This is a genomic window from Acinetobacter sp. ANC 5378, assembly GCF_013004315.1.
Classification (GTDB): domain Bacteria; phylum Pseudomonadota; class Gammaproteobacteria; order Pseudomonadales; family Moraxellaceae; genus Acinetobacter.
Map to the genome: position 1 here is coordinate 1 of NZ_JABERK010000074.1, position 57,671 is coordinate 57,671.

Consider the following 57,671-nt stretch of genomic DNA (forward strand, 5'->3'; position numbering starts at 1 on the left):
TGAAATACGGTATTCTGATGTGACAAAACCTGAATCCTGGTCGTTAAAGTGTTTGTTTGCACTCATATTTTAACTGTTCGGACTCAGGTTTTTTTATTTAAATCAAACTATGGGACAGCAGTGCTCAATCGAGTCCTTTTTTAATGGATTAAGGTATTAAAAGATATGGTTGTTTATTAACCTATGCTTATAAATAAGCCTGTTTAAAAAATAACTTTATTGTTTTAATAGGCATAAAAAGAGCGAATGATGCATTGTTGAGTATAAATTTAAACAATTGTGTATAACTTTGTTCTTGGTTATGTTGTTAGATCTAAATCAAAGTAAAATGATTTATATTTTATTCTAGACGGGTTAAAGGATCATTCTTTGCTGACTTCATTACGCAAACAGGCTTGGTTTGTGTTCCTGATGGTTTTTGCCATCGGGTGGAGTAGTGTTGCCTTTGCATCCGTAAAACCTATGCATCAGCAAATGATGAATGAAGCGAATGTTGATTATCATCCCAATGCAGAAATAACGGCAATGTCTGGTTGCTATGATTCAGTGAGTGTTGAACCTCATATGCAACATTCTTCAGAACATGTAAAAGCAGCGCATGATCAAGATTGTCATCAGACCATGACGGATCAGCAACAGCATTTTAGCTGTAATGATTGCGTACACTTGCACTGTCAGAGTTTAACGGTCTGGCTGGATTCACAAATATCCGATTTAGTGCATTTAGAAGAAGCTCAAGAACATCTACAGCGCAATTTTGATTATTCAGCCCAGCATTTAACCGGCTTCTGGCAACAAATCTTACGTCCTCCTAAAGCTTAATTTTGATTTAAAAAACATTTTTATTTTTAAATTACAGGTTAAGTCATGTCGATTAAATTAACTCAAAGCCTCTTAGTCGGGGTGTGTTTAGTGTCATCATCGTGGGCATTTGCTGCGGTCAAAGAATATCATTTGAACATTGATGAACAGATGGTGAATATCACCGGAAAACCCTTAAAACGCATCACGGTCAATGGTCAGTTTCCAGCACCGCTTCTGGAATTTGAAGAGGGTGATGACGCCATCATTCATGTGCATAACAAGCTTAAAAATCAGGATTCTTCCATTCACTGGCATGGGGTATTGTTGCCGGGCTTAATGGATGGCGTACCGGGTTTTAACCAGTTCAAGGGCATTAAACCACAGACGGATTTTGTCTATCGTTTCAAGGTACGTCAAAACGGAACCTATTGGTATCACGCACACTCCAAAGGACAGGAACAGGATGGACTGTATGGCGCCCTAGTGATTTATCCTAAAGGGAAAAAGCCGGTAGCAGTGCACGAAAAAACCGATCGTGATTATGTGGTGATGCTGTCCGATTTTCATCCATCCGGCAGTGATCAAATCCAGAAGAACCTGAAAAAGTCAGCAGAGTACTATCAAAATCAGCGTGAAACTTTGTCGGATGTTTGGAAGCAGGTCAAACGTGATGGACTCAAAAGTATCTGGCAAGATCGTGGCATGTGGAATCAAATGCGCATGCTGAAAACCGATTTGTCTGATGTCACTGGTTATACCTTTCTGATCAATGGAAAAACCCCGGAACAAAATTGGACTGGCATGTTTAAGCCGAATGAAAAAGTCCGGTTACGTTTTATTAATGCTTCTGCCATGTCATTTTATGATGTCAGTATTCCCAACTTGAAAATGACTGTAGTCAGTGCTGACGGGCAGCCAGTTAAACCTGTGCCGGTCGATGAGTTTCGAATCGGTACTGCAGAAACTTATGATGTTGTAGTTGAGCCGAAAGCCAATCATTATCAAATTGAAGCCGAGTCGATCGACCGCAGCGGTTTTGCGATTGGTACCTTGCATAATGAAAATTCTCCAGTGATGCATGCGATTCATATGCCTAAACCACGTCCACGTGCCTTGCTGACGATGGAAGATATGGGACATGGTTCATCATCAAGTGATCATGCTGATATGAATCATGATCAGATGAATACCACTCGAGAAAGTGCTCATCCACAAAGTTCAAGTCAAATGAATCATCAAGCCACTGATCATTCAAAGATGGATCATTCCAAGATGAAACATGATTCAGCGACGATGGATTATTCGCAAATGAACCACACCAAGACGAATGACCATTCACAACATCAAGCAAAGTCTGATTCAGAACCACAACAGGGAATGAATCATTCTGCACATACCTCGGCGAAACCATCCTTAAATGAAAATACCCAAGTGGTTTATGGCTGGGCAAATGCCTCCACACCCGCAGGGCATAAGGCACTGCAATATAGCGATTTGGAATCATTAAACCCGCAACCGGATACTCGTCCGGCAGAACGCGAACTGGAAGTGCGTTTGGGAGGCAACATGGAGCGCTATATCTGGACCATCAACGGCAAGAAATTTACCGAAGTTGAACCGTTACAGGTCAAATATGGCGAACGTATCCGTTTGAAATTTATCAATGACAGCATGATGGCGCATCCGATGCATTTGCATGGCATGTTTATGCAACTGGAAAATGGGCAAACTAGCGCCAATATGCCGAATAAACACACCTTGATTGTGCCACCGGGTAAGACAGTCACTGCGCTGCTCACTGCAGATGAGTTGGGGGAATGGGCGATTCATTGCCATCTGCTGTATCACATGTCATCTGGGATGATGAGCAAACTGGTTGTAGCAAATGTAGATGGAAATCAAGCACCAACACCATCGACTTCAAGCCCAGCAAAGCAAGGAGACTCACATGCGCATCATTAATCTATTTGCTATAAGCACATTGAGTGCCTCATTACTGTTGTTGAGTGGACAGAGTTTTGCCCAGGATCAGCAGTATTCTATGCCGATGCCACAGCAGTCTGGACAATCTACTGAAGTGCATGATGATCATTCACAACATCAAACAGAGTCAGCAGTAGCAACGACTGCGGTTAAAGAAAAACTGATGCAACCGGTACAGCAGGAGCAATCCAGTTCAGATGAAGCGGATTCTGCTGCACATATCAAAGAGCATGGTGGCCAGATTTATCAGCAAACCACGGTTGAAAGTAAATGGCTGCGCAATAACGATGGCGAAGGTGTTTTAAAGTCGAAACTGGAAACCCGAATCGGCACAGATGAAAACAAGATTTTTATTAAAGTCCATGCAGATCGGGCTGAGTCACAGCAAGCCGAGTACGATGCCAAAGTATTGTACAGTCGCAATGTTGCCGATTTCTGGGATGTGCAGGCCGGTTTACGCTATCGGAATGACCAGAATCGTGAAGTGGATCAGGATCAAGTCGATGCCGTCATTGGGGTACATGGATTGGCGCCGTATTTCTTTGAAACCAATGCCTATTTATTTGTGGGGCAGGATCAACAAGTGTCATTCACGTTGGAAACTGAGCGTGATTTGCTATTGACCCAGAAACTGATTGTTAAACCTTATCTGGATTTGAATGTCATTTTCAGTGATGACTCAAACTATGCTAAAAAGTCGGGTTTGAATACCGCGCAACTGGGTCTGGAAACGCGATATGAAATAAATAAAAAGGTCATGCCTTTTGTCGATGTTGCATATGGCTATAACAAGGGGAATGAAGAAACCGCTTGGCAGAAACAATCATCTTCTGAAAATGAATGGCTCTATGGCGCAGGTATTCGTTTTAAATTTTAGATGAGTCTTGTGATCTAAAAAATACGATTGGTGAGCACCAGTCGTATTTTTATTTGGGCATTTTTAGCGCGATAAGTTGGTCAAAAAATGTAAAATTCGCACCAATTTAAAGCAATCATTTATATAATAATGCATTAAAGGAGGAACGACCTCCCTTGGTGCAATCTCATTGATATGCATACCAAGACAATTCGTCAGGACGACCTGACTCTGATCAAGTGGAGCATAGTCGTCATGGCTTGGCTGGTTTTAATTTTAGCGGGTCTTTTTGAAATTGTATGGGCCTATGCAATGAAACTTTCAGAAGGTTTCACACGTTTAACGCCCAGTATTATTACCTTGGTTTTCATGATCTTGAGTTTTGGCTTGTTGGCTTATGCCATGCGAACTTTGCCACTGGGTACAGCCTATACCATCTGGACCGGGATTGGCGCAGTCGGTTCGTTCTTGGTCGGAATCTTTATTTTAGGTGAGCCAGCGTCAGCAATGCGTATGCTGGCAGCCGTCCTGATTATTTCTGGATTAGTGTTGATGAAACTGTCATCATCATAAAATCTGGAGCATTTATTTCACTGCAGGAGAAGACAATGAAACTGGCTTTTATGGAAATGGCTTCTCCTGTCGGTACTTTAAAACTGGTCGCCCATGAAACGGCTTTAGTCGCGGTGCTTTGGGAAAATGAAAATCCCAAACGTGTCCGTTTAGCCGAATTGATCGAACAAACGCATCATCCAATTTTATTGGAAACCCAAAAGCAGTTAACTGAATATTTTGCAGGAAAAAGACAGCAATTTGATTTGCCTTTAGATTTTGAAGGCACCGAGTTTCAGCAAAAAGTCTGGCAAGCTTTGTTGACCATTCCATTTGGCGAAACCCGAAGTTACCGCGATATTGCCGAGCAGATTGGCAATGTGAAAGCAGTTCGTGCAGTAGGGGCGGCGAATGGCAAAAATCCAATTTCAATTATTGCACCGTGCCATCGCGTAGTGGGTGCAAACGGCAAACTGGTGGGTTTTGCCGGTGGACTGGAAAATAAAGATATTCTATTAAAACTAGAGAAAATTGATTAAATTATAAGATCTTATTAAAAATAAAGATCAATAAAATGTTGAGTCAGATATTTGCGCAACTTGGGTCGAGCTTTTGGTGGATCATTCTTGCTTTTGTCGTGATAGCGATCATCAAAGCCTTTAAGCCATTTATTAAAGGAAAAGTTGGGGAGTTCGCGGTAGCTTTACACGTTAAACTCTATTTGAAAGACCCTCAATATATTCTATTAAATGATTGTACTTTGCCAGATGAACAAGCGGGAACGACCCAAATCGATCATATTTTATTGAGTCCTTATGGCATCTTTATTATTGAAACCAAAAATTATAAAGGCTGGATTTTTGGTAGTGAACGCCAGAAAATGTGGACGCAGAAAATATTTAAAAACAGCTATAAATTTCAAAATCCGCTCCATCAAAATTATAAACACCAAAAAGTTTTAGAACAGGTACTCTCGGATATTATTACGCCTGAATATTTGCATTCAATCGTTGTATTTATGCCGGATTGCGAATTTAAAACAGAAATGCCAGCCAATGTATTTCGTGGTACGGCATGGGTGGATTATGTGAAAAACTTTAAAGAGGATGTCATCCCCGCGATGAAATTAAAACGGATTCAATTACGGATCGAAAAAGAAGTATTAGACAAGTCTTGGAAAACCAATCGAATACATGTGGAAAATTTAAAACAGCGTCAAGAACGTAGTTAAATAAAAAAGCCTTTGAACATTCAAAGGCTTTTTTATTAATGCTTTAAGACATTTAATTTTTCAATAATTTCAATCAAAGCTTTGATGCGTTTGACTTCATTCCACAATTCTTTTGCTTCAGGATAATGTTTAGACATCATGCCTAGCCACTGCTTATAGCGTCCCACCATATTGATTTCTTTTTTATAGGGTCCATTTAAGAAACGGATCTGTAAATCTAAAAGCTCATCCCAAGTAATGATGGGCTCATCGGTGTTTTTGCGGATACATTGCGTGATATCGGGTGTGGTCACAGCAGCTCGACCAATCATCAAGTCTTCACAACCAGATTCCAAGCGGCATTGTTTAGCATCAGCATTGGTCCAAATTTCACCATTGGCGATGACATTAATGTTCAGTGCTTCACGAATCGGTTGTAACTGATCCCAAAATGCAGGTGGAGTATAGCCTTCAGCTTTGGTTCGGGCATGGACGGTAACCCAAGCTGCACCGGCATCTTCAATGGCGTGGGCATTTTCCAGGGTAAAGTTACGGTCCATATAGCCTAGACGCATTTTGGCAGATACCGGAATATGACTGGGCACGGCATCACGCACGGCTTTGACCAACATGTGTACCACTTCCGGTTCATCTAGCAGCACTGAGCCGCCACGATGCCGGTTTACCGTTTTTGCAGGACAACCAAAGTTCATATCAATGGCAGGGGCGCCCAGTTCCACCGCACGAATGGCATTCGCAGCCAGCATTTCAGGATTATTTCCTAAAAACTGGACATGTACCGGTGTTCCAGCTGCAGTTTTTCCATCATTCAGTAATTCAGGACAGTAATTATGATAGACATGGTCGGGCAGGACAGAGTCGGTTACACGAATGAACTCGGTTACACACCAGTCAAAGCTGCCGACATGCGTCAATACATCACGCATAATAGGATCGGTTAAGCCTTCCATGGGCGCAAGAACAAGTTTCAAAGTGTCAGACCTGTATAAAGAAAAACAGGGTTATACGTTTTTTTAGAGGGGATGTCTAGCTTAGGCCTTAAATTGAAACTATCTACTCTGGCGATTTAAGGATTTATTTTTGGGATAAGAGATTTATGTTAAATGAAATATTAATAATAAAACTCAAAAACATCATCATTGGTTATTATTTTTTACTAAAAGACTCAAGCAAGTTTGAGATTTATAGGTGACAGTAAGGTAGGGCTATTGCAATAAAAATAAGGAGAGAAAAGATGTCTGCTCGATTTTTACTGCCCATTTTACTTCCCATAGCGGGCTCTGCCATCTTATTGGCAGTAACAGGATGTGCGTCACCCTCGAAGTCCCAAATTACAGACAGCTATGGTCCCCAACCTCATCTGCCTGAACCCAAATCCAGTTTGTTCCCTACGGTGAATATTGCCCCGGCTAAAGGCTGGCCTGCAGGGACTATGCCAACAGCTGCTGCGGGTTTAAAAGTACAAGCATTTGCAAAAGAACTTCAGCATCCGCGTTGGTTGTATGTGTTGCCTAATGGGGATGTGCTGGTGGCTGAAACCGATGCCCCCCCCTAAGCCAGATGACAGCAAGGGCATTAAAGGCAAAATCATGAAACTGGTGATGAAGCGTGCAGGATCATCACATCCAAGTGCCAATCGCATTAGCTTGCTCCGTGATAGCAATGGCGATGGGGTGGCTGACCAAAAAACCGTATTTTTACAAAATCTCAATTCTCCATTTGGCATGGCACTGGTCGGCAATACGCTGTATGTGGCCAATACCGACTCCCTCATGCGCTTTCCTTACCAAACTGGTGCTACTCAAATTACTTCAAGCGGCGCCAAAGTACTGGATTTACCAGGTGGCACTTTAAACCACCACTGGACCAAAAATGTGATTGCCAACCCTACGGGCACAAAACTCTATATTACGGTGGGTTCAAACAGTAACGTGGCTGAAAATGGATTAGATCAAGAAGCGGGTCGCGCACTGATTATGGAATTTGATATTGCAAGTAGCAAAGCACGCCAATTTGCGACCGGCCTCCGTAACCCAAATGGGATGGACTGGCAGCCGCAGAGTGGCACGCTATGGACGGTGGTGAATGAGCGCGATGAAATTGGCAATGACTTGGTGCCTGATTACTTGACCTCAGTCAAAGACGGGGTTTTTTATGGCTGGCCCTATAGTTATTATGGTCAACATGTAGACACCCGGGTGAAACCGCAAAACCCTGAGCTGGTCGCTCGCGCGATTCCACCTGATTATGCATTGGGTAACCATACGGCATCATTAGGTTTGACATTTTATACTGCCGAACTAATGCTACAATACCGCGGTGGTGCATTGATTGGTCAGCATGGCTCATGGAATCGTAAACCCCATAGCGGTTACAAAGTTATTTTTGTGCCGTTTAAAAATGGACAACCTTCTGGTCAACCACAAGATGTATTGACTGGCTTTTTAAGTGATCAAGGTGATGCGTTTGGGCGGCCTGTGGGTGTAGCAGTTGATTCCTCAGGTGCTATTTTGGTCGCTGATGATGTAGGGAATATGATTTGGCGCGTATCACCAGTTGCTGCAGCAACTGATAACCGTCTAATGAATAAGGCAATAAACACGGCTTCAGCCAACTAGCCGTCAGTGAGTTCACAACCTATTGAAGGAAAAGCGGCTCATAATCAGCAGTTAAATAGTAAATAATTGATTTTTAGAAGCTCAATATTTGATCTAAGCTTAAAGCAGTATCTTGCTGCTTGAATTGGGTTAGATTAAAAGGACTGACCCCTGTTGAATACAGAAATCAGTCCTTAAAAACCGCCTAACTTACTGTCTAACTTTTGGGGGTCAGATCATCCTGTTGGGGTTTTTCGTATTGGTTCACTTGGTATAACTCCTGTCGTACCTGCCCATCCTTGTGCGATCTTTCTTATTCTTGTTATTTGGAACATCCTGTTCTCTATGTCCCCATCATAGGAAATTGCAGTCAGGTCGTATAGGCGCAAAGAGCCGGAATTGTTGTGAGCATATGCGTACAAAGCTGGCTAAAAACTATCCCAGTTTTATTCGCAAAAATTGAATATAGTTTTTGTGCTGAGAGCATCGGGAACATTAAAAAAGTGATCATTTTTTTTTGGTAAAAGACTTTATTTTAAATTTAAAAAAAACGACTTGTTTGCAAGCCGGGATTCTGCTGATATTTTGTATTTTAGTTTAACTTGCTGATATTGCATTATTATTTCAATTGTATTTCGTATAAATGACATTCTATTAAATGGGTGGAAGGATTAGGAAATTTTTAGAGAATTTCACTCTTTAAAAATAGGTAGCATAGAGAGCGGATAATTCATGAAATACAAGGCCAGATATCCCAAAAATACAAGCCAGATCAAGATAATGATTCCTGCTGCCCAACGGTTTACCGGTCTCTCGACGAGTGTAGCAGCGAGAACTCTACAATCATCTATAATGTTTTGTGGAGTAAGTTTAATAACCAGCAAAAGACCTAAAGGGACAAAAATAATATCGTCTAAATATCCAAGGATGGGAATAAAATCTGGAATTAAATCAATGGGTGATAAGGCATACGCAGCAATAATTAGAGCTAAGAGCTTTATAAAATTGGGTGTTCGCTTATCTTTTGCAATAAGCCAAACAACCAAGATATCTTTCTTGAGTGATTTAGCCCATTGTTTGATTCTTTGATACATCGTGGATATTAAAAAAGTCATCGAGATTTAATTATCATTGGGTTTTCTTAAATTAATATAAATTTTTACTCTCCTATTCAGAATTTCTCAAATTAATAGAATATGAGTTATGATAAATACTATTATTATTTATTTAAAATCAATGCTTTAGATTTTATTAAAAAGCCCAGTCTTACTGATCGGGCTTTTTTAATGATTTATCATATTTCGCACGGACTATCTGCTTATTGTTCCGTGTCTGGGATTAAGCAAATGAAAAAGGTGCTTATTTTCCTAAAATCATTTCCAGTACAAACTTGGAACCAATAAAACCAATCGCCAGCAGCATAAAACCAATCAAGGTAAAGCGAATGGCTTTTTGACCACGCCAGCCAAGTTTGTAATGACCAATCAGCAGCGAGCCATAAACAAACCAGGAAATAATACTAAAGGCAGTTTTATGCGCTAAGTGCTGGGCGAAGAAGTCCTCAATGGTGAAGAAACCAAAACCGAGCGCCAAAGTCAGTAGCATAAAACCAGTAATGATTAAATCAAACAGCAAAGATTCCATGGCTTGGAATGATGGGAGTAGGTTGACCCAAATTCTTTTTTGCTTGTTTTTTAATTCACGATTTTGGAACCACAGAATCACCGCTTGTATGGTGGCCATCAGTAGAACCGCATAGGCCGATAAAGACAAAATAATATGAATGTCCAAGCCTAAAGAGTGTGCTTCAATCACCTGATTTGATTTACTTAAGGCAAAACCTAAAATCAGGCCGATCGCAGCAACAGGAACACCCAGTAAATTGAGCGCCAAAATGGGGCGGTAAGTACTAAAGATTAAACTCAACAATAACATCAGACCCGATGTAAATGACAGTAACAGAAATACGTCATAATTTACACCTAAGGGTGTCACCATATCGTTATATAAAACAACAGTATGTAGCAATACCCCTAAACCGAGTACAAGCCCTATAAACCAATGGTTCGGATCACGCTTTGACATTAAGTGAATAAACAAATACCAGAAAGATGTGGTATAAGAAATTAATGCTAAGATCGTGTAAACCAAGGGGAGACTGATCATGTCAAACCTTTTTCAGGATGTTGAATATTCATTTATATAAATTCTACGTGAACTACAGTATCCTATAGCATCTTATGCATAAATTTTCTATTTTAAGAAAGATTTTTTTGCAACTGGCAATTTTAAGCGGATTTTGCAATGTTTGATACCTTAACAGAACGACTCACGCAGAGTTTAAGAAATGTTACTGGCTCAGGGCAGCTAACCGAAGACAATATTAAAGATACGTTACGTGAAGTACGTATGGCACTTCTTGAAGCCGATGTTGCGTTACCTGTAACTCGTGAATTCATCGCGAAAGTTAAGGAAGAGGCATTGGGCCAAGAAGTGATGACTCAGTTATCACCGGGCCAAGCATTCGTAAAAATCGTCCATGACGAACTGACAAAAATGATGGGCGAGGCCAATGAAAGCCTCGACCTCGCAGCAAAACCACCCGTGGTGATACTGCTTGCAGGTTTGCAAGGTGCGGGTAAAACCACCACTGCTGCAAAACTTGCACGTTTCTTACAAGAACGCCAAAAGAAAAAAGTAGCCATGGTTTCTGCTGACGTTTACCGTCCAGCAGCAATCAAACAGCTACAAACGGTTGCAGGCGAAGTAGGCGCAATTTTCTTTGAATCGAGCGCTGACGAAAACCCAATTACCATTGCCAATCGTGCCATTGAGCAAGCAAAAATCCAGTTTGCTGATGTCCTGATTGTCGATACCGCAGGTCGTTTACATGTCGATGACGACATGATGGACGAAATTAAAGCGCTTCACGCAGCCATTAAGCCAACTGAAACCCTATTTGTGGTTGATGCCATGACCGGTCAGGATGCGGCGAATACTGCAAAAGCCTTTAATGATGCATTGCCTTTAACCGGTGTGATCCTGACCAAAACGGATGGCGATGCACGCGGTGGTGCGGCACTTTCGGTTCGCGCCATTACGGGTAAACCAATCAAATTCCTGGGTATGGGTGAAAAACTCGATGCCCTAGAGCCATTCCATCCTGAGCGTATTGCACAACGTATCTTGGGTATGGGTGACGTGCTTTCTTTGGTCGAAGAAGTTGAACGCAAGATCGACAAAGAAAAAGCCGAAAAAATGGCGAAAAAATTGCAAAAAGGCGGTAGCTTCAACTTTGAAGATATGCTGATGCAATTTGAGCAAATGAATAAAATGGGCGGCATGATGGGCTTCTTGGACAAGTTGCCTGGCATGAGCAATTCAGGGATTCAAGATGCGATTGCGCAAGCGAACCCTGAAAAGCAAGTGAAAAAAATGGAAGCGATTATCCAGTCGATGACCATTAAAGAACGCCGTAATCCAGACCTGATGAACCCGAGCCGTAAAAAACGTATTGCAGCGGGTTGTGGTATGGAAGTTGTTGAAGTCAATAAACTGATTAAACAACATGCGCAAATGGCGAAAATGATGAAGAAATTTGCCAATCCGTCAGGCATGGCAAAAATGATGAAATCATTGAGTGGTATGCAAAATAAATTCGGCGGTGGTGGCGGTATGGGACCATTGTTCGGTGGAAACGACAAGAAGTAAGATTATATTTTTTCGTAAAAAAAGGCGCTCTATGCGCCTTTTTTGTTTTTATCAGATCATTTAGGAATTTTAAAACTTAGAAATAATTTTTTGTGAAGTTGTAGGTTAAATAAAATTAAAATGAGAAATACAAAACAACTCTACCTATTGTTATGAAATGAGATAAAAATGAAACCATAATAAAATTGTCCATAACAAGAAGAAAAGATATGTCAGCATTACAAAATCAAAAGAAAGTTTATATCGTGCATGGTGATCAGGAATCACAGAATGATCACTGGTTTCCATGGCTCAGCCAACAGGTTCAACATTCAGGTCATCTTGCAAGACGTCTGATACTACCCGATGCAAACGCGCCTAATTTTCAAATATGGCAACAATCGTTGCAGATGCAAATGCCAAAATTAGATCCAGAAAGTATTATTGTTGCGCATAGTCTGGGCTGTCTTGCGAGCTTGCATTTTTTAACTCAGGCACTCAGCCAGACTCAAATTAAAGGGCTGATTTTGGTTGCCGGTTTTAAAGATAAATTAACTGCATTGCCCGAATTGGACGGTTTTATTCGGCAGGCAAAATTAGACATGGCCATTTTGCAAAAATAGATTGCGACCCGGTTTTTACTGTTTTCCTGCAATGATCCTTATGTGTCTCCACCTAAAGCTGTCCTGTTAGGGCACTTTATTAATGCCCAAATGCAAGAGGTGAAGCATGCGGGGCATTTTATGCGAAGCGATGGTTTTGAAGAATTTAAACAAGTTTGGGATATTCTGAAACCTTTGCTATAGCTAAATTTCAAATAAATTGGCACAGTAATCTTTAAACAATAGATCAATATCTTTAACCCTGTCAGTGACATTTTATTGATTCAGAAGGATGTATGGAACTGCCAGAGGTCTGGCAGACAATTCAACCTTATCTCATTTCAGCATAATACTGAATATAGCGCTGTAGACCTTTCAACAATAAATCGGTTTCTATAATCGGATGGTATTGTTGTAAAAAATTGGCGAATAAAGGCGCGTCACCGCCTGTTAAAATCAGTTGTCGAGGTGATTGCTCTAGCACCTTTTCAATGCTACTCACCAGCCCTAATAAAATGCCATGATGTACCGCATCTATGGTATTGCGTCCCGGTGTCAATGCATCAAAGGCTGCATCAGGAATCTTAATGCCCTTGGTGTTTTGAATCAGGGAATCTCGCTGTAAATACAGGTTCGGTAAAATATAACCGCCCAAATGCTGTAAGCCATCCACAAGATCAATGGTCAAAGCCGTCCCGCAGCTAATCACACAATAATTTTGCTCTGGATCACGTGCGACAGCCAAAACCTGTAACCAGCGATCAATACCGAGTTGGCTGGTATTATCATAACCACAACTTAAACCGGCATATTCAGCCTGCACTTGAGCAAACACCACTCGAATACCAAGACTTTTTAAGATGTATTGAATACGGTCGTTGTTTTTCTTGTCTTGTACCGAAGAGACACCCACATTATTCAGGTTCAAACTTTTAAAGTGCTGAATCAGACCTAAAAGTAGATCGGCAGGCGACTGTAGATGCATTTCTGCAGTATGTTCGATGACTTGATTATTATCGGTAATCCAATATTTTAGACGGGTATTCCCAATATCTAACCATAAATTCTTCATTGCATTTCTCTAAAGAGAGGTTTCTAAGCGGCGTAAGCGCCCTTGATAAAATTGTTTTAAGCCTTCGCTGGTTTCAATGTTGACCGCACCATCATCCTGAATCCCTAAAAAGGTACCTGAACATAGCCCCGAATGATGCTCAAATTCAACCGCCTGATTTTTGAAAGCCGCATAGTGATTGAAACGGGCAGCAAGGTTATAACAATGATGATCAAACCATTCACTGGCCTGTTGAATCGCCATATATAACTCTGCAACAAGCTGAATACGAGAAATATGGGTCAAGCCCAATTCACTGAGTGAAGTTGCATGTTGGTCAATATTTTCTTTGGGAATGGGTTCAAGATTGATCCCTACACCGACAATCACCTGATGCGGGGAAAGCGGTTCAACCAGAATTCCGCCCCATTTGCCCTGGGTGCTATAAAGATCATTCGGCCATTTCACTTGTAAATCCAAGTTCTTCAGACTCGGCATTTGTAAAATATTTAATGCAATTTCAAGGGCAAGCCGACCATCAATGGGTGTTCGCGTATTCAGCAATGTGCTTAAATAGATGTTCCCTTCAGGGGAGACCCATTGTCGTTGACGTTGTCCACGACCTTGAGTTTGTCTGGTACTACAGACTAAAACGTTCTGAACGCCTTTGAGTGCAATTTCCCGTACATCATCATTGGTTGAAGTCGTGACTGGTTTCAGTATTAAAACTTCAGGGAGCTGATGAGCTTCGTCGAGGATTTTTTGCAGTTGTCGAGTCTCTAAATCCATTTAAATCTAAGCAACAGTGGAATGTGAATAATGGAGTTAATCATATATTTATTGATTGGTGCAATGGCTGGTTTTGCCGCTGGACTGTTTGGTGTCGGTGGCGGCCTGATTATTGTGCCAATTTTATATATTGTGTTCACGCAGCTGCAGTATGATCCTTCAGTCATTATGCATTTGGCCGTCGGTACCTCATTGGCGACCATTATTGTGACCTCAATAAGCTCTGTCTCAGCGCATCATAAACGCGGTGCGGTAATGTGGAATGTATTCCGTAATTTAGCTCCAGGTCTGGCTTTAGGCTCATTTTTAGGTGCTGGTATTGCTGACTATATGTCGGGTCAAGGCTTACAGTTACTGATTGGATTCTTTGCGGTCTGGGTCGCATATGGCATGTTTAACGGTGCAAGTAAACCCGTTGATCCGTCGCATCATTTACCGTCTAAAGGCATGCAACTGCTTGCAGGTGGAGGCATCGGGATTGCATCGGCTATTTTCGGCATCGGTGGGGGCAGTCTTACCGTCCCGTATTTAATCCGTCATGGTGTGGTGATCCAAAAAGCGGTAGCAACCTCTGCAGCAGGTGGCTTACCCATTGCGATTGCCGGGGCACTAGGTTTTATGTGGTTTGGCTCGAATACCTCGGTTGAAGTACCGCATAGTATTGGTTATGTGCATATTTATGCCTTTATCGGCATTAGTGTAATGAGCTTCATTACTGCAAAACTTGGGGCAAAAGTGGCGCATAAGTTGTCTCCAGCGATGCTGAAAAGATGTTTTGCCTGCCTTTTAACTACGGTAGGTATATATTTTATCTATCAGGGTTTTTCGACTTATTTCTAATTTTTTAAAATAAGTGATCAAAACAGATTTTAAAGGTGCGCTACGGTTAAACTGTTCGCATCTTTTTATATTTAAATATAAAAATAAAATGATTATTGATGTAATGTAAGGTTAATCAATAGATAAGATTGAATGTTTAATCCAGTTGAGCCATGTTAAAAAAATTAAATTGGCCTTAAAGACTTAATAATTGTCTGACAATGTCATTTTTTAAATTGATTAAACGCAGTAAAAATAACAGGGTCAATCTAGACGTGTGAAAATTTTTCGATTGCATCTTATAAAAACAAGATAGGACGAGTATGCAACAACAGGAAAAAGACAGTTTGTCCGAACAAATTGCGAAGCATATTAGTGAGCAAATTATTCGTGGTGAATTGGTTGAAGGTGAACGCATTCAAGAGTTGCGGATTTCGGCTGAACTCGATGTCAGTCGTGGCTCCGTGCGTGAAGCATTATTGCTGTTGGAACGCACGCAACTGATTGAAATTTACCCGCGCCGTGGTGCAGTTGTGTCAGAAATGTCTGCGCAACAAGTTCGTGCTTTATTTGATATGAGCGCGTTGCTATTGGGACAAATTGTGCATCGGGTGGCGGAAACCTGGCGCAGCCATGAAGCTGAAAGAATTCAGGCATTATTGCAGCAATTGCATGAAGAGACACGTCAGGGACATACTGAAAAATTCTATGATTTAATCTTTCAAGGTATGGCGCGTCAGCACGAAATGGTAAGCAATCCTTATTTGATGAAGTTCTATCGAGAGCTGTTACCCTCAATGCGCCGCAGCTATTTTTTAACCTTAAATATCTCTCGTCGCGAGCTAGAGGAATCATTTGAACTGTTTAAATTGGTGACTGATGCAGTTTTGATCCGAAAATCACAACAAGCTACTTTATTTATGGATGATTTTTGTCGACACTTGCGCAACCTTGTGTTGGAATCTCTAACACGGATGAAACAAATCGAACTTGCATGGGCAAGACGTTCACGACGTTGATCAGGACATTATGCGTTTAAGCAGCTTAAAACTTTCCGGCTTTAAATCTTTTGCCGATAGTACGACTTTACATTTCAAGGCGAATCGTACCGCTGTTGTTGGGCCAAATGGTTGTGGTAAATCTAATGTGATTGATGCCATCCGTTGGGTGATGGGGGAATCAAGTGCACGCCAACTGCGTGGTGGCAGCATGCAAGATGTCATTTTTACCGGTACGGCTAAACGTAAACCTGTAGGCGTAGCCAGTGTTGAACTGCGTTTTGACAATACCTATGGCAAGCTCGGTGGTGCATACAATGCCTATAATGAATTGGCGGTGCGTCGTCAGGTCAACCGTGATGGCAAGTCTGAATATTTCTTAAATGGTACCAAGTGCCGTCGTCGTGATATCACCGATATTTTCTTGGGCACTGGTCTTGGGCCACGTTCATACGCGATTATTGAACAGGGCATGATTAACCGTCTGGTCGATGCCAAACCTGAAGAAATGCGGGTGTATATTGAAGAAGCTGCGGGTGTTTCGCGTTATCAGGCACGTCGTCGTGAAACCTTGTTGCATCTCGATCACACCACACAAAATTTATCGCGGCTTGAAGATATTGCTTCAGAGCTGAAGTCACAGCTGAAAACCCTGAAACGTCAGTCTGAAAGCGCGATTCAATATAAAGAACTGGAAACCCAGATTCGCACCATCAAAGTTGAAGTGTTGTCTTTTCAATGTGAACAAAGTAGCCGCTTGCAGCAAGAATATACCCTGCAAATGAATGAGTTGGGCGATACTTTTAAGCTGGTTCGTTCGGAATTAAGCACTCTGGAACATGATTTAACGGCGACCAGTGAACTGTTCCAGCGCCTGATTCAGCAGTCCACACCACTGCAAAATGAGTGGCAACAGGCTGAGAAAAAACTGTCTGAATTGAAAATGACCCTGGAACAGAAACAGTCTTTGTTCCAGAAAAATAGTTCGACTTTAACTCAGCTCGAACAACAAAAGCTACAAACCAAAGAACGACTACAATTAATTGAATTGCAAATCGAAACTTTGCAATCGCAACATGAACAGCAGGCAGAGCAATTACAACAGCAAGAAAGTCAGAACCAAGACCAGAGCCAAAGTTTTGCTGATTTAAAGGCACAGCAGCAGCAAGTGCAGCAACAGTTTGAACTGGTCAAAACCCAAGTTGAGAAGCAGCAACAGCAAAAAATGCAGATGCTGGCGCAAAGTGAGCAGTTGGCGAAAAATATTGCCCGGATCGAACAGCAAAAGCAGACTCTGCAACAGCAAACAGCACAGCTTCAACACCAAGATCAGCAAGATGATATTGCACAGCTTGAAAGTGAAAAATCTCAGCTTGGTCAGCAGATTGAGCAATTAGAACAAGCGACTCAAACCCAGAAACAAACATTAGAGTCAGTGCAAGCGCAGTATGCACAGCAGAAAAATGATGTTTCAAGTTTGAAATCTGCGATTCAGGTGTTGCAATCAGAACAGAAAAATCTCAATCAGTTGCTGATTAAGAATAGTCCGAAAGTTCAGAATAATGCTGTGCAGTTGATGCAAGTATTGAAGCTGAAAGATCAGGCCAAAGCACATGCCAATCTGATTGAAAAGTTTTTGGCAAAATGGCTTTCTGCACAGGTATTAGATGCGGATGCTGATTTCGCTGAAAGTATTGCCCGTCAGTTGAAAAGCAATAGTTCGCAAGATCACATTCAATTGGCTGGGTTGCCTTGTTTGGCTGACTGGATTGAGTCGCCACAACATTCCATTTGGCAGCAGGTTGCGGTTGCGGACAGTCTCAAACAGGCCTTGTCTTTACAATCACAATTAAGCATCGGTCAGTCCATCTTAAGTCTGGATGGCTATCATGTGGGTGCGGATTGGGTGATTGGTTTATTTTATGATGAGGCAAGCCAAGCCGGGCAAGGGGCACTCAGCCATCGTATCCGTTTAGATGAAATTGAAACGGCACTTGCACAGCAGTTGCCGCAGCTTGAAGCTGCGGAACAACAATTGCCGGAAATCTTCCAACAGATTCAAACGCTGCAAAAAAACATTCAAGATCAGCAAGACCAGTTAAAGCAACAGCAAAAGGCCTTGCAACAGCTTGATGTCAATATTGCGAAAGTACAAAGTACGGCTCAGGCATTTTCAGTACAGAAACAACAATTGCAAAATCAGTTACAGCAACTCGATGCGCAGCTTGAAGAAGATGCCATGCAAAAAGATGATCTGGAAATTGATTTGCATGCCTTGAATTTAAAACTTGAGCAGGCTTTACCGAATTATAAGACTCTGCAATTTCAGGTTGAAGAACTCACCGAACAGCTGGAAAATAACCAGCACACGTGGCAGCAAGCGCAACAGGAATTGGAGCTGCTACGTCGTCAGGCTACACAAACTGGGCAACAAGTTGAATTGCTGGAAAAAGATGCTTCCTTCTCAAAAGCACAATATCAGCAGATTATTGCGCAAATGGAACAGGCGAAAAAATTTGTCGATCCGGTCCAGCTAGAACTGCCAGCACTTGAATCACAATTTAATCAACAATCACAAGTCACAGAGAAGTTGCAAAAGACCTGGAATGAATGGCAAGTTGAACTGAATAATATTCAAGAAAAACAGCAACAGTTGACCGAACAACGTCATCAGCATCAACAGCAGGACGAGAAATTACGCGGTCAACTGGAAGAAAAGCGTCTGGCCTGGCAAGTGGCCAAATCGGATTTTCAACATTATTCAGAACAACTGAATGCATTGAATAGTGAAGTCATTAGCGGTTTAAATATTGACCTGGTTTCACATCAACAACAACTGGAAAAAGCCCAACAACGCTTTGAAAAATTGGGTGCAGTTAATTTGGCTGCTTCTGAAGAATACGAAGAAGTATCCAAGCGCTTTGAAGAGCTGAGCCATCAAATTGAAGACTTGGAAAAAACGGTTGATCAATTACAAGGGGCCATGAAAAGTATTGATCAGGAAACCCGCAAGTTGTTTATGACCACCTTTGATCAGGTCAATCTCGAGCTACAGGATTTGTTCCCTAAAGTATTTAATGGTGGAGAAGCGAGTTTAAGTCTTGAAGATGACTGGCAATCGGGTGTAAAACTAATGGCTCGACCACCGGGTAAACGTAATAGCTCTTTGGCACTCTTGTCTGGTGGTGAAAAAGCGTTAACAGCATTGGCATTGGTGTTTGCAATCTTCCGTTTAAATCCGGCACCGTTCTGTGTTCTGGATGAGGTAGATGCCCCTTTGGATGATGCAAACGTGGGACGGTTTTGTAATTTGGTAAAAGAACTTTCTGAACAAGTTCAATTCATTTACATTACCCATAATAAAGTTGCAATGACGATGGCAACCGATTTGTTAGGTGTTACCATGCCAGAACCTGGTACATCAAAATTAGTCACTGTCGATTTGGAACAGGCAAAAGAATACGGTTTAGTCGCGGAGTCATAGTATGGAAATCACCACCGTCGTTGGTATTATTATCGCCGTTATCATTATGTTATTCGGTTTAAGAATACTTTTTAAAAAACCTGCTAATGCAGCACCTTCATTAGATTCAGAACTTCATGTAGACACAGATAGCCAGCAACCCGTGATTCCTCGCCATGTCCGTGATCAATTACAAAGTGCCAATGAGCCATCAAGTATAGAACGTGTTGAACCCAAGTTAGCGGAATCGGCTGTTGAGCTGGCTCAAGATGCAAAAAAAGCAGAAACAAAATCTGAAAATGCTGAAGTTAAAGCGCCAGTAGTCGCTGCAGCAGAAACAACCAATCAAGTTGAATCAAAAACAGATGCTGTAAAAGAGCAAACGATTCAAGCTGAACAAACGGTAACAAAAGATTCAGCAGAACATAGCGTAAATGCGAATATCGAAAAAGCTGAAATTTCAGAGTTTGAAGATGAAAGCAGTATTTTGGATGAACATTTGCATGAACAGCAACGCGTTGATGAAGAAAGTGCCTTATCAACTGCGGTTGAGTTTATTGCGTTAAATGTTTACCCGGAACGCCGCGTACTTTCAGGTGAAAAAACTTTAAAAGTATTGCTTAAGTATGGTCTACGTTTTGGTGAAATGGCGTGTTTCCATCGCTACAATCAAGACGACAGCAAATTACTGTTTTCAGTCTTGCAAATTACCGATGAAGGTGCAGCCGGTTTTGACCTTGAAACCTTGTCCACTGAACAAGTGAAAGGTTTGGCATTCTTCCTGGCCTTGCCACATAGTGATGTGCAAAATGCCTTTGATACCATGGACAGTCTTTCACGTCTGATTGCGCGTGAAATTGATGGCACCGTCTATGATCAGAACAATCAGGAATTCACACCTCAGTTGCGTGAGCAATGGCGTCATCATGCAATCGACTATCGTGCAGGACAAACTGTAGAAGTTTAGTTTGAAACTGACGGACTCGATTTCTATAATAGCGAGTAGATAAAATATTTTTAAGGGCGGAAATCAACCGCCCTTTTTTATGGTGAGTGTATGACCCAGGATTCAACTATCAAAGCGCAAATGCGTCAATTGATTCAAATTTTAGCCAAGCATAACCACGCCTATTATGTGATGGATCAACCAAGCATTGAAGATAGTGAATATGATCAACTCTTTCATCAGCTCAAGGCTTTAGAAGAGCAATATCCAGAATGTGTACAAGCCGATACCCCGACCAATAAAGTCGGTGGCAAAGCACTCTCTAAATTTGCAAGCGTGACCCATAAGGTACCAATGCTGTCATTGGGGAATGTATTTAACCAAGAAGACCTGTTTGCTTTTGCGCGCCGTGTAGAAGAGCGTTTGCCGAATCAAAAAATTCAATACGATGTCGAATTGAAGTTCGATGGCTTGGCGATTTCCCTATGGTATGAAAATGGGGTGCTGGTTCGTGGGGTGACACGAGGAGATGGCGAAACGGGCGAAGATATTACCCATAATGTCAAAACCATTCGTAACTTGCCAAAAGTGCTTTCGTCTGCTCAAGGTCCAGTTCCAGCGCTATTAGAAGTGCGTGGTGAAGTGCTCATCCCTAAAGCGGGCTTTGAAAAACTCAATGCTGAAAATGAAGCCAAAGGTGAAAAAACCTTTGCTAATCCGCGTAATGCAGCTGCAGGCAGTCTGCGTCAGCTAGATCCAGGAATTGCGGCATCACGACCTTTGGCATTTTATGCCTATGGTATTGCGCAGTGCGAACCCCATCATGGTCAGACCACCATGTTTGCCAGCCTGGAATGGCTCACTCAATTTGGTTTTGCGGTAGGTGAATGTCATTTTATTTGTGACAGCATTCAGGAAGTGCAGCAATGCTATGAAGAAATTAATGCGAAACGTGCGAATTTGAGTGTTGAAATTGATGGCCTGGTTATTAAAGTGGACAGCTTAAAGCAGCAAAAACAATTGGGTTTCTTAAGTCGTGAACCACGTTGGGCAACGGCGTATAAGTTCCCCGCAGTTGCTGCTTTAACTACGGTTGAAAATATTGACTGGCAAGTGGGTCGTACAGGAATTTTAGGTGTCACCATGAACTCAAGTGTTTCAAGTAGAACTCAATTAGATTTTCAAATGGCAGTATAAGGGTAGCAGTAATGTCTAACTATAAATTTAACGACAACCAAATCGCCATTATTGAAAAGCTAGGGCTTAATTTAAATATAGACGATGCAGAGAAGTTATTTTCTTCTAATGATTACAGTTTGGAAGAATTGGAAATATTGCTTAAAGCTGCCAATGCTTTTTACAGATCTGGTTATCCGATTATTGAAGATGATAAGTATGATGAATATCTTAGCTACTTCAAAACTCTTGATCCAGATAATCCATTCTTATTAAGTGTAGAGCCTGAAGTTTTAATCGATAGCAAGACTGTTCCACTTCCAAAGAAAATGCTTTCTACTGATAAAGCATATTCTTTTGAAGAAATTAAAAAATGGACTGAAAGAATTACTAAAGCCGCATCAGAAATTGAATTTGATCAAAATTTAATTGAGATTAGGGTTACACCAAAACTTGATGGTTATGCTGCTTATGATGATGGTATAACTCTCTACACCCGAGGTGATGGGACAAGAGGTCAAGATATTACTCGTGCATTTGAACGAGGACTCAGAGTAGCAAAAAATGCAGGAAGGGGTTTAGGACCTGGCGAAATAGTAATCAAGAAAAGTTACTTTAATAAAGTGTTGAGTGAAAAGTTTGAAAACTCACGCAATATCCAAGCAGCAATTATTGCTGAAAAGAAAGTTGATGAAGATGTTCAAAATGCAATTGATGACGGTGCTTGTGTCTTCTACCCTTTTTCGCTATTAGATAGCTGGACGGGAAGTATAGAGGAGTTGTTGTCAAACTTTGAGAGTATTCTTGAAAGTATATGGAACTCAGTTGATTTTGATATTGATGGATTAGTCTTAGAATCAACAAATGCGCCGATTAAAGAGCATATGGGTTCTACGAGAAGATTTCATAGGTGGCAAATCGCGTTTAAAGTGAATGATGAATCGGCTGAAGTCGAAGTATTGAAAGTTATTCCTCAGACCTCAAGGACTGGTCGAGTTTCACCAGTAGCTGAATTGGTTCCGACCAAACTTAGTGGGGCTACTTTAAGCAGGGTAACTGTTCATAATTATAGGATGGTGAAGAAAAATGGAGTTGGTCCTAGCGCAATCATTAAGCTAGTTAGAAGTGGCTTAGTTATTCCAAAAATTGAAGAAGTTATTAAATCAGTAGAGCCAGAGTTACCTGAAAATTGTCCTAGTTGTGATGCTCACCTTATTTGGGAAGGCGATCATTTAATTTGCCCGAATAAATCAGACTGTCCTGCTCAAACCGAGAATACACTGATTCATTTTTTTAAAACATTGGGTAATGTCGATGGTTTTGGGCCAAAAGTGATTGAAAAAATAGCTAATCAAGGTATTAAGCACATCCACGAAATCTATCAGATTCCTAAGCATCAATTTGTCGAGTTTGGATTTGGGGAGAAAACATCGCAGAATCTTATCGATCAACTCCAAGCAAGTAGAGAAATTGAAATAGAGGATTGGAGATTTCTTGCAGCATTTGGGGTAACCCGATTAGCTGGCGGAAACTGTGAGAAATTACTTCAGCATCATGCCATAGTTCAGGTTTTCGAAATATCAGTCGAGGATATGGTGAAAATAGATGGATTTGCACAATTAAGTGCAGAAGCTATTGTTGAAGGTTTAGCAAATATTAAAGAAGAGTTTTTTAAAGTATATAACCTCGGTTTCAACTTAAGTGTTACGCCCAAGAAGTCTGATAGAGAAAGTTTAGATTCGCCTATAGCTGGAGCAGTCGTTGTATTTACTGGCTCAATGCAACAAGGTTCCCGTGACGATATGGAAAAGAATGCAAAAGCACTTGGAGCTAAAGTGGCTAAAACTGTTACCGGTAAAACTACCTATCTGGTAACTGGCGACAAGGTCGGTGAAACTAAGATTAATGCAGCTCGTGATAAAGGCGTTAAGGTATTAACTGAACAGGAATACCTTAACTTAATTGGTTAACTTTAAATATTTAGTTGTACTAGCTCAGGCCTAAGCTGACAGCTACCCAGTTTTTCTGGTGCCAGCGCCAGATTAGGTTTGAGCTAAATTGCGACACAAAAAAGATGTGCTATTTCATAGTCAAGAGTAACCTGTTTTTTTCTAAAAGTGTTTGGTGATCATGAGACATTAGATTCCATGTGATGAAAGTCCGAGCCTCACTGGGCACTCTTTTTCTGCGAAATTAAAACCAATGTTTCTGCATTTTTTGTAGCAGACTTTTATTAATCTTAATGCCAGAGACAGAACCAAGTACCGCATCCACAGCACACTTTGGGCAAATAGCAGTATGAGATATTTGAGGTTTATCAATCGCATCCAGATAGTAATGTATAGTATATATTATGGAATTTTTGAATAGCCACTAAATTTGGCTACACATTAGAAATACCTCAACTTAAACTCCTAAAAAAATTCAGCACATTTCAATTTTGGCTAAAATCTACGCCAAAATATTTTCCATTAGAGATATATTGCTTTTGATTAAGCTAATTTCATCATTTAATTTTTCTATTTTTTTGTTTAAAAAATCTGTTACTTCAGGATTATCTTCACAAAGTGATTTTATAAAAGAAATGTTATGTTCCTTTTCTTGAATCTGTTTTAAGAGTTCTAGTTCCTTTAATTCAAATATTTGTCCCAATTTATTAAGAATTGGACTTACTCTTAATTCATTCATTAACTCTGTTTCACAGTAGCTGAATCGATTTTGTGTCGATTGGGATGGATCAATACTCAAATATTTATAACGAACAAGTATCTTTAGTGCTTTATAAATTTCAAATTGATTTTTTTTATTAATTTTTACATTGTTACCCATTATCAATTTGACAAAATCTTTAGCCTCCCAATTCGAGATATTATGATTCTTAAAAATTGTCATGAACTCATCATAGAAAGGTAATGGAGTAGGTTTAGCCATCAGATTGATCTCATAACACGAAAAGAGGATTATAATCCGTGGATGTATAGTCCTCAATTGCTGATATTACTGTTTTTTATACTTTTTAGTAAAAATGACAGAATTAGCATCAAAAATTGGGCAGTCGATCCGTCACAAAAGAACACAATCCAATATCACACAAGAATCTCTTGCACTTCAATGTGGAATTGATCGGAGCTATATGGGGCGTATTGAACGTGGCGAGGTCAACCTCACTGTCGAAAAACTTTATGAAATTGCACGAGCATTAGAGACCAATGCAAAAGAGTTATTACCATAAGTTCAACGCCAACTCTTGTCGCATCTTATTATTTCCTCATAGCTTTTCCACTTCAAATCCAAGACAATAGACCTCAAAGAAATTTGAGAGTCATCAGTGTGATTACAGGCGAAATTAAAAGCAAAATTGACCAGATATGGAACTCTTTTTGGAGTGGTGGTATTTCCAATCCTTTAGAAGTTATGGAACAAATGACTTATCTGCTGTTTATCCGCCGACTCGATGAAATTCAGATCACTAAAGAAAAGAAAGCCAACCGCCTAAAAACTGCTGTAGAAAAGCCAATTTTCACACCTGAACAAGACCATTTACGTTGGTCAAAATTTATTACGCTTGGTGATCCGACCCAGCTTTATGACACCATCGCCAATGAAGTTTTTCCCTTCATTAAAAGCATTGGCAGCCAAGATGACACCACCTACAGTCATCACATGAAAGATGCTCGTTTTACTATTCCAAATGCTGCACTTTTAACTAAAGTAGTTGATCTGTTGGCTGAAGTACCAATGGATGATAAAGATACTAAGGGTGATATTTACGAGTACATGCTCGGTAAGATCGCTTCAGCAGGTCAGAACGGTCAGTTCCGTACTCCTCGTCATATCATTAAGATGATTGTGGATCTGATGCAGCCGAAACCCACGGATACCATCTGTGATCCTGCATGTGGTACAGCAGGCTTCCTCGTTGCAGCCAGTGAATATTTAAACGAACATTATAGCACCGAGATTTTCGCCAATCCTGAAGCAGCAAAACGCTTTAGTGAAGAAACCTTCTTTGGTTATGACTTTGACAGCACTATGCTTCGTATTGGTTCAATGAACATGATGCTGCATGGTGTTGAAAACCCTAGTATTGAAAACCGTGATTCTTTAAGCGAAGCGCATTCGCATATTGAAAGCCAATTCAGTCTGATCCTTGCAAACCCACCATTTGCAGGCAGCCTGGACTACGAAAGCTGTGCCAAGAATATTCAGGCAATTGTCAAAACTAAAAAGACTGAACTTCTATTTTTAGCCTTATTCTTGCGTATTCTAAAAACAGGTGGTCGTGCTGCGATCATTGTGCCTGATGGTGTGTTATTCGGTTCTTCTAAAGCACATAAAGATTTGCGTCAGAAGATTGTGGAAGAGCAAAAACTTGAAGCGATTATCTCCATGCCTTCAGGTGTATTTAAGCCGTATGCAGGGGTTTCGACTGCTATTCTGATTTTCACCAAAACTGAATCTGGTGGTACGGATAAAGTTTGGTTCTATGACATGCAGGCAGATGGTTATTCGCTGGATGATAAGCGAAATGAACTCGATGCTTCTAAGCATGAAAATAACAATATTCCTGACATTATTGCCCGTTTTAAAAACTTGGATGCTGAGGTTGATCGCAAAGCGACTGAGCAAAGTTTCTTGGTGGATAAAGCTGATATTGCTGCCAATGGTTATGATTTGTCGATTAACCGTTATAAGGAAATGGTATATGAGCAAGTTGAATATGAATCGCCAAATAAGATTTTGGCGGATTTAGATTTGCTTGAACAGGAAATTCTAGAAGGAATGAATGAGCTTAAGGAGTTGTTTAAATGACAAAGATTAAGCTCTCAGAAATTTGTGATTTGCAAAATGGCTATGCTTTCAAATCAACAGATTATGTAGAAGAGTCGAATACTTTAAGTTGTCGAATGAGTAATATTCGACTGGGTGGTATTTTTGACATCGAATATAACTCACGTTATCTACCTGATAGTTTCGCAGAGAAATTTAAAAGTTTTTTATTGCAGGATGGTGATCTTGTGATTGCGATGACGGACTTGGCAAACGATCCAAAACTTTTAGGTGTTCCGACTTTGGTGCAAACAAATGGTAAAAATATTTTATTGAATCAACGAGTTGGTAAACTAGTTATCAAAAATTCTTCTAAAGTAGATAATAAATACCTTCAATATGTATTAAATGATCCAAAGACTAGAAAATATTATAAAAAGTTTGCGAGTGGTGGATTACAGATTAACTTAGGGAAAAGTGATCTTTTGAACGTGGAAATCTTTCTACCACCAATTGATGAACAACGCAGAATTGCTTCAATCCTAGACAAAGCAGATGAATTACGTAAAAAGCGCCAACAATCAATTAAAAAGTTAGATCAGCTTTTACAAACTACCTTTGTCGATATGTTTGGTGATCCTGTAAGTAATCCTAAAGAATGGAATTTAGGTAAATTGGGTGATGTTGTTCATTCTGCAAAAGATGGCCCACACGTTAGTCCAAATTATTCAGAAACGGGAATTCCTTTTTTGTCTACTCGACATGTAAGAGCAGGCAAAATAATTTGGGAAGATTTAAAATTCATAACAGAAGAAGATGCACAGATACATTGGAAAAAGTGTAAACCTACTAGGGGCGATATTCTTTATACTAAAGGTGGAACAACTGGTTTAGCAGCTGTTGTAGATACAGATATAGATTTTGCCGTTTGGGTTCATGTTGCTTTATTAAAAACAAATCACGATAAAGTAAGAGCTGAGTGGCTCGTATCGATGTTAAATACCCAATACTGTTATGAGCAATCCCAAAGATATACCCATGGAATAGCCAACCGTGATTTGGGACTAAAAAGAATGGTTAATATCGAAATGTATCTTCCACCATTAGACGAACAAGACAAATTCGTTAATTTTAAAAATAAGTTAATGAAAAATAATGTATTATTTCAAAATAGTAGTTCTTCGTTTGAAAAATTATTTAACACATTACAAAACAAAGCATTTAGCGGAAATTTATAAAATATTTTGAGGGGTATATATGAGCAACTTTCAGTTTTTAGAGCCTGAGTTTAGCAAGCTAGCACTCACCGCGAAGGAAGCTGAAAAGCTTGTGTATATTTCCCCTCAAGCCGCTTTAATGTTTGCCCGAAATTCATTAGAAAACCTTGTCTTTTGGCTATATCAATACGATAAAAAACTTACTCAACCCTATGATCCATCGCTGTATAGCCTGATCACCGATGTAAAGTTTAAGGAAATTATCCCGCCCTACATTTGGGACAAGATGGATAATATTCGCATGGTCGGCAACAGTGCGGTACATGGTAAAAAATTCAAGCAATTGACTACTGAGGAAACGGTTAAACACATTAGCCATCTGTTCCTGATCTTTGTCTGGTTTGAGCGTAATTATGGTTCACCATCAAAAGATCGCTCTCAGGCGATTCTATTTAACCCTAAACTGATTCCTAACGCAGAAACTACACAACCAGTCACTGCTAACCAAGAACAGCTACAGAAGCAAGCAGAAGCCAAAGAAAAGGAATTTGCTGATCAGCATAAAGCTCTGCGTGAACGTGAACAAAAATTATTAGAACTCTCTGCAAGCCTAGAAGAGCGTGAAAAACTGCTCGCCAACATTGATGTAGATCTAGCGCAGAAACGTCAGGAAGTTGAACAAGCCAAACTTGCCAATAGCAAAGTTCAAGACCACACCGACTATAAAGAAGATGAAACCCGTAAGCTTAAAATTGACCTGCTGCTTGAAGAAGCAGGTTGGGAAATTGGTGTTACTGCACGAGAAGAAATTCCCGTAACAGGAATGCCAAGCACATCAGGTAAAGGTTCAGTAGATTATGTACTCTATGATGCCAATGGCTTACCTTTGGCGTTGGTAGAAGCTAAACGTACATCGGTTGATCCTGAAGTGGGTCAACAACAGGCAAAACTTTATGCCGATTGTTTAGAGCAGCAAACTGGACAACGGCCTGTCATTTTTTATACCAATGGCTACCGCACCCGTCTTTGGAATGATGTACAAGGTGGCCCACCGCGTTTGGTGCATGGCTTCTATACGCAGGCTGAACTGAAGCGTCTGATCGAAAGACGTAAAAATAACCCTGATCTTGGCAGCTTCCCAATCAATGCCAATATTGTCGAGCGTTACTATCAGACCCGTGCCATTAAAGCCATGCTTGCAGCATTTCAACGTAAAGAACGTGCAGGCTTGCTCATCATGGCAACAGGTACAGGGAAAACACGTACCGCCATTGCTTTAGTGGATGTACTGATGAAAGCCAATGTGGTACAGAAAGTCCTGTTCCTTGCCGATCGTACTTCACTGGTGGTACAGGCCACTAATGCCTTTAAAGCCAATTTACCTGATTCTGCACCTGTCAATTTGGTAGAAAGTAAAACCCAGAATGGACGGGTTTATCTTTCTACCTATCAGACCATGATGGGGCTGATTGATGAAATGAATGCTGATGGCACACGTAAATACGGCACAGGTATGTTTGACCTGATTATTGTCGATGAAGCCCATCGTAGCGTGTACCAAAAATTTGGTGAGATTTTTAAATACTTTGACAGTTTGCTTGTCGGTTTGACAGCTACGCCACGCGATGAAGTAGATCGTGATACATATGCACTGTTTGGCTTGGAAAGCGGTGTCCCAACCGATTACTACGATTTAAACCAAGCCATTACCGATGGTTATCTCGTACCACCTAAAGCTTATTCAGTACCATTGAAGTTCATGCGTGAAGGTGTGAAATATGATGAGCTTTCAGAAGAAGAGAAACTGCATTGGGATGAGCTGGCTTGGGATGGTGGTGATGCACCTGATGAGGTAACGGCATCCGAGATCAATAAGGAACTGTTCAACACTGGTACGGTAGACAAGATGCTTCAGCACTTGATGGAAAATGGCATCAAGGTTGAAGGTGGTGATATGTTGGGTAAAACTATCATCTTTGCAGTCAATCAGAATCATGCCAATTTCATTGCTGAACGCTTTGATAAAAACTATCCGCACTATGATGGCAAGTTTGCCCGTGTGATCACACACTCGACCAAGTATGCACAGAGCTTGATTGATAGCTTCAGTAAGAAATATCTGGCTGATCCACAAATTGCCATTTCTGTAGATATGCTCGATACAGGGATTGATGTTCCTGAAGTGGTTAACCTCGTCTTCTTCAAAGCTGTACGCTCGAAAGTGAAATTCACGCAGATGATTGGGCGTGGGACACGGCTTTGCAAAGACCTGTTTGCACCTGAAATGGACAAGAAAGAATTCTATATTTTCGACTACTGTTCTAACTTTGAATACTTCAATGAAAATCCTGATGGTGCGCCTGTATCCACCACAGAGCCATTGGGACAACGACTATTCAAGGCTCGATTAAATGTTTTGAGTTTGCTGAATTCATCCGATTACCAAACTGAAGAAATGAAAGCTGTACAGCAAGAGCTGCGTCAGAGCTTGCAGACTGAAGTGCAGTCGATGAATAAGGATAACTTCATTGTTAAATCTGAAATTGAGCATGTTGAACATTTTAAAAATGATGTGGCCTGGGACAATCTGGATGACCTTGCAATTGGCACATTACGAGAACATATTTCCAAACTTCCGAACGAACTAGAGTCTGAGCCACTAGAAGCCAAGCTGTTTGACATGCTTTGCTATAACATCGAACTTGCTGTGTTGGAAAAAAATACCAAGGCAATTCAGGTTTATGCCAATAAAGTCATCGAAATCGCTTCCAAATTGGAAACTAAAGAAAATATTCCTGTGGTAGCGGCACAGATTAACCTGATTCAAGAAATACAAACTGAAGCCTATTGGAAAGGCATCACTGTTCCAATGCTGGAGTCGATGCGTAAACGCATTCGGGGATTGGTGAAGCTGATTGAGAAATCTACCTCAACGATTGTGTACTCGATGCTTGATGATGAAATTGGTGAAGCAGAAGAAATCGATATTCCTGAGGTAGGCCCTGGAGTAAATATTGCTCAATACCGTAAACGTGTAGAGAGCTTCATTAAAACCAATGAAAACCACATCACCATCGCTAAATTAAAGCGTGGCTTAGCTCTTACCCCTACTGACCTGAATGAACTAGAACGATTTGTGTTTGACGCTCAGGAGGTTGAAAGCAAAGAGAAGTTTGAACAATGTTTCGGTGCAGACAAACCTTTACCACTATTCATTCGCTCTCTAGTTGGATTAGATCGTCAATCTGTTCAGGCTGCTTTCTCGAAGTATCTACAAGGGTCAACTTATAACGAGAAGCAAATTCGTTTCATAGAAATGGTTATTGAACATTTGACCATGCGGGGAACTTTAGAAGCATCACAGCTTTATGAACCACCATTTAATCAGATCCACTATGAAGGGATTGATGGGGTATTTGGTGATGGAGATGCTGACAACATATTTGGGGTTGTTGAAGCGTTTAATCAGAGTGCGGTGGCTTAATAATTAAAATGCAATTATTACATTTTTCAATAGAATTTTTTGAGGTGGCTTCAAAATAAGGTTACTTCAATGTAGAGATATTTAATTTTCTTAGCTCATGAATTTCACTCAATAAGAGGGATAACGCATCAGAATTACTTAACGCTGAGGATTCAAACCTGTCCGATATGTTGACTAACTTTGCTATTCTTGAACGAACATGGCTAGATAGTGATTCATTGCTTTCATCTTCTAAGTTGTTGTACTCGTTGATTTCACATGCTAAGTGAACATAGTGTGCTAAGGTTTTATCCGAAGCATGCATGGTCAGTTTTCTACAAGCCTCTGCAGCGACACTGAGTATATTAGAGAAACTTCCTTGTTTAGAAAGTTTGCTAATTGCTTTTGAAATATTCAAAGTAATATATCTATGTCTAAAAGAATGGTTCACAATATGTCTTAGTGCTTGGGCATGGGGTGAGTTATTAATAACTTTTCTCGCGTAATTCTTAAGATATGACTGTTTTAATTTCTCTCCTGTTTTTGCATCTACAAATATACCGTCATGTTTAATATCAGGAAATCGTTCCTCTACTTTATTCAGATATATTAAAATGACCTGCAAATCCTCCTTGGTCACAGGGACATTACGACTTTTTCCTTTGTATTTTCCTTTAGCAATTTTTACGTCTCTAATAATATGCTTTGCTGATGGATCTAACATGTCGGCAGCGGCATTTTGTATCATTTTTTTTGTGATTTGGTTCACCTCCGAAATCCTTGAACCAGTTATTTCCATTAAAGTTCCTAGGGCTTGCCATCTCGCAATTAAAAAATCATCTACTTCTGGATGTAACGTTGTCGAATTTATAGCATCTAACCACATTAAATATTCATGATCTCTAACAAACTCAGCTTCTGTTTTAATGTGGATGAGGCCATTAAGACATCTATGTGATAAATAGCTCTTTTCAAATCTACCGTGGATATATTTGTGACTAGAATAGTGAACCTTATAATTTGTATTATCGTTGATTTTATTTGTAGCTAAATGCCATTTTGGATATCGTACATTAAGGTGAACAATATACCCTAAAGCTGTGCGAATATGAGAAATTATAGTTGAATCTGTGATATTACGTTCTTTTAACCTCTCCACATATCGATACAATGTATCATCATTTATATAATTCAATTCTGTATTACTATGTTCCAGAAAATCACAAAATAAATTTAAGCTGTAAGCCTTTTTTGACACAGACGTTGCAAGTGGTCTTATATTATAGGTTCTTGCTCCCCCAGCGTAGTGTGTTAAATACTCATTCGCTTCCCAATCGAATTGCCCCTTGTTTTTGAGGATTATAGGGAGAGGCACTGAATCCTCAAATGCCCCTTTTTTACCAACAGTTAAAAATGATAGATTTGGGTTCTTTGCGATTACGACTCTTGTCATTATTTTACCTGCCAAACTCGTTGTTTGCCGAGAATAAAAGCTTGGTTTCTAAGAAGTAATTGGAGTACCTCACTAACAGACTTATCTTCCTTGATGTTCTCGAGTGTTTGAATATATGCGCGGTAAACCTCTGCTAATGCATTTCTAAGTTCTTCATTTTCCAGCATGAGTAAACTCAAGTCTTCTTTTGATATGGATGAAGAGCCGATTTTAGTCGAAATCTGTTTATCTGATTGTTCATTATTTAGCTTTAAATTAGCTAAGTCGATAGCTTCTAACAGTACTTTTAGAACTTGTGCGTTATGTGTCTCGTGGGCTGTATTCCAAACACATTTGATCACCCCTAATTCACAGTCTTCCCATTGCAAAACAGAGGAAAGGGATATTGTCTTGCGCTTTACTACTAATGAGGGATAAATGTCATCCTTACTACTAATCTTTCTTATCAGGTTTGCTTTCTTTAATAGGGATGCAGTCTTAGCTTCTTTTTCAGCTAAGACAGCTTTCGAAGTTTCCCCAGTTATGAATTTAGGCATTTAACTTACCTCCCAGGGCTGCAGAAGTAGAAAAATATATCTTTGCCATCAATTTTTTTAAAGCGAACTTCTTTTCCTGTTTTTTGTTTATGTTCATTAATCATTTGTTTAATAAGTGGTTCTAGAACAGCAACTGTTTCTGTTGAATTTTTTGCTTGATTTACTATTTCAGTAATAGCATCGTCTGCCTGTAATTGTTTATGTAATGAAGAACCAATTCTAGCTATTGCTATCTCAGCTTCTTCTAGCCATTCATCTGACGGAGAGATTTCTGCATAGTGAAAAGTTTGCTCAAGTGACGAGTGTCCCATAAACCATGACAGTTCCTCTAAACCATTATCATCTGAAAAGTTAAAGTATAAAACAGCAAAAAGTCTTCTAAATTGGTGCGGTGCTGGATACCATCTCTTATTCTCTATCAAAGGAGATTGAGACCAATCTTGAAAAAAACACAGTGCTTTGTAAATTGAATCTCCACTTAATGGGTATCTATAAAAGTCTTTTGTTTCAATATGGTGGTTTGCATGATTAAACGAGCTTGATGAGTTCAAAGAAAGAATTTTGCCAAATAGATACACTTCATCTTCATTAAAAATGTATCCTTGGCGTTCTTCTAATTGTGTAACGAATAAAGAAAATTCTATTCCATAGTCAAATATTAAATCAGGAATAGGTCTATGGACATCTTCTAATTCAAATCTTTCGGAACTTTTCGGTATTCTCAGGGTTATATCGAATAACCCGTCTATAGGTGATAAGCGGAAACAGTTTCTTTTTAATGTGTTTAATGATTGTCTTCGGGCAGAAGTGAAACTAGCCAGAAGTATCCACATGGAAGCAACATAAAGTAATATGGCGGCTTCAACTGATAGGTTATTTCTTGTCCAGTTGTGATTTAGTTTGTCAAACGCTTCTTTATATTCCCAAGTTGTAATTTTTAGTTCCCTTAGTGTGTCCGGCATACGGGTGTTAGCGAAAGCATGCTCCCGTATCACTTTTGTATTTCTAAATATTCGTGATGGAGATATTTTTAGTACGTCAATGGTATTTTTTTCCGCAGCCCAAAGTAAATTTACATAACCCCTAAGCTCAGAGCCAAATTTTCTTACAAAATATAGCGCGTTAGACATAGCATGAAGTGCGATATGAGCAGGGATTAGTTTTGTTTTTTTTGGTGGGTTTAAACTATCTAGGATGGAATGACCGTCAGAAAATAATTCTCGGGGTGAATGATTAAAAGAATGCTTTTGAATAACTCTACTAGTGTAAAGTAATTCTAATTTCAAAATTTCGTTTGAAATGGTTGTTTCCCTAGGTCTAAGGTCGATTTCGACATCAAAGAAGGGCTTGGATGCATTAAGGTATTCGGAAGTATAATGTGAAGCTTTGTTTTTAGTTTTATTGCTTAAATAACTTTTTAGTTTACTCTGTAGACTAATAACTTCTCTAGTGGTAATTGATAGCTCTGATTGGATTTTTTGCCAATCCTTTTTTGATAAATTATTTTTCTGTTGAGAAGATGTTTTTAATACGTGTGAAAAATGTTCGTCATTTACTCCAAATGATTTTAAATATTCATTAGTATCAGTGAAACTAATCATGTTTAAATGTCGAATAATTGGTTTGTCTTGATTGCTCCTCAATTCATTTGCATGTCTAATTAAGCTTATTATCGAATTAAAAATCTCTGAAAACCGTTGAGGTCGTGAGACTGCATCACTGAAGCTTAAATAGAGAAAGCTGATCTTTAAATCATGTAGCAGCTCTGAGTTTTGTGCATTGGTAAGGAGTTCACTAAGTGCAATTTCTTTATGAAATGATAGTATCCGGTAACTTTCTCTTTTGTATGGTGGTGAAGACGGAATGTCAAATCCACTTCTAGCAATATGCCACTCATCGTCTTCTATAGAATCATTCAGCATCCATCTTGGCTTTGGATACTGTCCGGATTTAGCCAGTTTTAACCAGTCTCGTTCTGAAAGTTCTATCGCTAAGGAGGTTTGAGTTAAGTTTAAATTTCCCATATCTGTCAGCCTTTCAATGCTTTGTGCGCTTTTCTAAGCATCTCTTTTAAATGAGTTGAACCTTCCGATAACTTTCTGATTACATCTTCACAATCTGCTTTTAGTTGATCGTCTGTACCTTCTTTTATGTACTTTAAAGCCAAGATAATGTTTTCATGGGATAGACAAAAATAAGTCGGGCTCGTTTCTTTTGACATCGTCGACTGTATCGTTAACTTTGAAAAAAGCGGTCCCCCCATATCGGGATTTTTGAAAGCTTGTTCTAGTCGGGCTATATATGATTCTTTAGTTAAATTGAGTATATCAAATGAGCTATCGTGTTCGCTCAGAGACATGTAAAGCAAAATGTTCTGAAAAGCTCTTATTTTTACTCGGTATATCAATTCAGATAAATATTTTGGAATATAGCTCTTTAAGGCTGTCTTTACCTGATTTCCAAAATAGTTTGTTGCTTTCAAAGTGTCACCTTTAGATTCAAGATAGATCAACACCCCTTTTGAACTGCGTACTTTTTTTAACGTAGCAACCTTTAACTCTGCTGAGCCTGATTTTTCGTATGCTATGTGTCTTATTTTATTGAAAGCACCTTGGAAGGTGGTTGACCAGGGGAGAGCTGCGGGAGCTCCTAATAAGAGGCAAGTCCATAAGTACTCAGAGTTCAGTGACTTTCTTGTTCTTTCGCTCATCTCTAAAGCCATCTTTAAACATGCTGCAGCGTCGATTTCTTCTGGTTGTAGGTGGTTCAGAGGTTTATTGCTACCTTTAGTAGAAACTTGCCTAATGTGTTTTGCTCTTTTCTTGTATACTTTCACTCTTACACTGCCTTCATCATTGACCAAAATGAAGACTTCTCCCCGATGAGGGGATGAAATAGCTGCTTCATAGAGTGAATGGGGATTAAATCCAAGTTCTTCAGTGATTACAATTTGCATAGCAGAAGCAATTAAGGGGGTTAAACCAAAATATTCAAGTATATCAGTGCCAAATTGAAGTTTTTCTATATTATGAGGTCTTTCATTGCGAACTAATTCGTCAAAAAAATAATCGAAATACGCAACTTTATTTTCTATGGGATAGATGTTAAAAGACTTCACATCAAAATAATCTACTGAATGTTGATTTTCAAAACTATTTTCTGGACTAAATTTTTCAATGCATTTACTTCTAGAAATTACTTCATCTTTACTAAGATATTTTGCATATCCTTTAGCTATAATTTCTCTTGAAACTGCTACTAAGCAATTTAAGTTACTCGACAGACTTGATTGAACAAAGGTTATAAACTCTTGGCTGCCCGAAAAGTGTTGATGATTTTTTTCATCTCGTAAATCAACCTGTAATATAAGAGGATTATTACTATATTTTTCAACATTAGATGACTCTTTAATATTCTTTGGTATATATGTAGATGAAGCCAGTAGCCCGTGCTCGATAAGCACTTTTAATGCATTTGTTATATTATTATACCTTTGGTATGCAGTGCTTCTATCAACTTCGCTTAGTAGATTATCTCTATAATTCATTAACTCACTTTGAATTTTTTCTGGACTTTTTTCCCAATCCTTTGAACTATCCGAAACTTGGTTCAAAAAATCAATTAATGGTTTTCGGTAAGCTTTTCTCTCTTTAGGTTTGTAAGAATTGACGAAATCAAGCAATCTTGTTCTTACTTTAGTCGAGCAGTATTTATTTAAAGCTTCATCAAAAGCTTCTGCACTAGAGAGCTTGACAGCGATTTTCTGCATTGCCAATTCAGGGAGCTGATTTTTTCTCAGTTCGTTGTAACGAAGCTCAGTAGTTAGTCTAGGTAGTATTACACTTTCTCGGGATGCCTTTTCAATTATTGTTGCAAGAGTGTTTATTCTATTTTTGGCACTTTTAAAAACATATATTTTTGAAATGTGACACGATATTGTATGGAATTCAGTTAAAACCAGCTTGTTGTCACGATTATTGATAGGGTTTTTTATAAGATCAATATACTTAATTAGGTCATTAGTAACGTCAATTTCAAACCTAGAGTTACATAGGTTACGTATTTCTTTTTCTATTATTCGATATGACTCAGGATTTAGGTGGGATTTAATTACATCGATGGACTTATTTAATCTTCGAGAATTCTTGTCAGCTAATTTTTCAGAAAATAAAGATCTGGGTCGACGTTGGTAGAGCGGTAAATCGACTTCACGTGGAATTTTTCCAGCGCCAAGTAAATAAGAAAAGAAACTGTACAAGCTATAATATAGGGATTCTGAGGTTGGCCTGTCTGTTTTTGATCGTAAGTTTAATTCTACATTGTATTTAGCGAGCGCATCCTCAATATAAGTTTGTGATTTACTCCATTCATAACCAGATTCAACTGAACCAAAAAAAGATGTTGCACACATCCTGAAACTATATAAGGTATTTTCATTTAAAGTCTTCATATAACTGTTTATATGAGTTTCTAATTCTGGGGTGCAGTGTTTTTTTATTAATAATGCTAATTTTTGACTATTATCTTGTGTTGCTATTTTTTCTAAAATCTCAATAGAAAGAGGTGTCAATTTTAGTGATTCATATTCAGTTTTATTCGCTATCTTGGTTGGGGAGGAAAAGCTCTTACTAATGTAGTTAACTTTTTGAAGGTAATAAATGAAGTCAAGGATATACAAATAATATTGTTTGGCAGAGCCAAAAAATAATCGAATACATAGGTGAATTCGAATTTGCATCAAGGCGGTGTATAAAGCAGAGTTGTCTCCACTATTCAAAGGAATTCCTAGAAGCTGAATGTACATAGACAAGCAACTAATCAATGTTTGCTGTTTTTGGACTGGACATGTTTGGGCGTAATTACATAAATGAGCGAATATAATTTCTTCTAATTCATTTTTCAGTACATCCCAATTTTGATTTGGGCTCAATGTCATTTTCTATATGTAATATTCAATAAGAAAAAAATAGCTTATAATTTGAAAAAACTCAAGAAAAGCAATCATGTTATCTATATGAAATAAAAGTTTGAGTGTTACATTTACAATTAACACCGGTTGCACGTTTAAATCCTGTGGCTGTAGGGGGGGTAACAGTATCCAATGTCACCTTGCATAATATTGGAGAAATCCACCGTTTAGATGTGCGTATTGGCGATACCGTCAGTGTCTACCGCAGTGGCGATGTGATTCCGAAGGTGGAAAAAGTCTGGCCAGAATTCCGCCCAGTGGAGGCCCAAGAGATCCATCTTCCAGCGCAATGTCCAGTCTGTGATTCGCCAGTAGTGATGCCAGAAGGTGAAGCTTTGGCGCGCTGTTCAGGCGGTTTGTACTGTGCGGCACAGCGTATAGAAGCGATTCGCCATTTTGTTTCACGTAAAGCGCTAGATATTGAAGGCTTGGGTGATCGTTGGGTGGAATCTTTATTACACCTCGATTTGTTGAAAAATGTCGCTGATATTTATTGCTTGCATGAACATCGGGAACAGTTGCTGACGATTGAAAAAATGGGTGAAAAGTCGGTACAGAACCTGTTTGATGCTATTGAAAATAGCAAGAAAACCACACTGGCTTCCTTCATTTATGCCTTGGGTATTCGCGGTGTGGGGGAAACCACGGCACGTATGCTTGCCAATACCTTTCAGACTTTTGATGCCCTTAAAGCTGCGGATCTTGAAGCCTTAAAGAAAACGCCAGATGTCGGTGATATTACCGCTGAATGGATTATCGATTTTTTCCAAGCTGAACATAACTTGGAAGTGGTAAATCGTTTGCTTGAAGCCGGTATTCACTGGGATGCACCGATTGCACCTACACGTCAGCCTCTTAATGGTGAGAGCTGGGTGGTTACTGGTACGCTCAGCAGTATGGGACGTGATGAAGCGACACAGTTACTCCAAGCCTTAGGCGCGCGTGTTAGCGGTAGCGTTTCGAGTAAAACCAAATGCGTGGTTGCAGGTGAAAAAGCTGGGTCGAAACTCGAAAAAGCCGAAAAGCTGGGAGTACAAGTAATGAATGAAACCGACTTTTTAAACTTGATGGCTGAATACGGACAAGTACAAGGTTAATAAGCTTAAAGTTTGAATCAGCGCAGTTAAAACCACATGTTAGATGCATGTGGTTTTTTTAGACGTTAAGGAATGTATTTTTTCACCACCCCGTCATCCAGTAACTGCTGGAAATGCTCAATCAGACTGGTTTCAATGTTGCGGTATTGTATGCCGAGTTCTTGCTGACTTTTATGGGCATTAAAGTAGATTGGATAACCCATATTCAGTTCAACAAATGACTTGGAGAAACCTGCCAAAGGACCAAGCAGTTTGAAAGCCGCTTTCGGGAGTTTATTACGTGGGAAGGGGAACTTAGGACCAAAGTTCTGACGTAAAATTTTCCCCATTTCCAATAAGCTCAAAGTGCCACCACTAATAATATAGCGCCCTTCGGCATCAGGATTAAATGCAGCTTGAACGTGTGCCTCTGCAACATCACGGACATCGACGATCCCATTCCACATAGGCGGTACACCGAGCAAGGTCATGCCGTTAGCAAATTGTTGTAGAACTTCCACACTGCCTGACTGGGTATTTGCGGTTAATGATGGACCGAGAACCAGCGCCGGGTTAATGCACACCAAGTCCCAACGTTGTTGTGCTTTTTGCATCTCCCATGCTTTACGTTCCGCGATGACTTTGGAGTAGGGATAGGGTTGATGTGTTTCTGAACTGGTGGTATTCCAATGCGATTCATCAAATTCATTCTTTGCGGTGTGTTGAATATCAATGGCATCGCCATAAGTTGCAGCAATACTCGAGGTCACGATCACACGTTTCACTGACTCGGTTTTATTGACACTGTTCAGCACATTTTCAGTGCCTAAAATAGCAGGTTCAATAATGTCTTTTAGCGCATCTTTAAAGTTGCTCACCACAAAAGGAGATGCCATATGCAACACGGTTTCACAGCCTTGCATGGCTTCATCAAATGAATGGGGTTCAAGTAGATTGGCTTTAAAAAGTTTAAGTGTGCCCGTGGTTTCTGCTGCAATTTTATCTAAATGTGCAAAGCTTGGCTTTTTGTTGAGATCACGAACAGTGGCATGTACGGTATGACCTTGCTCCAGTAAATTTTTAATCACCCAACTGGCAATGTAGCCTGTCGCACCTGTCACAAGAATAGGTGCGGTATGTTGTGGATTTGTCATAGCTAAACCATTGTTGTTTTTTAAATTTGCGTCTATCTTAGAGTGAAATCGCAGGGTTGTCTTTGACCGATTGATGCTTAGTTCAGCTAAAATTTGTATGTGGCAGCATTCTATTTGTTATTACTCACAGCTGAACTTGTATTTAATTCGTTTAGATGAGATGCAATTGTGACCGAATGATGTGCTAAGACATGCATCACAAGGTTAAAGTCATTTATTCGTTGAGGGAATAAGAACCATTTGTAACCGTTACAAATCTTAAAAATATACTTTTATAGTTTAAATCAGCCTTGGTGAAATTGCTTCAATTACGCAAAGGCTTATTTTTTATATGGAAAGTTTGGTTAAATACACTGCAAATGCGTATGTTTCTCATTTTAATTTTATAAAAATCATAAACTTACATAATTTTTCTTTTGCATTGATGGTGGCTTTTGTCCATAATGTTAGAAAAAGGGTATGGAGTAATTGAAATGCGTGGCAATCCAGAAGTCGTAGACTATCTAAATATGTTGATCGGTGGCGAACTGGCTGCTCGTGATCAATACCTTATTCATTCTCGTATGTATGAAGATTGGGGTTTAACGAAGATTTTTGAACGTATTGACCATGAAATGCAAGAAGAAGCATCGCATGCCGATTCGCTTATTCGCCGTGTATTGTTTTTAGAAGGTACACCGAATATGAACCGTGATGACATCGAAACCGGTGAAGATGTTGTAACGTGTTTAAAAGCAGATTTAAAACTCGAATATCATGTACGTGAAAAATTGGCGCAAGGTGTAAAACTTTGCGAAGAAAAAGGCGATTACGTGACCCGCGAGATGCTTCGTCAGCAAATGTCTGATACTGAAGAAGATCATACCTACTGGCTGGAAAAACAAATTCGTTTGATTGAATTGATTGGTTTGCAAAACTATATTCAATCGCAAATGTAAGATTGCAGATTTAGATCGAGAAAGCCTGACAAGAGTTGGGCTTTTTTATGTCTTAAATTTTATCATTTGAACCCGGTTTATCATTTGAATCGAATCATACGGTCTAGATTTTGAATAATCGAAGATCTATTTTGAAAACTTTTGAATATCTGCCAAGACCTGAGCCGCATGCGATTGTGTATCTACACTGTTGTAGTGATAAACAATGGTTCCTTTGGGGTCAATCAAAAAGCTTTCTCGCTTGGCAATTTTGGTAATGCCGAGGTTACGGACAATCCCGAATTGATCTGCCAGTTGATGATGATTGTCTGCCAAGATGGGAAAAGGTAAACCTAACTTTTCTGAAAATTTTTGATGAGATTTAACATCGTCTAAACTCAAGCCCAACACTACAGCATTATTTTTTAAAAATTGTGGGTAGAGTGCCTTAAACTGATTGGCTTCTTGAGTGCAACCCGGTGAATTGTCTTTGGGATAAAAATATAAAACGATCCATTTACCTTTATATTGGCTTAAAGAATGCCATTTGCTGTTTTGATCCTGTAATTTAAACGCAGGTGCAGATTTTCCGACCCATTGTTTTTGAGAAGTTTCAGACTTTGAAAAAATGGAACTTTCAGCAGATGCAAATTGAGTAAGACTTAAGCTTACACTTATACAGAGCAAAGTGATTTTGCATATTTTAGAAGCATTCATAATATTCTGCATCTTCTTTTTGTTAGGATCTCTCCAAATACTAACAAAATAATATTCATCAAACGTAGATTATTTTTGATGGATTTTGTGCAGTTTAAAATCAATAAAATTTTATATACTGCAGTCAGTCACAGCATAGATTTAAGGATTAACATTGCAGCAACGTATTTTACTCATCACTGGCTGGGGCGGGGGCACCAAACTCCTTAGTCCTTTAAAACAGGCCTTGCAACAACAAGGTGGTCAAGTTGAATTGATCAATATCTTTAATGCCTTTGATGAGCAGATATTGCAACAACACGTTGAACTGGCTAAACAGTTTGATGTCATTGTGGGTTGGTCTTTAGGTGGGCAGTTGGCTGCTTTGCTGGTGGATCAAATTGAACAGCAATATGCAGCAAGAAAAGTCCTGATCACACTCGCTTCTAATCCTTGTTTTGTTGCTAATGACGCATGGCAAACAGCAATGGCTCACCTTAGCTTTCAGCAGTTTAAACAGTCCTTTGAACAGGATGCAATTGCGACATTAAAGAAATTTGGCTATATGGTTTGTCAGGGTGTGAAAAGTACCAAGGCAGATTTCATCACATTGCAAAGTTTAATTCAGCCACAGCAAATTCAGCTATTAAAGCAAGGTTTAAATTTACTGGAGCAATTAAATGTTGCAGATATATTAAAAAACTATCAGGGGCAGAAATATTATTTGCTTGCACAGCAGGATGCTTTAGTTAGTTGCAAAGTTATCGAAAATCTTCAAAATTTAAATACAAAGTTTTTAGATGTTGATCTAATTTCTGGCTCCCATGGTTTCCCTGTCTTCCATGCGGAAGAAACAAGTGACAAAATCTTCCAGTATTTAAAGAAAATAAAACAAACATCTTGAGAAATGGCTTATATCGCAATTCCTTTTTATTCGGTGTCAGTTTAAGATCTAAAAATTAGGATTTTTATGTACTGTTAGAGGTAAGGATGACCGAGTTAACTGATCTAGAATTTGATCTTGAACATATCTGGCATCCTTATACTTCCATGACCAATCCATTGCCGACTTTTAAAGTCAAAAAGGCCTATGGTGCAATCATCGAACTGGAAGATGGGCGTCAACTGATTGACGGCATGTCATCTTGGTGGTGCGCCATTCATGGTTATAACCATCCTGAACTGAACAAGGCAGTAACTGATCAATTACAAAATATGTCGCACATCATGTTTGGTGGATTTACCCATGATCCAGCGATTGAGCTCGGCAAACTTCTGTTAAAAATTACCCCTCCGAGCCTGGATAAAATCTTTTATGCAGACTCAGGGTCGGTGGCTGTTGAAGTAGCGTTAAAGATGGCGGTACAGTTTTGGACTTCACAGGGAAAAAGTCAGAAGACCAATTTTGTGACGCCACGTTCTGGCTATCATGGTGATACTTGGAATGCGATGTCGGTCTGCGATCCCGTGACAGGGATGCATCAAATTTTTGGTTCCAGTCTACCGAATCGTTTATTTGTTCCGGCACCGCAAGTCGGTTTTTATGATGAATGGAATCAAGCAGATATTGCTGAATTAGAACAAGTCTTAAACCAGCATCACCACACTATTGCCGGTTTAATTCTGGAACCCATCGTGCAAGGTGCAGGCGGGATGCGGTTTTATCATCCTGAATATTTACGCCAAGCCAAATTGCTCTGTGAAAAATACCAGGTGCTGTTGATTTTTGATGAAATTGCCACCGGTTTTGGGCGTACCGGCAAGCTGTTTGCGTGGGAACATGCCCAGGTTGAACCTGACATCATGTGCATCGGCAAAGGTTTGACCGGGGGCTATATGACGCTTTCGGCAACCTTAACCAGCAAGCATGTGGCGGAAACCATCAGTCAGGGCGAGGCAGGGGTGTTTATGCATGGTCCAACCTTTATGGCAAATCCACTGGCATGTGCTGTTGCGTTGAAAAGCACAGAAGTTTTATTGGCACAGGATTGGCAAGCGAATATTCAGCGTATCGAAAAACAGTTAGTACAACATTTACAACCCTTGTCAGAGCTGGATTATGTACAGGATGTGCGGGTACTGGGTGCAATTGGCGTAGTTGAACTGAGCTTTAATGTTGATATGAAAACCTTGCAACAACAGTTTGTTCAACGCGGGGTCTGGATACGTCCATTTGGCAAATTGGTCTATGTGATGCCACCCTATGTGATTAGTGAGCAACAACTCAATACCTTGTTGCAACAACTGGTTGAGGTGGTTGAGCGGATGCAAGAGGTTTCAGTATGAACATGTTGAATGACACGCTGCTAAATGACTATGCAATGAAGCTGGATGAATTAAAGCAGCAGGGTAATCTGCGTCAATTTACTTCAAATGTTCAGCAAGGTCGGATGATCGAAATTAATAGTCAGACGATGCTCAACCTTTCATCCAATGATTATTTGGGTTTGGCATCAGATTTAACTTTGCGTGAACAGTTTTTTGATGAAACCCCAAATGAACTGCGGATCATGAGTTCATCATCTTCACGTTTGCTGACCGGGAATTTTCCTGAATATGAACAACTGGAAGTCAGCTTAAGTCAGGCTTTTCAGGGGCGTGCTGCATTGTTATTTAACAGCGGCTATCACATGAATATCGGGATTTTACCTGCCTTAAGTGACAGTAAAACCTTAATTCTTGCAGATAAACTGGTGCATGCCAGCATGATTGATGGCATCCGTTTATCCACTGCCAAATATGTGCGTTATCGACATAACGACCTGAATCATCTGACTCAACTTTTGCAAAAGTACCATGCCGATGAATCATTTGATCGCATTATTGTGGTGACTGAATCCATTTTTAGTATGGATGGTGATGAGACCGATTTGGCTGAACTGGTTCGGGTTAAAAAGCAATTTGCTAAAGTCATGCTGTATGTCGATGAAGCGCATGCCATTGGCGTTCGAGGTGAGCAGGGCTTGGGTTGTGCTGAACAATATGGCGTGATTGATGATATTGATTTACTGGTAGGAACTTTCGGTAAAGCACTGGCATCGGTCGGCGGTTATCTGATTTGCCATCCGATCATTCGTGAATATCTGATTAATAGCATGCGACCGCTGATTTTTAGTACCGCACAACCACCGATCTGTATGGCATGGACTGATTTTATTTTCCAAAAAGTTTTAACTTTAAAAAATGAGCGACAGCATTTAAACAATATTAGTCGTAATCTACAGCAAGCCATTATACGTAAAGGTTTTGATTGTCCTTCAACATCGCATATTGTGCCAGTGGTTATCGGTGCGTCGCAAAAGACCGTGGCTAAAGCAATGCAGCTACAGCAGGTTGGTTTTTATATCATGCCGGTTCGTCCGCCAACTGTACCCAAGCATAGTTCAAGATTGCGTATTTCACTGACCACGCAAGTGAGCCAAACTGATCTCGATCAGCTTGTGGCATTGTTGTGAGTTTGCATGGTGAATATTGATAAATCACAAGTCGCGCAGCGCTTTGAAAAAGCCGCGCAAAGTTATACAGAACATGCGGTGGTACAAAAACAGATTTGCCAGAATTTAATTGGGTTGATGCAAGAACACTTATGCAAAAACAGTTTAGATCGTGTTTTTGAAATCGGTTGTGGTTCGGGGAATTTAAGCCATTTGCTGATGCAGCATTTTGCAGTTAAACAACTGTTTTTAAATGACCTGTATCCTGAAGTTCAGCAGCATTTTTCTGAATCTAAAAAAATAGAATGGCTGATCGGAGATATTGAACAACTGGATTTTCCACAATGCCTTGACCTGATTGCATCCAGTTCAGCTTTGCAATGGATCTTTGATTTAGAGGCGATTTTTAAAAAATGTTCTGATGCTTTAACACAGCAAGGCTATTTGTGTTTTTCGACCTTTGGTCAGCAGAATCTAAAAGAAATTAAGGCATTGACTGGACAGGGTTTGGATTATCTAAGCATTGAATCTATTCAGCAAAAGTTGATGCAGCAGGATTTTGAAATCCTGCATCTTTCAGAAAATATTGAAACTTTAACTTTTCAACAGCCTAAACAAGTACTGCAACATTTAAAAGCTACCGGTGTGACTGCAACAGCATCGCAGCATCGTTGGAGCAAACAGTCTTTACAGCAATTTTATCAAGATTATCAGCAATTTTCAGAGCTTGATCAGCATGGTCAGCGCCATTATCAGCTGAGTTACCATCCTATCTATTGCATTGCACGGAGCAAGCCATGACCGCAGCGGTTTATTTTATTAGTGGTATTGATACCGGAATTGGCAAGACCTATACCACCGGTTATCTGGCAAAGTTATGGAACGCGCAGGGCAAGAAAACCATTACCCAAAAGTTGGTACAAACTGGCAATACCGATATTTCTGAAGATATCGAACAGCATCGTAAAATGATGCAGATGGGCTGGTTTCCTGAAGATGAAACTAAACTGACCATGCCTGAGATTTTTACTTATCCAGCTTCGCCACATTTAGCGACCAAAATTGATGGTCGTGAAATTGATTTTCAAAAAATTGCAGATGCGACTCAGCAATTGGCTAATAAATATGAGGTGGTTTTACTGGAAGGTGCGGGCGGTTTGATGGTGCCTTTAACCACAGAATTGCTGACGATTGATTATCTGGCTGAAAAGAAATTTCCTGTGATTTTGGTCAGTTCAGGTCGTTTAGGCAGTATTAATCATACGTTGCTGAGCTTGGAAGCTTTAAAAAGTCGTGGTTTGGAACTTTATGCTTTGGCGTATAACTTGAATGATGAATCGCAAGATCAGCTTATCTCTAAAGACACTTCGGATTATTTAAAAGCGTATTTGGCAAAACATTTTCCAGATGCACAGTGGATGGATATTCCTGTGCTTTAAAACTTTCTCTCCTTTTGAAAAACGATAAGAAAAGCCACTCAAATGAGTGGCTTTTCTTTTAAAGGTATTTAAGCATTAAAATTTCTTAAAGCCTTTATTCAAACCAAAGGGTTTGCGTTGTGCAAATTTATCTGTACCACGGTTTTGGTTTTCAAACGTATTGCCATTACGCTCAGTAGGCGCACGGTTGCCACGATCATCACCACGTTGTTCTGAACGATCATTGCGATTGTTAAAACGGTTGTCGGTATTGCCTTCTGTACGAACAGGACGATTGTTGAAGCGGTTGTCAGAACGGCCATTTTCGGGGCTGGCTTGACGTTGGTCACGACGCTGTTCCGGTTGAGCTTCACCTTCATTATCACGACGTTGCTGACGTAAATAACCACCACGACGGGCAGCCATTGGTTTTTCTTGCATACGTTCGTTACGACGTTTTGCCATACCAAACAAGCCAGTACCTTGACGCGGTTTTAACTCAACAGATTTGGTCAAGTTGTCGATATCGCCTTTATCAAGCTCCATCCAGCGACCCGTACGAAGTTCGCGCGGTAAAATCACAGTACCGTAACGGGTACGAAGCAAGCGGCTAACTTTAAGACCTTGAGATTCAAAAATACGACGAACTTCGCGGTTACGACCTTCTTTTACCACCACTTGATACCAGCGGTTAATCCCTTCACCGCCAATTTCAGAGAATGATTCAAATTTTGCTGGACCGTCATCCAGAACAACACCATTGATCATATTGTTTTTAAGTTGTGGTGTTACTTCACCCATCACACGCACAGCATATTCACGTTCAATTTCGTTTGAAGGGTGCATTAGGCGATTCGCCAATTCACCATCGTTCGTGAACAATAACAGACCAGTCGAGTTAATATCCAGACGACCCACCATCACCCAGCGATCACCTGGAATTGCTGGAAGCTGTTCGAATACGGTCGGACGTGATTCAGGGTCATTGCGTGAACAAATTTCACCTTCTGGTTTGTAGTAAATCAGAACACGACGACGAATTTCGTCTTCAATCTGGAATTGGACTTTACGACCATCGATGCGAAGCTCATCACCTGGTTCAATACGTTCACCCACTTGGGCAACACGTCCATTGATACTTACACGACCAGCGGCAATGACTTCTTCCATATAACGGCGAGAACCCAAACCAACGCGTGCAAGCACCTTTTGTAATTTTTCACTCATGACAGCATAACCTTAGAAATTATCATCAACAGTTCACCTATCTATGACTTCGGTGCGTGAGCATCGAGGACCATAAAAGCTTCCTTGGCATCCTGCAGGGGAGGCAATTGACCCAGTGAAGACAGGCCAAATGCATTTAAAAATTGTGGCGTTGTAACTAACAACGCGGGTCTTCCAGGGAGTTCTCTGAATCCGGACTCTTTAATCCAGTTCCAGTCAAACAAAGATCTGAGTATTTGACTATTGTTTGAAACCCCACGAATCTGTTCAATATCTGCTCGCGTTACTGGTTGATGGTAAGCAATCACAGCAATGGTTTCGAGCAGGGTTGGGGATAAGCGAGTTGGTCGCTCTGGCCAAACCTGAGTAATGATATTGCGATATTTAGCACGAACCTGAAAACGGAAACCTTGTGCGGTTTCCACCAGTTCGATCGATCTGCCATGTTGTAGCATGGCAAGCTGTTGTAAGAATTGACGCAATTCTGGTTTGGTATATTGATTTTGGAACGCTTCTTTTAAACGTGCAAGTGAAACAGCTGCTTCACTGGCAAAAATAATCGCTTCCAGTTGCATCAAAACTTCATGTTGGTTATCAGCAACAGATAGGGGTGTCGCTTGATCATTTATCATGCTTGTACTCCTTGAATCGCCAGTGGCGCTTCAATACCTGTCGCAATAATATTCACTTTTTGTTGGCGTGTAAGTTCTAAAATGGCCATAAAGGTGACCACCATACCCATACGTCCTTGACTCGGTTTCAGCAAGGCCTCGAAATGCAGGATTTCACCTGACTGTAAGCGGCTTTCAATAAAAGCAATGCGTTCTTCTAGCAGTACGGGTTCTTGTTGAATTTGATGGGTAACCGGTTCTGGTCGATTGAACACGCAAAATAAGGCATCACGTAAAAGAGCAATATCATAGCCTTCGTTATTTTGTGCAATATGACCCAAACTTACATTTGTTGGGAAGGTATCGCGTTCTAGAACTGGCATTTGACCCAAACGTTCAGCTGCCTGTTTTACACGTAAATAAGTTTCTAGACGGTCAATCAGTTGTTGTTTTGGATCTTTTTCAATAACAATGGATGTACTTGCTTTTGGTAGTAGTAAACGTGATTTGAGATCGGCCAATAAAGCCGCCATCACCATATAATCTGCTGTTAATTCAATATTGAGTGACTTCATTGCATCCATATACGATAAATACTGGGCTGCAATCGGGGCAATATCAAGTTGTAATAAGTCAAAACCGCTTTTTTGAATCAGGTAAATCAGGAAGTCGAGTGGTCCTTCGAAATGCTCTAAAAGAATTTCAAATGCAGCAGGAGGAATATACAAATCCTCTGGAATTGATTCTTGCCACTCATCCATAACGCGGATGGGTGAAGCTTGCTCCATAGGATTATGGATCGGTTGATTCATTACAGTTATAGGCCACGCGAATTTTCAAAGGCATGAAGATGCTATTTCAGATCAGCGGTCAGTATAGGTGCTGGGTGATGAGAAAAAGCACATAATTAATCTGCGTAGTCTAAAGGAAAATGGACTCCAAATAAATTACAAAAGCTAACAAATGACAAAAAAACCTAAAATAAATAGGGAATTTTTATCTAACTGAAAACAACGTACATGATGTCATTGTTAGATATATATTTTTTACTGGCGAAAAGGAGATTTTTTGCGCAATATAAAATCAAGAAAACACGTTGTGATCAGCGATGAAAAATTATCAGAAAGTACAAGAAAATGAATATGGTCAAATCATCGGAATGCCAGTATCTAATCCCTTGGCCGTGCATCTTTTGGCAGAAAATCTATATGGAAACAGGGTCACATTACATGATTTGTCTGTAACCACACTGAGTGAGGAGCATTTTAAGCAAATTTGGCACTGTGTAAAAACCGAAGTAGATCGCAGTTGTTGGACCTATTTACCTTATTCCGGTTTTGAAACTGAAGATGAATTACGAAGTGCTTTAAAGAATCATTTTGGTTTTAAGGGAACAACGCATTATTTAATTGAAGTGAACCAGATTATGGTGGGGTGGGTGGGCTTAATTAATCAATGTCCTGCGGATCATGTCATAGAAATTGGAAATGTTTATTTTTCTCATAAAATAAAGCAGTCTACAGCATCAACTGAAGTGATTTATTTATTATTGAAAGCGTGTTTTGAGCAAGGTTTCCGTCGTGTGGAATGGAAATGTGATGAATTGAATCAACCTTCAAAACGTGCAGCTTTACGTTTTGGATTTCAGTATGAAGGAACCTTTCGTCAACATCGTATAGCTAAAGGTCGAAACCGCAATACCGCATGGTTTTCAATTTTAGATGAGGAATGGCCTGAATTAGAAAAGGCATATCTGGCTTGGCTAAAAGCAGATAATTTTGATATTGATGGTAAGCAGAAAAAGAAATTAAAAGATATCATCGCGTTAACTGTTAACAGCTAAAATTGATTCTAAATGCACAGTATTGTTCAGCACTTATCTACTTTTTCTAGATGATGAGGGTTGCTGGAAAGATTAAATGTTAAATAGCCAAATTTAAAAGTTATGCAATTTTTTATGTGCGCTGATCAAGCGCAAATTCTACGATATGCTGACAGACCGTGCGCAAACATAAATTTTGGCTTTCAAACTGAGCCCATAATTCATCGACTAAATAAATATCGAGGAAATACGCATACACTTTATTTTCAATGTGAATAGTGGAGGTAGCCTTATCCTTTATATAGATGACTTGGGCTTCAGATTCCAGTGTCCAAGGGTGCTCGACATAGATGGTTTTATCTTCGGAGAACTGATCGATATTGAGTAATACATGAAATAAGTCCATTTCATCTTTCTCAATATCTTTATTTATTTTTTTTCATGGAAGTTTAAAAAAGCGCTTATTCAAAAGCGCTTACATCTCCAACACCACGACGAATCACTTCCGGATGCTCACCGGATAAATCCACAATACTGGTGGTGTTTAAAATCCCTAGACCTCCATCAATAAACACATCAATGCGTTTTTCCAACTCCATTTCAATATCATAAGGATCATCTAAAGGCTCTGTATGATTGGGGAGAATCAGCGTACTGGTTAAAAGGGGTTCACCCAATTCCTTTAGGAGCATTCGACAAATCGGGTTACTCGGAATACGCAGTCCAATGGTTTTCTTTTTAGGATGCATCAAGCGTTTAGGCACTTCGCTGGTCGCAGGTAAAATGAAGGTGGTCACTGAGGGAGTATTATTTTTAAGCAGCCGATACATGGCATTATCTACTTTGGCATAAGTAGCAATATCAGATAAATCGGAACAGAGAATCGCATATTGGTGCTTGGGCCCTAGGCCACGGATTTGTGAAATACGCTCCATGGCATTTTTATTTCCGATTTGGCAACCAATTGCATACGCAGCATCGGTCGGGTAGACCACCACATCACCGGCACGAATACGCTCTACCGCCTGACTGATCAAACGCGGTTGAGGATTATCAGGATGTATTCTTAAATGAAGCATATTTATTCTCTCCCGATTTATTTTTAGATATTATCTGTTGAGTTTACAAAGTCTTGCAATCAGGCTTTGATGAGTTTGTGTAATTCAGTCTAACATTTCACGTTGAAACTCATCACTTTGTAATGTTTTGCCACTTCGCGTGCAGGCACAGATACACTGAATAAAGTGTGCTGCATCGCGAGGAAGTTTGGCTTCGCCATTAAAATATTGCTGAACTTGAGCATAAACATTGTCTTTAAAAGTTGCACCATCACCGCCATCGCCCGTTAAGTTATCCAAAGATACGCGGAATTTTCGAGCAAATGCTTTAGAGAATAACCATTCAATGGCTTGCGGTTTAATTTCAACCTGTTCAAATAATGCCTGTTGCTCAGCAGTTCGACCATCCGGTGCATACCAGTAACCTAAATCTGCCAATAAGCGTCTTTTGTCGCCAGCAATGCTCCAGTGGCTGATCTCATGCAACGCGCTATTAAAGAAACCATGCGCAAACTGGATGCGGGCAGGGCTATCTTGAGTCGCTGGAAAATATTCAGGTTCAAAATCACCACGAACAAGCGTCACATTTAGGTGGGAAAACCAGTGATTAAAGTGTAGTATAAGCCAATCTACTTGTTGAACTTCTGTTTGCAAATTAGCCCAAGGTGAGAGTTGCACATGGTCTACATACACAGCAGAATTTGAGGTTGAATGAGTGGTTAACCGTAATGAAGTGGTGACTTCAGGTTGCGGCTGCAACTGATGCATGACTTGTATTACCCAAATGATCTGTCTAAATAAGTACAAAATTGTATCTTAATCTTTGACAGAGTACCGATGAATTTGTAGAATTGCCGCCTTAATTATGTCAGCAAATACCTTTCCGGCACAGATTGAGCCGTTTAAATGGGCTGAACAGGGCTTTACATGGTCAGGTACCCTGCCATTGTCTCGCTTTGTTCGCATTTCCCGTGAAGCTGTTGGATCAATTGATAATCAATTGATTAACATAGACTGTAAGCTATCAATGGATGCGTATCATCGTATCGTATGGTTAGATGGTCATGTTGAAACGAAAGTTCCAATGGAATGTCAACGTTGTCTGAATACCGTTGAAATTCCTCTCGTTTCAGACTTTCATTTAGCGCTTGTGGATGATGAATCACTGATAGAGCGCTTGGATGAGGATGCTGATTTCATCGTCTTAGGTGAAAGTGAAGCAACGACTAAAGGTAGCTTTGATGCACCTGCGTCGGCTGATTTACTCGCGCTGATAGAAGATGAATTGTTATTGTTGATGCCGTTGTCTCCCAAGCATGATGTTTGTGTGCATAAGCATCAACCCGCCGATGAAGACATTGTCGAAGAAAAACGGGATAATCCGTTTGATGTTTTGGCAAGTTTGAAGGGTAAACTTAACTAATTTTTGTGTTATACTGTAAAGTATAAGACAACTGAATTTGTTCTGATCCATTTTTTCGATCTTTGTAAGGAGCCATCATGGCCGTTCAGCAAAACCGTAAAAGTCGCTCTCGCCGTGACATGCGCCGTTCACATGACGCTTTAACCGAGAATGCATTAACTGTAGACCAAACATCTGGTGAGGTTCACCGTCGTCACCACGTGACTAAAGATGGTATCTACCGTGGTCGTCAATTATTCGCTAAAGCAGCTGCTGAATAATTGGTGATGTATTAAGCGTCAAGCTTAGTAGAAAAAATGGGAGCGAAAGCTCCCTTTTTTTGTTGCCGATTTTTGTTGTATTTGGCAATTACCAAAATAAAAATTAAGTGTTAAATTTCGCTTCGTAAACGAGCTTAGACTCATGAAAGGATTTTTATATGTCTGCTAAACGACTCGATCAAGCAGCTCAAGCGACAAAAACTGCATTTGTTTTTCCTGGTCAAGGTTCACAAAAAGTTGGCATGTTGGCTGAACTTGCAGAACAGTTTAGTGGTGTGCAAGAAACTTTTGCTGAAGCTTCAGAAGCGATTGGTTTTGATTTATGGCACATTGCTCAAAGTGGTGAAGGGTTAAACCAAACAGAATTTACACAGCCTGTATTACTGACTGCAAGTATCGCGTTATGGCGTGTGTGGTTGGAATTGGGCGGTGTTGCACCAAAATATCTCGCCGGTCACTCATTAGGTGAATACAGCGCATTGGTTGCTGCAGGGGCGATGAGCCTTGGCGATGCAGTGAAACTTGTGAATTTGCGTGGCAAGCTCATGCAAGATGCTGTTCCTCAAGGACAGGGTGCAATGGCGGCTATTTTAGGTCTTGATGATGCCAAAGTGATTGAGCTTTGTGAGCAAGTCAATGCACAAGCGAACGGTTCAGTAGAAGCCGCAAATTATAATGCACAAGGTCAAGTGGTTATTGCCGGTGATAAAGAAGCTGTAGAAGCTGTAATGGCTGCAGCAAAAGAACAATCAGGTAAAGCGATTGCATTGCCGGTCTCTGTTCCATCGCATTGTTCACTGATGAAACCAGCTGCGGAAAAGTTTGCAGCAGCTTTGGAACAAACTGCCATTGAGCTACCAGGTCTTCCTGTAATACAAAATGTCAACGCGGAAATCGCAACTGATGTGGCAGGAGTTCGTCAGGCATTGACTGCACAATTGTATCAATCTGTGCAATGGACCAAAACCATGCAATACCTGCAAGATCAAGGGGTGGAGTATGTGGTTGAGTGTGGTCCGGGTAATGTCCTTGCCAATCTTGCTAAGCGTTTACCAAAAATCGAAAAAGCATTCCCACTGGACAGTAACAGTCGTCTTGAGGAAGCATTAAATGCCATTTTAGTGGCTGAAGGGAAAATTGCATGACACAAGAACGTAAAGTCGCCTTGGTAACAGGTGCGAGCAGAGGGATTGGAGCAGCCATCGCTCAGCAACTCATTCAAGACGGTTATTTTGTCGTTGGTACGGCAACTTCCGAAGCAGGCGCAGAAAAATTATCTGCAAACTTTGCTGAAAATGGCGCAGGTCTAGTACTTGATGTACGTGATGCGACTGCCATTGATGCTTTAGTTACAGAGATTGAACAAAAATATGGTCCTGTTCTTGCACTTGTGAACAATGCTGGAATTACCAAAGATAATTTGTTACTACGTATGTCTGAAGATGATTGGGACGATATCCTGAATATTCATCTGAAAGCCGTATACCGTCTATCTAAGCGTGTTTTAAAAGGCATGACCAAAGCACGTTTTGGACGCATTATTAACATCAGTTCTGTCGTTGCTCACTTTGCAAATCCGGGACAAGCCAACTATTCTGCCGCTAAAGCAGGTATAGAAGCGTTTGGTCGTAGCCTTGCAAAAGAAATGGGTAGTCGCCAAATCACTGTGAATGCTGTTGCACCAGGTTTTATTGCAACAGAAATGACAGAACAGTTAAGTGAAGAAATTCGCAAGAAAATGAGTGAACAAGTGGCATTGAACCGTTTAGGGGATCCACAAGATATCGCAAATGCAGTGAGCTTTCTGGCTAGCGAGAAAGCGAGTTACATTACTGGTACTGTTTTACATGTAAATGGTGGTCTGTACATGAGCTAATTAGCTGATGTATAAACTTTCAAAAAATTAGATATTCAATTAAACTAACGGCATTAAAAACGCCACAAGCAATGAGGAGAATTCCTGTGAGCGATATCGAACTACGTATCAAACAAGCGGTTGCAGAACAACTTGGTCTTAAAGCTGAAGAGATTAAAAACGAAGCATCTTTTATGGATGACTTAGGTGCTGACTCTTTAGACTTAGTTGAGCTTGTTATGTCTTTCGAAAATGATTTTGACATCACTATCCCTGATGAAGATTCTAACGAAATCACAACTGTTCAATCAGCTATTGACTATGTTTCTAAGAAACTAGGTTAATTGTTGTTTCAGCTTTGCTGAAAATGAAAGCCACCTTTTAGGTGGCTTTTTTAATGAAAAATCAAAACTGTTTTAAACAACTTTCATTACAGATCGTTACGTTAGGTTCACCAAAGACAACCTTTCTTTTATATAAATTTTAGGTATAAAAATAGGGCACTATTTTTTAAATAGCCTGAATAACAATATGGAGAAATAAAATGGGTCTTTTTGATTTTGTAAAAGGTATTGGTAAAAAAAATACAGCACCAGCAGAACCACAGCCAGCTCCGGCCACATCAACCACTCCAGCAGAACTTTCTGCACAAGAAATCGCAAACAAGCTTCTGGGACATATAAAAGCATTAGGCTTGCCTGTAACAGGACTATCTGTAAGTTATAACGGAAACAGCGATCTGGCGACCATTAAAGGGCAAGTACAAAGTCAGGCAGACCGTGAAAAAATTGTTTTGGCCGTAGGCAATGTCGATCATGTCGCGAAAGTGGATGATCAGATGACAGTGGCAACTCCCGCACCAGAAAGTAAATTCTATACGGTTAAATCTGGCGATAGTCTGTCTAAAATTTCAAAAGAATATTATGGCGATGCCAATCAATATAACAAAATATTTGAGGCTAACCGCCCATTGTTAAAAGATGCAGATGATATTTTTCCTGGTCAAGTGTTACGAATTCCCGCTTAAGTTGGACTATATGGAAAAGGCGCTTTGAGCGCCTTTTTTATCGAAGTTTGTGTTGTAGTTTAAGTCTGGCAAGTTGTTTTCTATCTAAAAAATTTTTAGGGTCTAAATAATAGTGTTGCACCAAAGCCTTAATCAGCTGTCTGCGGTTATCTTTATTAAACATATTCAGATCAATATGTGCCATTTTATATTGTTTGCGAAACTCCGGTTTTAAAATAAAGCCGATACTACTCGTTTTCCATTTTTGCTCCTGGCTTAAGATTTGTGTTTTGGGTAGCTTAATGGTACGATATTTTAAGAGATGAGAGCAGTACAGCTGGGTCTTTAACAGCCTATCGCGCTGCACCAGATTCCTGAGCTTTATTCCAAAACTCTGTATAGAAATGGTTTGACTGGTGACTACAAATCTAATGTTTAAAGCCATAAATGCCAGCATCACGATGAACATGACCATTAACCAGCCCGACATAGATTGATGCAATAAATACTGACTCAGGCTACTGAAATCTTGAACTCGAGAGAAGGTACTGAGTGAGTGCTGCGCTAAAACAATAAATATGGCAGGAATAAAGATCAGCCCGATTAAATAGCGGGGCAGATAACGACATTGAAATAGTGGATATTCAGTTGCTATGTCCATGAATCATCACCTTTCAAGAAAAGTATAGATAGGGCATGAATGCTATTTTTATCGCCATGGCTGTTCCATGGTGGGACAGGTATTACCAAGGAGAGTTATGAATTTGCCTCCGGTTATTAATAATATTTGAATTTTTTAATGCTTTTTTAGCATCCTGTTTTCTTTTAACACTCTATCTATTTTAAGTTTTTGAGTTTATAAGGATTTATCTATTTTGTTATAGATTTGAATAGGAAGGTAAATGCTGTTATTGATTGTTTAAATAGCTACTCTTTACGGTTTTCTATGATATTTCAATCTCTATATTTAAGGGCAATATGAATTTGATGGGTTATATCGCTACTTAGACTAAATTTATGAAAATTTTCAGGCACAAATTTTGCTGGTTGTTATTCAAAATATTTGAATGAACGGTAAAAAATGAGCTATCAAATTCATCCTTGTAAAGAAAATTCAGCAGCAGATTTTATAATTTTGTCATCCGGTCTGGGCGGACATGCCAGTTTCTGGAAACCTCAAATTGAAGCATTCACTCAATATTTTCATGTTTTAACGTATGATCAGGAAGGCTGTCATGCCGATTCCTCCATTTTGCCAGATCAGTATACAATTACCGATATGGCAGCACAGTTGCTGGACATTCTAAAACGGGAAAAAATTCAGTGCTTTCATTTTATGGGACATGCAATTGGCGGATTTATTGGAGCTGAATTAGCGGTAGTAATGTCATCGGAAATGCGCTTATTGAGTTTAACCTCTATCAATTCCTGGGATGAAATCGATCCGCATACCCAAAAATGCTTTGAAGCTCGGCTTCATTTATTAAAGTCAGCAGGTGCCGAAGCGTATGTCCGAGCACAGGGACTATTTCTATATCCACCGGCATGGATTTCAACACATCATCAACATTTAACAACTTTAGAAAATATTCAACTCGAGGATTTTCCACCTTCAGAAAATGTACTCAAGCGAATTCAGGCAGCACAGCAATTTAAAATCAATGATCAGCATAGGCAGGCATTAGAGTACAGCCAGCTACATTTCATTGCCAATCAGGATGATTTTTTGGTTCCTGTACACAAGTCGAG

At 39.9% G+C, this 57,671-nt stretch carries 50 protein-coding genes and 4 pseudogenes (1 of these 54 running past the window's edge); 35 read left to right on the plus strand and 19 right to left on the minus strand.

Features of this window, described 5'->3' with window-relative positions:
* Positions 1–369: 369 nt before the first annotated feature.
* The 6 genes from HLH16_RS14290 (at position 370) to HLH16_RS14315 (ending at position 5,426) form a co-directional block, all read left to right on the plus strand.
* Complete coding sequence (locus HLH16_RS14290) at positions 370–822, plus strand: hypothetical protein (protein ID WP_171529844.1); 453 nt, start codon at positions 370–372, stop codon at positions 820–822.
* A 45-nt stretch (positions 823–867) separates the two neighbouring features.
* On the plus strand, positions 868–2,766 hold the full coding sequence (locus HLH16_RS14295) for a copper resistance system multicopper oxidase (protein ID WP_171529845.1): 1,899 nt from the start codon (positions 868–870) through the stop codon (positions 2,764–2,766).
* Positions 2,753–3,664, plus strand: coding sequence for a copper resistance protein B (locus HLH16_RS14300; RefSeq protein WP_171529846.1), 912 nt, complete (start codon positions 2,753–2,755; stop codon positions 3,662–3,664). The genes HLH16_RS14295 and HLH16_RS14300 overlap by 14 nt, the downstream gene beginning before the upstream one ends.
* Before the next feature lie 234 nt (positions 3,665–3,898).
* Positions 3,899–4,216, plus strand: coding sequence for a quaternary ammonium compound efflux SMR transporter SugE (gene sugE / locus HLH16_RS14305; protein ID WP_131291857.1), 318 nt, complete (start codon positions 3,899–3,901; stop codon positions 4,214–4,216).
* A gap of 35 nt (positions 4,217–4,251) precedes the next feature.
* Positions 4,252–4,734, plus strand: a complete 483-nt coding sequence (locus HLH16_RS14310; RefSeq protein ID WP_131291809.1) for a methylated-DNA--[protein]-cysteine S-methyltransferase — start codon at positions 4,252–4,254, stop codon at positions 4,732–4,734.
* Between the two features lie 35 nt (positions 4,735–4,769).
* Positions 4,770–5,426: a nuclease-related domain-containing protein gene (locus HLH16_RS14315; protein WP_131291807.1), complete on the plus strand. Its 657-nt coding sequence runs from the start codon at positions 4,770–4,772 to the stop codon at positions 5,424–5,426.
* 35 nt (positions 5,427–5,461) lie between these two features.
* On the opposite strand, the gene HLH16_RS14320 is transcribed toward HLH16_RS14315, so the two are convergent.
* Positions 5,462–6,397, minus strand: coding sequence for a tRNA dihydrouridine synthase (locus tag HLH16_RS14320; RefSeq protein WP_213073374.1), 936 nt, complete (start codon positions 6,395–6,397; stop codon positions 5,462–5,464).
* Positions 6,398–6,660: 263 nt separating this feature from the next.
* On the opposite strand from HLH16_RS14320, the pseudogene HLH16_RS14325 reads away from it, so the two are divergent.
* Positions 6,661–8,044 (plus strand): annotated as a pseudogene (locus tag HLH16_RS14325) (PQQ-dependent sugar dehydrogenase).
* 119 nt (positions 8,045–8,163) lie between these two features.
* Positions 8,164–8,232, plus strand: a complete 69-nt coding sequence (locus HLH16_RS15970) for an IS3 family transposase (RefSeq protein ID WP_171529859.1) — start codon at positions 8,164–8,166, stop codon at positions 8,230–8,232.
* Between the two features lie 483 nt (positions 8,233–8,715).
* Here the strand turns inward: HLH16_RS15970 and HLH16_RS14335 are convergent, their stop codons facing one another.
* Both HLH16_RS14335 and HLH16_RS14340 read right to left on the minus strand, forming a co-directional pair.
* The gene (locus HLH16_RS14335) at positions 8,716–9,117 is read right to left on the minus strand and encodes a YkvA family protein (protein WP_131289477.1); all 402 of its coding nucleotides are present in this window, start codon (positions 9,115–9,117) and stop codon (positions 8,716–8,718) included.
* 265 nt (positions 9,118–9,382) lie between these two features.
* Positions 9,383–10,189 carry a cytochrome C assembly family protein gene (locus tag HLH16_RS14340; RefSeq protein WP_131289469.1) on the minus strand — a complete coding sequence of 269 codons (807 nt, stop codon included), beginning with the start codon at positions 10,187–10,189 and terminating at the stop codon, positions 9,383–9,385.
* Positions 10,190–10,327: 138 nt separating this feature from the next.
* Here HLH16_RS14340 and ffh point away from each other — a divergent pair, with 138 nt between their 5' ends.
* Positions 10,328–11,734, plus strand: a complete 1,407-nt coding sequence (gene ffh, locus HLH16_RS14345) for a signal recognition particle protein (protein ID WP_131289467.1) — start codon at positions 10,328–10,330, stop codon at positions 11,732–11,734.
* Between the two features lie 209 nt (positions 11,735–11,943).
* Positions 11,944–12,519, plus strand: a pseudogene (locus HLH16_RS14350) (RBBP9/YdeN family alpha/beta hydrolase).
* 127 nt (positions 12,520–12,646) lie between these two features.
* Here the strand turns inward: HLH16_RS14350 and HLH16_RS14355 are convergent.
* Together HLH16_RS14355 and HLH16_RS14360 are read right to left on the minus strand one after the other, a co-directional pair.
* Positions 12,647–13,387 carry a type III pantothenate kinase gene (locus HLH16_RS14355; protein ID WP_131289465.1) on the minus strand — a complete coding sequence of 247 codons (741 nt, stop codon included), beginning with the start codon at positions 13,385–13,387 and terminating at the stop codon, positions 12,647–12,649.
* 9 nt (positions 13,388–13,396) lie between these two features.
* Positions 13,397–14,155: a biotin--[acetyl-CoA-carboxylase] ligase gene (locus tag HLH16_RS14360; RefSeq protein WP_131289463.1), complete on the minus strand. Its 759-nt coding sequence runs from the start codon at positions 14,153–14,155 to the stop codon at positions 13,397–13,399.
* 30 nt (positions 14,156–14,185) lie between these two features.
* Here HLH16_RS14360 and HLH16_RS14365 point away from each other — a divergent pair, with 30 nt between their 5' ends.
* From HLH16_RS14365 to HLH16_RS14390, 6 genes and pseudogenes are all read left to right on the plus strand, one after another.
* Entirely contained in the window at positions 14,186–14,995 is an 810-nt protein-coding gene (locus HLH16_RS14365; RefSeq protein WP_131289461.1) for a sulfite exporter TauE/SafE family protein, read from the plus strand.
* 302 nt (positions 14,996–15,297) lie between these two features.
* Complete coding sequence (locus tag HLH16_RS14370; protein WP_131289459.1) at positions 15,298–15,993, plus strand: GntR family transcriptional regulator; 696 nt, start codon at positions 15,298–15,300, stop codon at positions 15,991–15,993.
* A 10-nt stretch (positions 15,994–16,003) separates the two neighbouring features.
* A complete protein-coding gene (smc, locus tag HLH16_RS14375; protein ID WP_171529860.1) occupies positions 16,004–19,456 on the plus strand; it encodes a chromosome segregation protein SMC in 3,453 nt (1,150 codons plus the stop codon).
* 1 nt (position 19,457) lies between these two features.
* A complete protein-coding gene (locus HLH16_RS14380) occupies positions 19,458–20,402 on the plus strand; it encodes a cell division protein ZipA C-terminal FtsZ-binding domain-containing protein (protein ID WP_131289457.1) in 945 nt (314 codons plus the stop codon).
* Positions 20,403–20,492: 90 nt separating this feature from the next.
* Positions 20,493–21,515 (plus strand): annotated as a pseudogene (ligA, locus tag HLH16_RS14385) (NAD-dependent DNA ligase LigA); the annotation flags it as partial.
* 74 nt (positions 21,516–21,589) lie between these two features.
* On the plus strand, positions 21,590–23,527 hold the full coding sequence (locus HLH16_RS14390; RefSeq protein ID WP_171529848.1) for a BRCT domain-containing protein: 1,938 nt from the start codon (positions 21,590–21,592) through the stop codon (positions 23,525–23,527).
* Between the two features lie 481 nt (positions 23,528–24,008).
* Here HLH16_RS14390 and HLH16_RS14395 read toward each other — a convergent pair whose 3' ends face one another.
* Positions 24,009–24,488: a hypothetical protein gene (locus HLH16_RS14395; protein ID WP_092691599.1), complete on the minus strand. Its 480-nt coding sequence runs from the start codon at positions 24,486–24,488 to the stop codon at positions 24,009–24,011.
* Positions 24,489–24,582: 94 nt separating this feature from the next.
* Between HLH16_RS14395 and HLH16_RS14400 the strand changes: the two genes are divergently transcribed.
* The 4 genes from HLH16_RS14400 (at position 24,583) to HLH16_RS14415 (ending at position 31,028) form a co-directional block, all read left to right on the plus strand.
* Positions 24,583–24,789, plus strand: a complete 207-nt coding sequence (locus HLH16_RS14400) for a helix-turn-helix domain-containing protein (RefSeq protein WP_171529849.1) — start codon at positions 24,583–24,585, stop codon at positions 24,787–24,789.
* Between the two features lie 98 nt (positions 24,790–24,887).
* Entirely contained in the window at positions 24,888–26,369 is a 1,482-nt protein-coding gene (locus HLH16_RS14405; RefSeq protein WP_171529850.1) for a type I restriction-modification system subunit M, read from the plus strand.
* Positions 26,366–27,565: a restriction endonuclease subunit S gene (locus HLH16_RS14410; protein ID WP_171529851.1), complete on the plus strand. Its 1,200-nt coding sequence runs from the start codon at positions 26,366–26,368 to the stop codon at positions 27,563–27,565. The genes HLH16_RS14405 and HLH16_RS14410 overlap by 4 nt, the downstream gene beginning before the upstream one ends.
* A gap of 19 nt (positions 27,566–27,584) precedes the next feature.
* Complete coding sequence (locus tag HLH16_RS14415) at positions 27,585–31,028, plus strand: DEAD/DEAH box helicase family protein (RefSeq protein WP_171529852.1); 3,444 nt, start codon at positions 27,585–27,587, stop codon at positions 31,026–31,028.
* Between the two features lie 61 nt (positions 31,029–31,089).
* Here HLH16_RS14415 and HLH16_RS14420 read toward each other — a convergent pair whose 3' ends face one another.
* From HLH16_RS14420 to HLH16_RS14435, 4 genes are read right to left on the minus strand one after another with little or no spacing between them, the layout of a single operon-like run.
* Entirely contained in the window at positions 31,090–32,460 is a 1,371-nt protein-coding gene (locus HLH16_RS14420; RefSeq protein ID WP_171529853.1) for a site-specific integrase, read from the minus strand.
* Entirely contained in the window at positions 32,460–32,996 is a 537-nt protein-coding gene (locus HLH16_RS14425) for a hypothetical protein (RefSeq protein WP_171529854.1), read from the minus strand. Before HLH16_RS14425 ends, HLH16_RS14420 begins: the two co-directional genes overlap by 1 nt.
* A 5-nt stretch (positions 32,997–33,001) precedes the next feature.
* Complete coding sequence (locus tag HLH16_RS14430; RefSeq protein WP_171529855.1) at positions 33,002–35,020, minus strand: site-specific integrase; 2,019 nt, start codon at positions 35,018–35,020, stop codon at positions 33,002–33,004.
* Positions 35,021–35,025: 5 nt separating this feature from the next.
* Positions 35,026–37,926 carry a hypothetical protein gene (locus HLH16_RS14435; protein WP_171529856.1) on the minus strand — a complete coding sequence of 967 codons (2,901 nt, stop codon included), beginning with the start codon at positions 37,924–37,926 and terminating at the stop codon, positions 35,026–35,028.
* Between the two features lie 116 nt (positions 37,927–38,042).
* Here HLH16_RS14435 and ligA (HLH16_RS14440) point away from each other — a divergent pair.
* A pseudogene (gene ligA, locus HLH16_RS14440) lies at positions 38,043–39,062 on the plus strand (NAD-dependent DNA ligase LigA); the annotation flags it as partial.
* Between the two features lie 65 nt (positions 39,063–39,127).
* Here the strand turns inward: ligA (HLH16_RS14440) and HLH16_RS14445 are convergent.
* Positions 39,128–40,195 carry an SDR family oxidoreductase gene (locus HLH16_RS14445; protein WP_131289453.1) on the minus strand — a complete coding sequence of 356 codons (1,068 nt, stop codon included), beginning with the start codon at positions 40,193–40,195 and terminating at the stop codon, positions 39,128–39,130.
* A gap of 473 nt (positions 40,196–40,668) precedes the next feature.
* Here HLH16_RS14445 and ftn point away from each other — a divergent pair, with 473 nt between their 5' ends.
* Positions 40,669–41,133 (plus strand): heteropolymeric bacterioferritin subunit Ftn, encoded by a 465-nt coding sequence (gene ftn, locus HLH16_RS14450; protein WP_067726514.1) that lies wholly within the window; start codon positions 40,669–40,671, stop codon positions 41,131–41,133.
* 126 nt (positions 41,134–41,259) lie between these two features.
* On the opposite strand, the gene HLH16_RS14455 is transcribed toward ftn, so the two are convergent.
* The gene (locus HLH16_RS14455; RefSeq protein ID WP_131289451.1) at positions 41,260–41,829 is read right to left on the minus strand and encodes a peroxiredoxin; all 570 of its coding nucleotides are present in this window, start codon (positions 41,827–41,829) and stop codon (positions 41,260–41,262) included.
* Positions 41,830–41,983: 154 nt separating this feature from the next.
* On the opposite strand from HLH16_RS14455, the gene HLH16_RS14460 reads away from it, so the two are divergent.
* The 5 genes from HLH16_RS14460 (at position 41,984) to bioD (ending at position 46,681) form a co-directional block, all read left to right on the plus strand.
* Positions 41,984–42,712, plus strand: a complete 729-nt coding sequence (locus HLH16_RS14460) for an alpha/beta hydrolase family protein (RefSeq protein WP_131289448.1) — start codon at positions 41,984–41,986, stop codon at positions 42,710–42,712.
* A gap of 86 nt (positions 42,713–42,798) precedes the next feature.
* On the plus strand, positions 42,799–44,094 hold the full coding sequence (gene bioA / locus HLH16_RS14465; protein ID WP_131289446.1) for an adenosylmethionine--8-amino-7-oxononanoate transaminase: 1,296 nt from the start codon (positions 42,799–42,801) through the stop codon (positions 44,092–44,094).
* A 2-nt stretch (positions 44,095–44,096) separates the two neighbouring features.
* Positions 44,097–45,263, plus strand: a complete 1,167-nt coding sequence (locus HLH16_RS14470; RefSeq protein WP_502699805.1) for an 8-amino-7-oxononanoate synthase — start codon at positions 44,097–44,099, stop codon at positions 45,261–45,263.
* Between the two features lie 6 nt (positions 45,264–45,269).
* On the plus strand, positions 45,270–46,043 hold the full coding sequence (gene bioC, locus HLH16_RS14475; RefSeq protein WP_131289442.1) for a malonyl-ACP O-methyltransferase BioC: 774 nt from the start codon (positions 45,270–45,272) through the stop codon (positions 46,041–46,043).
* A complete protein-coding gene (bioD, locus tag HLH16_RS14480) occupies positions 46,040–46,681 on the plus strand; it encodes a dethiobiotin synthase (RefSeq protein ID WP_131289440.1) in 642 nt (213 codons plus the stop codon). The genes bioC and bioD overlap by 4 nt, the downstream gene beginning before the upstream one ends.
* Before the next feature lie 75 nt (positions 46,682–46,756).
* Here bioD and rluB read toward each other — a convergent pair whose 3' ends face one another.
* From rluB to HLH16_RS14495, 3 genes are read right to left on the minus strand one after another with little or no spacing between them, the layout of a single operon-like run.
* Positions 46,757–47,887: a 23S rRNA pseudouridine(2605) synthase RluB gene (rluB, locus tag HLH16_RS14485; RefSeq protein ID WP_131289438.1), complete on the minus strand. Its 1,131-nt coding sequence runs from the start codon at positions 47,885–47,887 to the stop codon at positions 46,757–46,759.
* Between the two features lie 41 nt (positions 47,888–47,928).
* Positions 47,929–48,519 (minus strand): SMC-Scp complex subunit ScpB, encoded by a 591-nt coding sequence (gene scpB, locus HLH16_RS14490; RefSeq protein WP_171529857.1) that lies wholly within the window; start codon positions 48,517–48,519, stop codon positions 47,929–47,931.
* Positions 48,516–49,310 carry a segregation and condensation protein A gene (locus HLH16_RS14495; protein WP_131289434.1) on the minus strand — a complete coding sequence of 265 codons (795 nt, stop codon included), beginning with the start codon at positions 49,308–49,310 and terminating at the stop codon, positions 48,516–48,518. Before HLH16_RS14495 ends, scpB begins: the two co-directional genes overlap by 4 nt.
* Before the next feature lie 296 nt (positions 49,311–49,606).
* Between HLH16_RS14495 and HLH16_RS14500 the strand changes: the two genes are divergently transcribed.
* On the plus strand, positions 49,607–50,341 hold the full coding sequence (locus tag HLH16_RS14500; protein WP_131289432.1) for a GNAT family N-acetyltransferase: 735 nt from the start codon (positions 49,607–49,609) through the stop codon (positions 50,339–50,341).
* Between the two features lie 112 nt (positions 50,342–50,453).
* On the opposite strand, the gene HLH16_RS14505 is transcribed toward HLH16_RS14500, so the two are convergent.
* The 3 genes from HLH16_RS14505 to HLH16_RS14515 form a co-directional block, all read right to left on the minus strand.
* Positions 50,454–50,726 (minus strand): hypothetical protein, encoded by a 273-nt coding sequence (locus HLH16_RS14505; protein ID WP_131289430.1) that lies wholly within the window; start codon positions 50,724–50,726, stop codon positions 50,454–50,456.
* Between the two features lie 55 nt (positions 50,727–50,781).
* Entirely contained in the window at positions 50,782–51,399 is a 618-nt protein-coding gene (locus HLH16_RS14510) for an L-threonylcarbamoyladenylate synthase (protein ID WP_131289428.1), read from the minus strand.
* An 84-nt stretch (positions 51,400–51,483) separates the two neighbouring features.
* Positions 51,484–52,146, minus strand: a complete 663-nt coding sequence (locus HLH16_RS14515; RefSeq protein WP_131289426.1) for an elongation factor P hydroxylase — start codon at positions 52,144–52,146, stop codon at positions 51,484–51,486.
* 97 nt (positions 52,147–52,243) lie between these two features.
* Between HLH16_RS14515 and HLH16_RS14520 the strand changes: the two genes are divergently transcribed.
* The 6 genes from HLH16_RS14520 to lysM all read left to right on the plus strand — a co-directional run bounded on the left by HLH16_RS14520 (position 52,244) and on the right by lysM (position 55,943).
* On the plus strand, positions 52,244–52,801 hold the full coding sequence (locus HLH16_RS14520; RefSeq protein ID WP_131289424.1) for a YceD family protein: 558 nt from the start codon (positions 52,244–52,246) through the stop codon (positions 52,799–52,801).
* A gap of 77 nt (positions 52,802–52,878) precedes the next feature.
* Positions 52,879–53,061: a 50S ribosomal protein L32 gene (gene rpmF, locus HLH16_RS14525; RefSeq protein WP_131289422.1), complete on the plus strand. Its 183-nt coding sequence runs from the start codon at positions 52,879–52,881 to the stop codon at positions 53,059–53,061.
* A gap of 158 nt (positions 53,062–53,219) precedes the next feature.
* A complete protein-coding gene (gene fabD / locus HLH16_RS14530) occupies positions 53,220–54,206 on the plus strand; it encodes an ACP S-malonyltransferase (RefSeq protein WP_131289420.1) in 987 nt (328 codons plus the stop codon).
* Positions 54,203–54,937 (plus strand): 3-oxoacyl-ACP reductase FabG, encoded by a 735-nt coding sequence (gene fabG / locus HLH16_RS14535; protein ID WP_131289418.1) that lies wholly within the window; start codon positions 54,203–54,205, stop codon positions 54,935–54,937. The genes fabD and fabG overlap by 4 nt, the downstream gene beginning before the upstream one ends.
* 86 nt (positions 54,938–55,023) lie before the next feature.
* Positions 55,024–55,260, plus strand: a complete 237-nt coding sequence (gene acpP / locus HLH16_RS14540; RefSeq protein ID WP_004651013.1) for an acyl carrier protein — start codon at positions 55,024–55,026, stop codon at positions 55,258–55,260.
* Between the two features lie 200 nt (positions 55,261–55,460).
* Positions 55,461–55,943 carry a peptidoglycan-binding protein LysM gene (lysM, locus tag HLH16_RS14545; RefSeq protein WP_131289416.1) on the plus strand — a complete coding sequence of 161 codons (483 nt, stop codon included), beginning with the start codon at positions 55,461–55,463 and terminating at the stop codon, positions 55,941–55,943.
* A gap of 37 nt (positions 55,944–55,980) precedes the next feature.
* Here lysM and HLH16_RS14550 read toward each other — a convergent pair whose 3' ends face one another.
* Complete coding sequence (locus HLH16_RS14550; protein WP_171529858.1) at positions 55,981–56,583, minus strand: hypothetical protein; 603 nt, start codon at positions 56,581–56,583, stop codon at positions 55,981–55,983.
* A 420-nt stretch (positions 56,584–57,003) separates the two neighbouring features.
* Between HLH16_RS14550 and rutD the strand changes: the two genes are divergently transcribed.
* On the plus strand, positions 57,004–57,671 hold the 5' portion of the coding sequence (gene rutD, locus HLH16_RS14555; RefSeq protein WP_131289412.1) for a pyrimidine utilization protein D. Its footprint extends 151 nt past the window's final position; the window shows 668 of its 819 coding nt (coding positions 1–668); the start codon lies at positions 57,004–57,006; its stop codon lies beyond the right edge, outside the window.

Excerpts from the sequence above, each read along its gene's own strand:
- HLH16_RS14295 (WP_171529845.1), top strand. The coding sequence starts at position 868 with ATGTCGATTAAATTAACTCAAAGCCTCTTAGTCGGGGTGTGTTTAGTG.
- HLH16_RS14300 (WP_171529846.1), top strand. The coding sequence starts at position 2,753 with ATGCGCATCATTAATCTATTTGCTATAAGCACATTGAGTGCCTCATTA.
- sugE (WP_131291857.1), top strand. The coding sequence starts at position 3,899 with ATGGCTTGGCTGGTTTTAATTTTAGCGGGTCTTTTTGAAATTGTATGG.
- HLH16_RS14310 (WP_131291809.1), top strand. The coding sequence starts at position 4,252 with ATGAAACTGGCTTTTATGGAAATGGCTTCTCCTGTCGGTACTTTAAAA.
- HLH16_RS14315 (WP_131291807.1), top strand. The coding sequence starts at position 4,770 with ATGTTGAGTCAGATATTTGCGCAACTTGGGTCGAGCTTTTGGTGGATC.
- HLH16_RS14335 (WP_131289477.1), bottom strand. The coding sequence starts at position 9,117 with ATGTATCAAAGAATCAAACAATGGGCTAAATCACTCAAGAAAGATATC.
- HLH16_RS14340 (WP_131289469.1), bottom strand. The coding sequence starts at position 10,189 with ATGATCAGTCTCCCCTTGGTTTACACGATCTTAGCATTAATTTCTTAT.
- ffh (WP_131289467.1), top strand. The coding sequence starts at position 10,328 with ATGTTTGATACCTTAACAGAACGACTCACGCAGAGTTTAAGAAATGTT.
- HLH16_RS14355 (WP_131289465.1), bottom strand. The coding sequence starts at position 13,387 with ATGAAGAATTTATGGTTAGATATTGGGAATACCCGTCTAAAATATTGG.
- HLH16_RS14360 (WP_131289463.1), bottom strand. The coding sequence starts at position 14,155 with ATGGATTTAGAGACTCGACAACTGCAAAAAATCCTCGACGAAGCTCAT.
- HLH16_RS14365 (WP_131289461.1), top strand. The coding sequence starts at position 14,186 with ATGGAGTTAATCATATATTTATTGATTGGTGCAATGGCTGGTTTTGCC.
- HLH16_RS14370 (WP_131289459.1), top strand. The coding sequence starts at position 15,298 with ATGCAACAACAGGAAAAAGACAGTTTGTCCGAACAAATTGCGAAGCAT.
- smc (WP_171529860.1), top strand. The coding sequence starts at position 16,004 with ATGCGTTTAAGCAGCTTAAAACTTTCCGGCTTTAAATCTTTTGCCGAT.
- HLH16_RS14380 (WP_131289457.1), top strand. The coding sequence starts at position 19,458 with ATGGAAATCACCACCGTCGTTGGTATTATTATCGCCGTTATCATTATG.
- HLH16_RS14390 (WP_171529848.1), top strand. The coding sequence starts at position 21,590 with ATGTCTAACTATAAATTTAACGACAACCAAATCGCCATTATTGAAAAG.
- HLH16_RS14395 (WP_092691599.1), bottom strand. The coding sequence starts at position 24,488 with ATGGCTAAACCTACTCCATTACCTTTCTATGATGAGTTCATGACAATT.
- HLH16_RS14400 (WP_171529849.1), top strand. The coding sequence starts at position 24,583 with ATGACAGAATTAGCATCAAAAATTGGGCAGTCGATCCGTCACAAAAGA.
- HLH16_RS14410 (WP_171529851.1), top strand. The coding sequence starts at position 26,366 with ATGACAAAGATTAAGCTCTCAGAAATTTGTGATTTGCAAAATGGCTAT.
- HLH16_RS14415 (WP_171529852.1), top strand. The coding sequence starts at position 27,585 with ATGAGCAACTTTCAGTTTTTAGAGCCTGAGTTTAGCAAGCTAGCACTC.
- HLH16_RS14420 (WP_171529853.1), bottom strand. The coding sequence starts at position 32,460 with ATGACAAGAGTCGTAATCGCAAAGAACCCAAATCTATCATTTTTAACT.
- HLH16_RS14425 (WP_171529854.1), bottom strand. The coding sequence starts at position 32,996 with ATGCCTAAATTCATAACTGGGGAAACTTCGAAAGCTGTCTTAGCTGAA.
- HLH16_RS14430 (WP_171529855.1), bottom strand. The coding sequence starts at position 35,020 with ATGGGAAATTTAAACTTAACTCAAACCTCCTTAGCGATAGAACTTTCA.
- HLH16_RS14445 (WP_131289453.1), bottom strand. The coding sequence starts at position 40,195 with ATGACAAATCCACAACATACCGCACCTATTCTTGTGACAGGTGCGACA.
- ftn (WP_067726514.1), top strand. The coding sequence starts at position 40,669 with ATGCGTGGCAATCCAGAAGTCGTAGACTATCTAAATATGTTGATCGGT.
- HLH16_RS14455 (WP_131289451.1), bottom strand. The coding sequence starts at position 41,829 with ATGAATGCTTCTAAAATATGCAAAATCACTTTGCTCTGTATAAGTGTA.
- bioA (WP_131289446.1), top strand. The coding sequence starts at position 42,799 with ATGACCGAGTTAACTGATCTAGAATTTGATCTTGAACATATCTGGCAT.
- HLH16_RS14470 (WP_502699805.1), top strand. The coding sequence starts at position 44,097 with ATGTTGAATGACACGCTGCTAAATGACTATGCAATGAAGCTGGATGAA.
- bioC (WP_131289442.1), top strand. The coding sequence starts at position 45,270 with ATGGTGAATATTGATAAATCACAAGTCGCGCAGCGCTTTGAAAAAGCC.
- bioD (WP_131289440.1), top strand. The coding sequence starts at position 46,040 with ATGACCGCAGCGGTTTATTTTATTAGTGGTATTGATACCGGAATTGGC.
- rluB (WP_131289438.1), bottom strand. The coding sequence starts at position 47,887 with ATGAGTGAAAAATTACAAAAGGTGCTTGCACGCGTTGGTTTGGGTTCT.
- scpB (WP_171529857.1), bottom strand. The coding sequence starts at position 48,519 with ATGATAAATGATCAAGCGACACCCCTATCTGTTGCTGATAACCAACAT.
- HLH16_RS14495 (WP_131289434.1), bottom strand. The coding sequence starts at position 49,310 with ATGAATCAACCGATCCATAATCCTATGGAGCAAGCTTCACCCATCCGC.
- HLH16_RS14500 (WP_131289432.1), top strand. The coding sequence starts at position 49,607 with ATGAAAAATTATCAGAAAGTACAAGAAAATGAATATGGTCAAATCATC.
- HLH16_RS14505 (WP_131289430.1), bottom strand. The coding sequence starts at position 50,726 with ATGGACTTATTTCATGTATTACTCAATATCGATCAGTTCTCCGAAGAT.
- HLH16_RS14510 (WP_131289428.1), bottom strand. The coding sequence starts at position 51,399 with ATGCTTCATTTAAGAATACATCCTGATAATCCTCAACCGCGTTTGATC.
- HLH16_RS14515 (WP_131289426.1), bottom strand. The coding sequence starts at position 52,146 with ATGCATCAGTTGCAGCCGCAACCTGAAGTCACCACTTCATTACGGTTA.
- HLH16_RS14520 (WP_131289424.1), top strand. The coding sequence starts at position 52,244 with ATGTCAGCAAATACCTTTCCGGCACAGATTGAGCCGTTTAAATGGGCT.
- rpmF (WP_131289422.1), top strand. The coding sequence starts at position 52,879 with ATGGCCGTTCAGCAAAACCGTAAAAGTCGCTCTCGCCGTGACATGCGC.
- fabD (WP_131289420.1), top strand. The coding sequence starts at position 53,220 with ATGTCTGCTAAACGACTCGATCAAGCAGCTCAAGCGACAAAAACTGCA.
- fabG (WP_131289418.1), top strand. The coding sequence starts at position 54,203 with ATGACACAAGAACGTAAAGTCGCCTTGGTAACAGGTGCGAGCAGAGGG.
- lysM (WP_131289416.1), top strand. The coding sequence starts at position 55,461 with ATGGGTCTTTTTGATTTTGTAAAAGGTATTGGTAAAAAAAATACAGCA.
- HLH16_RS14550 (WP_171529858.1), bottom strand. The coding sequence starts at position 56,583 with ATGGACATAGCAACTGAATATCCACTATTTCAATGTCGTTATCTGCCC.